Annotated in this window: 51 protein-coding genes and 1 pseudogene (1 of these 52 cut by a window edge); 28 read left to right on the top strand and 24 right to left on the bottom strand. The window is 66.4% G+C overall.

Features of this window, described 5'->3' with window-relative positions; translation table 11 throughout:
• From WFK36_RS22665 to WFK36_RS22630, 8 genes are all read left to right on the top strand, one after another.
• Nucleotides 1-283 carry the 3' portion of a MerR family transcriptional regulator gene (locus tag WFK36_RS22665; protein WP_336794504.1) on the top strand. The gene continues 155 nt to the left of window position 1, outside the view, so 283 of the gene's 438 nt are visible here — the last part of the coding sequence; the start codon falls outside the window, past its left edge; it ends in the stop codon at nt 281-283.
• 43 nt (nt 284-326) lie between these two features.
• The gene (locus WFK36_RS22660; protein ID WP_336794502.1) at nt 327-1,358 is read left to right on the top strand and encodes an aldo/keto reductase; all 1,032 of its coding nucleotides are present in this window, start codon (nt 327-329) and stop codon (nt 1,356-1,358) included.
• A 5-nt stretch (nt 1,359-1,363) separates the two neighbouring features.
• Nucleotides 1,364-1,753, top strand: coding sequence for a PPOX class F420-dependent oxidoreductase (locus WFK36_RS22655; protein WP_336794501.1), 390 nt, complete (start codon nt 1,364-1,366; stop codon nt 1,751-1,753).
• A gap of 64 nt (nt 1,754-1,817) precedes the next feature.
• A complete protein-coding gene (locus tag WFK36_RS22650; RefSeq protein WP_336794498.1) occupies nt 1,818-3,080 on the top strand; it encodes a bifunctional glycosyltransferase family 2/GtrA family protein in 1,263 nt (420 codons plus the stop codon).
• Entirely contained in the window at nt 3,077-5,188 is a 2,112-nt protein-coding gene (locus WFK36_RS22645) for an ArnT family glycosyltransferase (RefSeq protein ID WP_336794496.1), read from the top strand. The genes WFK36_RS22650 and WFK36_RS22645 overlap by 4 nt, the downstream gene beginning before the upstream one ends.
• A gap of 64 nt (nt 5,189-5,252) precedes the next feature.
• Nucleotides 5,253-6,464 (top strand): low temperature requirement protein A, encoded by a 1,212-nt coding sequence (locus WFK36_RS22640; RefSeq protein WP_336794495.1) that lies wholly within the window; start codon nt 5,253-5,255, stop codon nt 6,462-6,464.
• A 22-nt stretch (nt 6,465-6,486) separates the two neighbouring features.
• Nucleotides 6,487-7,737: a phosphoribosylamine--glycine ligase gene (gene purD, locus WFK36_RS22635; protein ID WP_336794493.1), complete on the top strand. Its 1,251-nt coding sequence runs from the start codon at nt 6,487-6,489 to the stop codon at nt 7,735-7,737.
• An 89-nt stretch (nt 7,738-7,826) separates the two neighbouring features.
• Nucleotides 7,827-8,483, top strand: a complete 657-nt coding sequence (locus WFK36_RS22630; protein WP_336794492.1) for an LppP/LprE family lipoprotein — start codon at nt 7,827-7,829, stop codon at nt 8,481-8,483.
• A gap of 5 nt (nt 8,484-8,488) precedes the next feature.
• On the opposite strand, the gene WFK36_RS22625 is transcribed toward WFK36_RS22630, so the two are convergent.
• Complete coding sequence (locus WFK36_RS22625; RefSeq protein ID WP_008378500.1) at nt 8,489-9,397, bottom strand: alpha/beta hydrolase-fold protein; 909 nt, start codon at nt 9,395-9,397, stop codon at nt 8,489-8,491.
• Between the two features lie 137 nt (nt 9,398-9,534).
• The gene (locus WFK36_RS22620) at nt 9,535-11,889 is read right to left on the bottom strand and encodes a LuxR C-terminal-related transcriptional regulator (RefSeq protein ID WP_336794491.1); all 2,355 of its coding nucleotides are present in this window, start codon (nt 11,887-11,889) and stop codon (nt 9,535-9,537) included.
• 39 nt (nt 11,890-11,928) lie between these two features.
• Here WFK36_RS22620 and WFK36_RS22615 point away from each other — a divergent pair, with 39 nt between their 5' ends.
• The 4 genes from WFK36_RS22615 to WFK36_RS22600 are packed head-to-tail and all read left to right on the top strand — an operon-like array spanning nt 11,929 to nt 16,677.
• Nucleotides 11,929-12,144: a hypothetical protein gene (locus tag WFK36_RS22615; RefSeq protein WP_008378507.1), complete on the top strand. Its 216-nt coding sequence runs from the start codon at nt 11,929-11,931 to the stop codon at nt 12,142-12,144.
• A 42-nt stretch (nt 12,145-12,186) separates the two neighbouring features.
• Nucleotides 12,187-13,614: an adenylosuccinate lyase gene (purB, locus tag WFK36_RS22610; protein WP_336794490.1), complete on the top strand. Its 1,428-nt coding sequence runs from the start codon at nt 12,187-12,189 to the stop codon at nt 13,612-13,614.
• A gap of 44 nt (nt 13,615-13,658) precedes the next feature.
• Nucleotides 13,659-14,555: a phosphoribosylaminoimidazolesuccinocarboxamide synthase gene (locus tag WFK36_RS22605; RefSeq protein ID WP_336794487.1), complete on the top strand. Its 897-nt coding sequence runs from the start codon at nt 13,659-13,661 to the stop codon at nt 14,553-14,555.
• Nucleotides 14,548-16,677 (top strand): S9 family peptidase, encoded by a 2,130-nt coding sequence (locus WFK36_RS22600; protein WP_336794485.1) that lies wholly within the window; start codon nt 14,548-14,550, stop codon nt 16,675-16,677. The genes WFK36_RS22605 and WFK36_RS22600 overlap by 8 nt, the downstream gene beginning before the upstream one ends.
• A 61-nt stretch (nt 16,678-16,738) precedes the next feature.
• Here the strand turns inward: WFK36_RS22600 and WFK36_RS22595 are convergent, their stop codons facing one another.
• The 4 genes from WFK36_RS22595 to WFK36_RS22580 all read right to left on the bottom strand — a co-directional run bounded on the left by WFK36_RS22595 (nt 16,739) and on the right by WFK36_RS22580 (nt 22,802).
• Entirely contained in the window at nt 16,739-19,252 is a 2,514-nt protein-coding gene (locus WFK36_RS22595; protein WP_336794484.1) for a polynucleotide kinase-phosphatase, read from the bottom strand.
• On the bottom strand, nt 19,245-20,621 hold the full coding sequence (locus tag WFK36_RS22590) for a 3' terminal RNA ribose 2'-O-methyltransferase Hen1 (protein ID WP_336794483.1): 1,377 nt from the start codon (nt 20,619-20,621) through the stop codon (nt 19,245-19,247). The genes WFK36_RS22595 and WFK36_RS22590 overlap by 8 nt, the downstream gene beginning before the upstream one ends.
• A 151-nt stretch (nt 20,622-20,772) precedes the next feature.
• Nucleotides 20,773-22,332: a DHA2 family efflux MFS transporter permease subunit gene (locus tag WFK36_RS22585; RefSeq protein ID WP_336794481.1), complete on the bottom strand. Its 1,560-nt coding sequence runs from the start codon at nt 22,330-22,332 to the stop codon at nt 20,773-20,775.
• Nucleotides 22,329-22,802 (bottom strand): MarR family winged helix-turn-helix transcriptional regulator, encoded by a 474-nt coding sequence (locus tag WFK36_RS22580; protein ID WP_336794480.1) that lies wholly within the window; start codon nt 22,800-22,802, stop codon nt 22,329-22,331. Before WFK36_RS22580 ends, WFK36_RS22585 begins: the two co-directional genes overlap by 4 nt.
• 80 nt (nt 22,803-22,882) lie before the next feature.
• Here WFK36_RS22580 and WFK36_RS22575 point away from each other — a divergent pair, with 80 nt between their 5' ends.
• The 4 genes from WFK36_RS22575 to WFK36_RS22560 all read left to right on the top strand — a co-directional run bounded on the left by WFK36_RS22575 (nt 22,883) and on the right by WFK36_RS22560 (nt 25,678).
• On the top strand, nt 22,883-23,368 hold the full coding sequence (locus tag WFK36_RS22575) for a glutathione peroxidase (protein ID WP_336794478.1): 486 nt from the start codon (nt 22,883-22,885) through the stop codon (nt 23,366-23,368).
• Nucleotides 23,369-23,451: 83 nt separating this feature from the next.
• Nucleotides 23,452-23,691, top strand: a complete 240-nt coding sequence (gene purS, locus WFK36_RS22570) for a phosphoribosylformylglycinamidine synthase subunit PurS (RefSeq protein WP_008378528.1) — start codon at nt 23,452-23,454, stop codon at nt 23,689-23,691.
• Nucleotides 23,692-23,693: 2 nt separating this feature from the next.
• Nucleotides 23,694-24,374 carry a phosphoribosylformylglycinamidine synthase subunit PurQ gene (gene purQ / locus WFK36_RS22565; RefSeq protein ID WP_008378530.1) on the top strand — a complete coding sequence of 227 codons (681 nt, stop codon included), beginning with the start codon at nt 23,694-23,696 and terminating at the stop codon, nt 24,372-24,374.
• Nucleotides 24,374-25,678: a M18 family aminopeptidase gene (locus tag WFK36_RS22560; RefSeq protein ID WP_336794476.1), complete on the top strand. Its 1,305-nt coding sequence runs from the start codon at nt 24,374-24,376 to the stop codon at nt 25,676-25,678. Before purQ ends, WFK36_RS22560 begins: the two co-directional genes overlap by 1 nt.
• Nucleotides 25,679-25,730: 52 nt before the next feature.
• Here the strand turns inward: WFK36_RS22560 and WFK36_RS22555 are convergent, their stop codons facing one another.
• Together WFK36_RS22555 and WFK36_RS22550 are read right to left on the bottom strand one after the other, a co-directional pair.
• Nucleotides 25,731-25,928 carry a CsbD family protein gene (locus WFK36_RS22555; RefSeq protein WP_008378533.1) on the bottom strand — a complete coding sequence of 66 codons (198 nt, stop codon included), beginning with the start codon at nt 25,926-25,928 and terminating at the stop codon, nt 25,731-25,733.
• Nucleotides 25,929-25,931: 3 nt separating this feature from the next.
• Nucleotides 25,932-26,264 (bottom strand): hypothetical protein, encoded by a 333-nt coding sequence (locus WFK36_RS22550; RefSeq protein ID WP_008378535.1) that lies wholly within the window; start codon nt 26,262-26,264, stop codon nt 25,932-25,934.
• A gap of 201 nt (nt 26,265-26,465) precedes the next feature.
• Between WFK36_RS22550 and WFK36_RS22545 the strand changes: the two genes are divergently transcribed.
• Nucleotides 26,466-27,122, top strand: a complete 657-nt coding sequence (locus WFK36_RS22545; RefSeq protein ID WP_040519823.1) for a helix-turn-helix transcriptional regulator — start codon at nt 26,466-26,468, stop codon at nt 27,120-27,122.
• A gap of 1 nt (nt 27,123) precedes the next feature.
• Here the strand turns inward: WFK36_RS22545 and WFK36_RS22540 are convergent, their stop codons facing one another.
• Nucleotides 27,124-27,525 (bottom strand): winged helix-turn-helix transcriptional regulator, encoded by a 402-nt coding sequence (locus WFK36_RS22540; RefSeq protein ID WP_336794473.1) that lies wholly within the window; start codon nt 27,523-27,525, stop codon nt 27,124-27,126.
• 127 nt (nt 27,526-27,652) lie between these two features.
• On the opposite strand from WFK36_RS22540, the gene WFK36_RS22535 reads away from it, so the two are divergent.
• Nucleotides 27,653-28,510, top strand: a complete 858-nt coding sequence (locus WFK36_RS22535; protein WP_336794471.1) for an NAD(P)H-binding protein — start codon at nt 27,653-27,655, stop codon at nt 28,508-28,510.
• Nucleotides 28,511-28,515: 5 nt separating this feature from the next.
• Here WFK36_RS22535 and WFK36_RS22530 read toward each other — a convergent pair whose 3' ends face one another.
• From WFK36_RS22530 to WFK36_RS22520, 3 genes are read right to left on the bottom strand one after another with little or no spacing between them, the layout of a single operon-like run.
• A complete protein-coding gene (locus WFK36_RS22530) occupies nt 28,516-29,811 on the bottom strand; it encodes an outer membrane protein assembly factor BamB family protein (protein WP_336794469.1) in 1,296 nt (431 codons plus the stop codon).
• 12 nt (nt 29,812-29,823) lie between these two features.
• Complete coding sequence (locus tag WFK36_RS22525) at nt 29,824-30,480, bottom strand: DUF305 domain-containing protein (RefSeq protein ID WP_336794468.1); 657 nt, start codon at nt 30,478-30,480, stop codon at nt 29,824-29,826.
• On the bottom strand, nt 30,477-32,036 hold the full coding sequence (locus tag WFK36_RS22520) for an LVIVD repeat-containing protein (RefSeq protein WP_419717524.1): 1,560 nt from the start codon (nt 32,034-32,036) through the stop codon (nt 30,477-30,479). Before WFK36_RS22520 ends, WFK36_RS22525 begins: the two co-directional genes overlap by 4 nt.
• Before the next feature lie 321 nt (nt 32,037-32,357).
• Here WFK36_RS22520 and WFK36_RS22515 point away from each other — a divergent pair, with 321 nt between their 5' ends.
• The 3 genes from WFK36_RS22515 (at nt 32,358) to WFK36_RS22505 (ending at nt 37,164) form a co-directional block, all read left to right on the top strand.
• Entirely contained in the window at nt 32,358-34,904 is a 2,547-nt protein-coding gene (locus WFK36_RS22515) for an ATP-dependent Clp protease ATP-binding subunit (RefSeq protein ID WP_336794467.1), read from the top strand.
• 177 nt (nt 34,905-35,081) lie between these two features.
• Nucleotides 35,082-36,062 (top strand): hypothetical protein, encoded by a 981-nt coding sequence (locus tag WFK36_RS22510; protein WP_336794465.1) that lies wholly within the window; start codon nt 35,082-35,084, stop codon nt 36,060-36,062.
• Between the two features lie 190 nt (nt 36,063-36,252).
• Nucleotides 36,253-37,164: an SGNH/GDSL hydrolase family protein gene (locus tag WFK36_RS22505; RefSeq protein WP_336794462.1), complete on the top strand. Its 912-nt coding sequence runs from the start codon at nt 36,253-36,255 to the stop codon at nt 37,162-37,164.
• A gap of 52 nt (nt 37,165-37,216) precedes the next feature.
• Here WFK36_RS22505 and WFK36_RS22500 read toward each other — a convergent pair whose 3' ends face one another.
• On the bottom strand, nt 37,217-38,725 hold the full coding sequence (locus tag WFK36_RS22500; RefSeq protein WP_336794460.1) for an HNH endonuclease signature motif containing protein: 1,509 nt from the start codon (nt 38,723-38,725) through the stop codon (nt 37,217-37,219).
• Between the two features lie 169 nt (nt 38,726-38,894).
• Complete coding sequence (locus WFK36_RS22495; protein ID WP_336794459.1) at nt 38,895-40,427, bottom strand: acyltransferase; 1,533 nt, start codon at nt 40,425-40,427, stop codon at nt 38,895-38,897.
• Between the two features lie 180 nt (nt 40,428-40,607).
• Between WFK36_RS22495 and WFK36_RS22490 the strand changes: the two genes are divergently transcribed.
• The 5 genes from WFK36_RS22490 to WFK36_RS22470 all read left to right on the top strand — a co-directional run bounded on the left by WFK36_RS22490 (nt 40,608) and on the right by WFK36_RS22470 (nt 45,480).
• Nucleotides 40,608-41,660, top strand: a complete 1,053-nt coding sequence (locus tag WFK36_RS22490; protein WP_341267899.1) for an alpha/beta hydrolase — start codon at nt 40,608-40,610, stop codon at nt 41,658-41,660.
• A 44-nt stretch (nt 41,661-41,704) separates the two neighbouring features.
• Nucleotides 41,705-42,697 carry a hypothetical protein gene (locus WFK36_RS22485; protein WP_336794455.1) on the top strand — a complete coding sequence of 331 codons (993 nt, stop codon included), beginning with the start codon at nt 41,705-41,707 and terminating at the stop codon, nt 42,695-42,697.
• A gap of 78 nt (nt 42,698-42,775) precedes the next feature.
• Nucleotides 42,776-43,723 carry an alpha/beta hydrolase gene (locus tag WFK36_RS22480; protein WP_336794454.1) on the top strand — a complete coding sequence of 316 codons (948 nt, stop codon included), beginning with the start codon at nt 42,776-42,778 and terminating at the stop codon, nt 43,721-43,723.
• Between the two features lie 109 nt (nt 43,724-43,832).
• Complete coding sequence (locus tag WFK36_RS22475) at nt 43,833-44,645, top strand: mycofactocin-coupled SDR family oxidoreductase (protein WP_336794453.1); 813 nt, start codon at nt 43,833-43,835, stop codon at nt 44,643-44,645.
• Nucleotide 44,646: 1 nt separating this feature from the next.
• Nucleotides 44,647-45,480, top strand: coding sequence for a mycofactocin-coupled SDR family oxidoreductase (locus WFK36_RS22470; protein ID WP_336794451.1), 834 nt, complete (start codon nt 44,647-44,649; stop codon nt 45,478-45,480).
• A 107-nt stretch (nt 45,481-45,587) separates the two neighbouring features.
• Here the strand turns inward: WFK36_RS22470 and WFK36_RS22465 are convergent, their stop codons facing one another.
• The 6 genes from WFK36_RS22465 to WFK36_RS22440 are packed head-to-tail and all read right to left on the bottom strand — an operon-like array spanning nt 45,588 to nt 50,879.
• The gene (locus WFK36_RS22465; protein WP_336794450.1) at nt 45,588-46,445 is read right to left on the bottom strand and encodes an alpha/beta fold hydrolase; all 858 of its coding nucleotides are present in this window, start codon (nt 46,443-46,445) and stop codon (nt 45,588-45,590) included.
• A 30-nt stretch (nt 46,446-46,475) separates the two neighbouring features.
• Nucleotides 46,476-46,733 carry a hypothetical protein gene (locus tag WFK36_RS22460; protein ID WP_336794449.1) on the bottom strand — a complete coding sequence of 86 codons (258 nt, stop codon included), beginning with the start codon at nt 46,731-46,733 and terminating at the stop codon, nt 46,476-46,478.
• 18 nt (nt 46,734-46,751) lie between these two features.
• Complete coding sequence (locus WFK36_RS22455) at nt 46,752-47,120, bottom strand: SgcJ/EcaC family oxidoreductase (RefSeq protein ID WP_008378558.1); 369 nt, start codon at nt 47,118-47,120, stop codon at nt 46,752-46,754.
• Nucleotides 47,121-47,146: 26 nt separating this feature from the next.
• Nucleotides 47,147-47,656: a VOC family protein gene (locus WFK36_RS22450; protein ID WP_336794447.1), complete on the bottom strand. Its 510-nt coding sequence runs from the start codon at nt 47,654-47,656 to the stop codon at nt 47,147-47,149.
• A complete protein-coding gene (locus WFK36_RS22445) occupies nt 47,653-49,329 on the bottom strand; it encodes an FAD-dependent oxidoreductase (RefSeq protein ID WP_336794445.1) in 1,677 nt (558 codons plus the stop codon). Before WFK36_RS22445 ends, WFK36_RS22450 begins: the two co-directional genes overlap by 4 nt.
• Nucleotides 49,326-50,879, bottom strand: a complete 1,554-nt coding sequence (locus WFK36_RS22440; protein ID WP_336794444.1) for an FAD-binding protein — start codon at nt 50,877-50,879, stop codon at nt 49,326-49,328. The genes WFK36_RS22445 and WFK36_RS22440 overlap by 4 nt, the downstream gene beginning before the upstream one ends.
• 200 nt (nt 50,880-51,079) lie before the next feature.
• Between WFK36_RS22440 and WFK36_RS22435 the strand changes: the two genes are divergently transcribed.
• Both WFK36_RS22435 and WFK36_RS22430 read left to right on the top strand, forming a co-directional pair.
• Nucleotides 51,080-52,690 (top strand): flavin-containing monooxygenase, encoded by a 1,611-nt coding sequence (locus tag WFK36_RS22435; protein WP_336794442.1) that lies wholly within the window; start codon nt 51,080-51,082, stop codon nt 52,688-52,690.
• Nucleotides 52,691-52,841: 151 nt separating this feature from the next.
• On the top strand, nt 52,842-53,552 hold the full coding sequence (locus tag WFK36_RS22430; protein ID WP_008378562.1) for a PadR family transcriptional regulator: 711 nt from the start codon (nt 52,842-52,844) through the stop codon (nt 53,550-53,552).
• A 37-nt stretch (nt 53,553-53,589) separates the two neighbouring features.
• Here the strand turns inward: WFK36_RS22430 and WFK36_RS22425 are convergent, their stop codons facing one another.
• The 4 genes and pseudogenes from WFK36_RS22425 to WFK36_RS22410 all read right to left on the bottom strand — a co-directional run.
• Nucleotides 53,590-54,390 (bottom strand): IclR family transcriptional regulator, encoded by an 801-nt coding sequence (locus WFK36_RS22425; protein WP_336794440.1) that lies wholly within the window; start codon nt 54,388-54,390, stop codon nt 53,590-53,592.
• A 307-nt stretch (nt 54,391-54,697) separates the two neighbouring features.
• A complete protein-coding gene (gene bphC, locus WFK36_RS22420; protein ID WP_336794439.1) occupies nt 54,698-55,603 on the bottom strand; it encodes a biphenyl-2,3-diol 1,2-dioxygenase in 906 nt (301 codons plus the stop codon).
• Between the two features lie 28 nt (nt 55,604-55,631).
• Nucleotides 55,632-56,810, bottom strand: coding sequence for an acyl-CoA dehydrogenase family protein (locus WFK36_RS22415; protein WP_419717523.1), 1,179 nt, complete (start codon nt 56,808-56,810; stop codon nt 55,632-55,634).
• A 40-nt stretch (nt 56,811-56,850) separates the two neighbouring features.
• A pseudogene (locus WFK36_RS22410) lies at nt 56,851-57,133 on the bottom strand (3-ketosteroid-9-alpha-hydroxylase); the annotation flags it as partial.

Below are 57,133 nucleotides of genomic sequence, written 5' to 3'. Positions count from 1 at the left end.
CCTGCTGGTGCGGCTGCGTCGAACGGGGATGTCGGTGGCGCACATGCGGGATTTCGTCACGATGGTCGATCAAGGCGCCCGGACGCACGGCAGACGGATGCGACTCCTCGAGGATCACCGCGAGGAGATCGAGTCACGCATCCGAGAGCTGATCGACGACCTCGAATCCGTCGACGACAAGATCGCGCACTACCGGCGCCTCATCGATGCAGGTCTGGACTGCAGTGAGCAGCCAATCAACGATCCTGCCGTTATCGAACAACAACGCCTGCTCGGCGACTGACAGCGCGGACGACCTCATAACGACAACCTCACCAGGAGGATCTATGCACACCACAGTTCTCGGCGACTCCCTTCAGACCTCGGCCCTCGGATTCGGCGGCATGGCGCTCACACACGTGTACGGCGGCACCGACGACGACGCGGCGCTCGGCGTTCTGAACAGTGCGGTCGATGCAGGCGTCACGTTCATCGACACCGCTGACGTGTACGGACAGCCGCAGCCCGGGGTTGACGGCCCATCGGGCGCAAACGAACGTCTCGTCGCGCGGCTTCTGGCAGACCGACGCGACGACGTGACTCTCGCGACCAAGTTCGGGATCACCGGCAAGGTGCCGCTGGCAGGTCAGGAGAGCGCCAAGCCGACACGCGGTGACGCCGCATATGTGCGGGAAGCTCTCGAGAAGTCACTGACTCGTCTCGACACCGACGTCATCGACCTCTGGTACCTGCACCGCCGCGATCCCGACGTGCCGATCGAGGAGACCGTCGCTGCGATGGCGGAGGCCGTCGCCGCAGGCAAGGTCCGCCACCTCGGACTGTCGGAGGTCACCGCCGCAGAACTGCGCGCAGCACAAGCGGTCCACCCGATCGCCGCCGTGCAGAGCGAGTGGAGCCTGTGGTCGCGTGACGTCGAAGCGAACGTGATCCCGGCGTGCGTGGAGTCGGGCGTCGGATTCGTTCCGTACTCGCCGCTGGGGCGTGGTTTCCTCACCGGGACGCTCACCCGCGATCAGGTGGCGTCCGACATGCGCGGATCCACCGCACGTTTCGGCGACGACAACTGGGACGCGAACCAGCGAGCCCTCGCCGTCGTCGCAGACGTGGCCCGGCGGCTCGACGCGACGAACGCACAGGTGGCGCTTGCCTGGCTGTACGAATCGGGACGCCGGGCCAGTCTGCCGACGGTCCCTATCCCGGGGACCCGGTCGCCGTCGCGGATCGCCGAGAACGCGGCCGCCGTCGACCTGGTCCTCGACGATGACGCGATGACCGCACTCGACGACGTGTCATCGCTCATCCACGGGACACGCAACATCGTGGCCGATCCCGCGTGGATCTCATCGGGTCGGGAGTGACCGACATGACCGTGATCCCGGACAGTCACCGCGACCTGCTCGAACGGCCGCTGTACGCCCATCTCGCAACGATCCGGCCGGACGGCCGCCCGCAGGTGAACCCGATGTGGTTCTCCTGGGACGGCGAGCACCTGCTCTTCACGAACACGACGACCCGCCAGAAATACAAGAACGTGACGGCCCACCCCGAAGTCGCGATCTCAGTGAACGATCCCGACCAGCCGTACCGCTACCTCGAAGTCCGCGGTGTGGTCGAACGGATCGACGACGACTCCGACGGAATCGTGTTCGCCGCTCTCGCCGAACGTTACGGCCTACCGACGGACGGACCGCCCGGCGACGTCGCCGACAGAGTCGTCTATCGGGTCACGCCGGTGTCCACCAGCAGTCAGTGACGCCCACAGGAACCTGACAGGTCGATCGCAGTGGGGCGGGAGGTGGGGGAGCGAGTCTTGCTCCATGACGACAACACTCGACCCCGACCCGGCGGCGCGCTCCGGCGCGGCCGCCGGGGCGCCCCCGCCACCAGTCCTGGACATCGTGATCCCGGTGTTCAATGAAGAAGACGACCTTGACGCAGCCGTTCTCGCCCTTCGCGATCACCTGCATCAGGCAGTCCCGTACCCCGCCCGAATCACAATCGCCGACAACGCGAGCACCGACACGACACTGCAGGTGGCCAAGGCGCTCGCCGCGCAGTTCGACGACGTTCGGGCGGTGCATCTGTCGAGGAAGGGACGCGGCGGAGCACTCAATCGAGTATGGCGAGACAGTGACGCGGAGATCGTCGCCTACTGCGACGTCGACCTCTCGACCGACCTCAACGCGTTGATGCCGCTGATCGCGCCGCTGATCTCCGGTCACTCCGACATCGCGATCGGGACCCGGCTGTCGCGGTCGTCGCGCGTGGTCCGCGGGCCGAAACGCGAAATGATCTCCCGTTCGTACAACCTGCTGTTGCGCACCACGATGCACGCGCGGTTCTCGGATGCGCAATGCGGATTCAAAGCGATGCGCACCGATGTCGCACGGCGTCTGCTGCCCTACGTCGAGGACACCGGATGGTTCTTCGACACCGAACTCCTCGTACTCGCCGAACGGGTCGGACTCCGGATCGCCGAAGTCCCCGTGGACTGGACCGACGACCCGAACAGCTCGGTCGACATCGTGTCCACCGCGGTCGCCGACCTGCGCGGATGCGCGAGGGTGGGATGGGCACTCGCGCGGGGCCGCCTCCCGATCGCGGAACTGCGGGCGACGCTCGGACGAGATCGCAGGCCTGGCCCCGCCGTCGACGGAGTGCCGGTCGGGATGGTCGGTCAGCTCGTCCGGTTCTGCGCGGTCGGCGTCACATCGACCGTCGCGTACGCACTCCTGTACTTGATGCTGCACTCTGTCGCCGGAGCACAGGCCGCGAACTTCCTTGCGCTTGGCATCACCGCGATCGCCAACACTGCGGTCAACAGACGGTTCACATTCGGCGTCCGCGGCACCGAACGTGCGATGCGTGACCACCTGACGGGCCTCGCGGTGTTCATGTTCGGCTGGCTCGTCACCGCAGGTTCGCTCGCGACCCTGCACAGCTTCGCTCCTGACGTGGGTCGAGTCGCCGAGCTCGCCGTCCTGGTGGCAGCCAACCTGGTGGCGACCGCCACCCGGTTCGTCGGACTGCGCCGGCTCTTCTCCTCACGCAGCACCCGCTCGGAAGGAGCAACCGCATGACCGCCATCGACATCGTGGACAGCGCGGACCGAAACGGGGTGGACGTCAGCGGGGAACCGCCCGCGACCCTCGACCGTTCGGCCCATCAGTCCGTCGACGGTCCGCAGCCGTCCCGGCGCACGACGATCTGGTCGCTGGGGGCGTTGCTCGTCGCGACCACCGTCCTCTACCTCTGGAATCTGTCCGCCAACGGATGGGGCAATTCGTTCTACACCGCGGCCATCCAGGCGGGTTCACAATCGTGGAAGGCCTGGTTCTTCGGGTCGTCCGACATGGCGAACTCGATCACCGTCGACAAACCGCCCGCCTCCCTGTGGATCCCTGCGTTGTTCGTGCGGGTGTTCGGCCTCAACTCGTGGTCGGTGCTGGTCCCCGAGGTGCTGATGGGCGTCGCCTCCGTGGCTCTGCTGTACGTCATCACGCGCAGCCGATTCGGTCACTGGGCGGGCATCGGGGCTGGAACGGTCCTGGCGCTGACTCCGGTCGCCGCACTGATGTTCCGATTCGACAACCCCGAAGCGCTGCTCATCCTGCTGATGATCGCGGCGATGGGCGCACTGCTCAAGGCTGTCGACACGGGCAGGCTGCGGTGGATGATCGCGGCGGGCGCGGCAGTCGGCTTCGGCTTCCTCACCAAGCAACTCGAGGTGATGCTGATCGTTCCGCCGATGGTGATCGTGTACTTCGTCGCCGGTTCCGGTGGGTGGGTGCGACGTGTCGGCCACCTGTTCGCCGCTCTGGGGGCGTTGATCGTCAGCGCGGGTTGGTGGATCCTCACCGTCGAACTGTGGCCCGCGTCCAGCCGTCCGTACATCGGCGGGTCGCAGAACAACTCGATTCTCGAGTTGACCCTCGGCTACAACGGTTTCGGCAGACTGAACGGAAATGAGGAGGGCAGCGTCGGCGGCGGTGGTCGGCGCAGCCAGTTCGCGGAGATGGCCGGTCAGCAGGGCCCCGGCGGAGGTCCGGGCGCCGGTGGCGGCATGTGGGGCCAGACCGGCATCACGCGGATGTTCGACGCCGAACAGGGCGGCCAGATCGCCTGGCTCATTCCGGCGGCGATCGTTCTCGGGGCGGCGGCGCTCGTCCTCATCGGTCGTGCGCCGCGCACCGACCGTCGGCGCGCGTACCTGCTGCTGTTCGGCGGCTGGCTCGCCGTCATGACGTTGACGTTCAGCTTCATGGCGGGCATCTTCCACAGCTACTACACGGCGGCGATGGCACCCGCGATCGCGGCGGTGATCGCCGGATCGGCGGCGATCGTCTGGCCCGCGCGTCACCGACTGTGGGTGAGGCTGGTCCTCGCCGGTGCGGTGTGGACAACGGCGGGATGGGGCTTCGCGTTGCTGGCTCGTACACCCGACTTCGTACCGTGGCTGCGTTGGCTGGTCCTGATCGTCGGAGTGGCTTCAGGCGTCGCACTGCTCGTGGCACCCGGCGCTGGCTGGCGGAATCGGACGGCCGCAGTCGCCGCGGCAGGCGCGATCATCGCTGCGCTCGCCGGTCCCACCGCGTACACGATCGACACCGTCAACACGGGCAAGCAGGGATCCATCATCACAGCCGGACCGCAGACGGAAGGCGGAATGTTCGGGCCCGGTGGTCGGCACCGCGGCGGCCCGGGCGGCCCCGGCGGAATGATGCCGCCGGGAATGAGCACAGGCAGCCGACAAGCTGGATTTCCAGGCATGAACGGCGGCTTCCCCGGAATGAACGGCGCTGAAGGCATGGCAGGTGGACCGGGAGGACTGCTGAACGGTTCCACTCCGAGTGATGAGATGATCGCACTGCTTCGGGACAACGCGTCCGAGTACACCTGGGTCGCCGCGGCCATCGGTTCCAATGAGGCGTCCGGCTACCAGATCGCGTCAGGGTACTCGGTGATGCCGATCGGCGGATTCAATGGAACCGACCCGTCGCCCACGTTGGAGCAGTTCAAGCAGTACGTCGCCGACGGCCGAATCCACTACTTCGTCAACAGCGGGCGAGGCATGATGGGCGGCGATTCGTCGGGCGCATCGGCGCAGATCAAGGAGTGGGTCACCGCCACCTACACGTCGACCACCGTCGACGGGGTGACCCTGTACGACCTGACCTCGCCGCGCTGACCGCACTCGCAGACACGCCCGCCGTCGTCCAGACGGCGGGCGCGTTCGTGTCTAGAGTTGGCCCGTGCCAGTGAGAACCGAGTTGCAGTGGATGACCGGCCGCGATGCGGACGAAGGGGAGCGCGCGGGAAGCGGGCTCGAAGTCTTCTACGACCTGATCTTCGTCGTCCTGTTCGCGGTCGCCGGTGTGCAGTTGGCGGAGTACCTCGCCGAGGGCCACATCTTCACCGCGATCGTCGGCTATTCGCTCGTCACCTTCGCCGCCATCTGGGCGTGGATCAACTTCGCGTGGTTCGCGTCGGCCTTCGACACCGACGACCCGTGGTTCCGGCTGTCGGTCTTCGTCCAGATGATCGGTGTGTCGATCATGGCGACCGGCGTCCCGGCCGTGTTCTCGTCGATCGACGCGGACGAGCACATCGACATGAAGGTCATCGTCTTCGGCTACATGGTGATGCGTATCGGACTGGTGCCGCAGTGGATTCGTGCCGCACTGCAGGCCAGGAACTACCGGCGTACCTGCCTCACCTATGCGGTCGCGTGCATCGTCGCACAGTTGGGGTGGACCGTCGTCGCACTCGCACCGATGAACCTCAGAGTGACCCTCATCGCGATCGCAGTCTGCGCCTTCATCGAGTTCCTCGGCCCGTTCGTTGCCGAGGTGCTCGTCAAACGGACGCCGTGGAACCCGTTCCACATCACCGAGCGCTATGCGACGCTCGTCGTGATCACGCTCGGCGAGGGTGTGGTCGGGACCGTCGCCGTCCTGCAAGCCCAGATCTCGCGGACCGGCTGGAGCACCCAGGCAGCGGTGCTGGGTGTCACCGCGCTCACCGTCACTTTCGCGATGTGGTGGCTCTACACGATCATGCCCAACGGTGAGGCTCTCGCCGAGAAGCGTGAACGATGCTTCCTGTGGGGGTACGGAAGCATCCCGATGTTCATGGGATGTGCCGCTGTCGGAGCAGGGATGCACGTGATCGCACTGTGGATCGAGGGTGAGGCCCACATCTCCGAGCTGGCTGTTCTGCTCACGTCGGCGATCCCGATGCTGATCTTCGCAGTCGTCGCCATCGGTCTGCACTTCTACCTGACCGGTCCGTCGCGTCTCGCCCTGTGGATGCTGATCGGAGCCATGCTGCCGATCGGGGCTGCCGTTCTCCTCCTCGCCGCAGGTGGTCCGCTGCTCGCAGGCGTGGTCGTCGGAGCCCTCGCCCCCGTGCTCCCGGTGCTTGTGATCGAGTTCAACAGCAAGGTCGCCCCGGCAGGCGCGTGACGTCCTCGCTACGCTGATACGCGTGCGCGCACTGGTGATCGGCTCGGGCGGCCGCGAACACGCCCTCCTCCTCGGACTCGACCGCGACCCGTCGGTGACGGAACTTCACGCTGCTCCCGGCAACGCCGGAACCGCTTCCGTCGCGACCAACCATGCGGTCGACGCGAACTCTGGCGACGCCGTCGTCGCCCTGGCGCGCGAGATCGGAGCGGACCTCGTGGTGATCGGCCCCGAAGTGCCGCTGGTCCACGGTGTCGCCGACGCGCTGCGCGCCGCGGGATTCCCGACGTTCGGACCGAGCGCCGAAGCCGCTCAGATCGAAGGATCGAAGGCGTACGCCAAGGACGTCATGGCCGCAGCCGGCGTCGCGACCGCACGCGCGGAGAGCGTCACCGCGGTCGACGACGTCGACGCAGCCCTCGACCGCTTCGGTCCCACCTGGGTGGTCAAGGACGACGGTCTCGCCGCAGGCAAGGGTGTCGTCGTGACAGCCGACCGCGGCGCAGCGCGTGCGCACGCCGTCGACGTGATCGAGAACGGTCACCCAGTGCTGCTCGAGAGCTTCCTCGACGGTCCCGAGGTATCGCTGTTCTGCCTGGTCGACGGCGACACCGTTGTTCCGCTCCTGCCCGCGCAGGACCACAAGCGGGTCGGAGACAACGACGAAGGCCCCAACACCGGGGGCATGGGTGCATACACCCCGCTTCCGTGGCTGCCCGACGGCATGGTCGACACCATCGTCGACGACGTGGTCCGCCCTGTCGCCGCGGAGATGGTCAAGCGCGGTAACCCCTTCTCCGGCCTTCTCTACGCGGGACTGGCCATCGGCGCGGAGGGCCCGTCGGTCGTCGAGTTCAACTGCCGCTTCGGTGATCCGGAGACCCAAGCCGTCCTCGATCTCCTCGAGACTCCGCTCGGCGAGGTGCTCGGCGCCGTCGCCAACGGAACCCTGACGGACCTTCCTCCGCTGGAGTGGCACGACGGAAGTGCCGTCGTGGTGGTGCTCGCCGCGGACAACTACCCAGGCACTCCGCGGACCGGAGACCCGATCTCCGGCTCCCACACCGAGGGCGTCCTGCACGCGGGGACCAAGCTGGTCGACGGCACGATCGTCTCGTCGGGCGGCCGTGTGCTGTCCGTCGTCGGTCGCGGTGCGGATCTCGCCGAAGCACGCGCGCAGGCGTACGAACGCCTCGCCCGCGTCGAGTTGGACGGCGCGCACTTCCGCACCGACATCGGCAAGGCTGCCGAAGAGGGCCGCATCTCGCTGTAGTGTCGTCTGTTTGAACGACGCCGGTGATACGGCTGCGCGGCATCGCCCGATGATCGAGACAAGACCGTCCGATCACCAGGGGAGGCGTCATGAACCGACGAGCGCTGTACGTATCGATCACCGCCGCGGCGATGGCATGCAGTCTGGCCGCGTGCAACACTGCACAGCCGGACACCGCAACGCCGTCGTCTGAGGTGAACGAGCCCACCGCCACCATCTCGACGACTGCCACGGGGGTCGACGCTGCGCCGCAGATCGCCTCCGGCGAACCGACGCCGCCGAATCCCACCGCGGTCACCACGACGACACAACCAGCCGCACCGTACGGCAGCGGGCACGGGCTCTGCTTCGACCTGAACTCACGCCTGGCCAAAGACTCGATGGAATCGCTCGGGGTCGACTCGAACGGTGGGCAGTGGCAGGTCGACGGCGCAAGCAACCATCCCCTCTCCGGCGGATGCGGCCTCGACTGGCTCAAGGTGGACGGTTCCGGATTCGGCGACGCGACCTACACCTCGCGCGTGCTGCTCTTCCAGGGCGGTGCGTTCGTCGGCACCGTGGAACCGCACGAATACTCGTACACGTCCATCGCAGGCGACACGCTCGAGTCGGTGACGGTGAGGTACCGCTGGCTGCGGTCGGACGATCCGTTCTGCTGCCCGCAAGGCGGGCCGACGACGGTCACCGCATCCGTGTCGAACGGCTCGATCATGCGTGACGGCCAGTTCCCGCCGCCGGTGAAGTAGCCCGTTCAGTCCGTTCGGTGGGCGAGTTCGCGACCGAGGAACTCGAGTTGATCGTCCATCACCGACCGCCAGAAGCGGTTCGTGTGCCCGCCGGGTGTGGTCGCGAACGCTGCAGGCGGATGCAGGTCGGCCGCCCACTGTCGCGTGTAGGTGTAGAACTGGTCGGACGATCCGATGCTGATCATCAGCGGGATCTTCTTGAACACGTGCTGCTGCCCGAACAACGAGTTCGCCTGGTAGTCGGCGAACGAATCGAAGGCCCTCGGAGGGAACATCAGCGGGTCGGCCCACATCGCCGGTGAGCTGACCGCGATCGACGCGACACGCTGTGGACCGAGGATCGACGCGATGCGCAGCGCACCGTAGCCGCCCATCGACCATCCGTAGAGGCCGATGCGATCGATGCGAAGGTTGAGTTCGGGGTTCTCGTCGAGCATCGGCATGAACTCGTCGATGATCATCGCTGCGCCGTCCGACCCGTCGGTGCGCAGATGGAAGTAGTTGCGTCCGACATCGGCTGCGGCGAGCGCAAACGGCGGATTCCCCGCGTCGACGTACTTCTGGAGTGCGCCCTGCATGTTCATCGACGGACGGAACAGCGACTTCTCGTTGGTGTTGAGGGCGTGCGCGACGATCACAACGGGGAGTTCGCCGGTGACGCCTCGAGGGCGCGCAACCGCCCACCGGGTGTTCCGGCCTGCCATCTTCGCCGATGCGAACTCGCCGGTCACCACGGGCGGGTCGGTCGGGATGTCGGCGGGCGAGGTCTCGACTGGCAGTTCGTCGTCGGGTCCGACGTGGACTGCTTCGTCGGCCTCGATCGGATCGTGTGACGTGCACGCGGCGACGCCGAGAGCGGCCGCGCCGACGGCCGCCGTCAGCAGGCCGCGTCGTGTCAGTTCAGTGGAGCGCACTTCAGCGTGGGCACGTGCAGCGCTGCTCAGGCGCGACCTGACTCATGACCTCGTCGACGTGCGAACCGCATCCGTCCCAGGTGATCTTGCCGCAACGGTTACAGGTGACCGGAAAACACATGTGGCCAGTCTACTCGTCAGAGTTCGTTCGGAAGATCGCGCCGAGAGTTGATGCCGAGCTTCCGGTACGCGTTGGCCGTGTGATTCTCGACTGTGCGACGCGACAGGTTCAGACGGTCGGCGATCTCTCTGCTTGTCAACCTGCGTGCCACAAGACGTCCGATTTCGAGTTCGCGTGCTGTCAACGAATCGACGGCTCTAGGCCGGACATGTCTGACCAGCCCGCCGACCACCGTTTCCGCGAATACGCCGTGAGAACTCGCGATCGCACGGGCGTCAGCGACTAGTCGAAGATACTCAGCAGTGGACGTGGCCGCGGCGGTCGCCGCTTCGGCGAGGACTGCGAGATGGTCGCCGATCACGGCTGCGCGTGGCAGTCCGGCTGCTTCGTCGAGTGCGGTGCGGGCGTCCGTGAAGCGGCCCGCGGACGCCAAGGCCAGTGCCAACCATTGGAGCGCGACCCGTTGGTCACTGAGGTGACCGCTGCGTTGCAGCAGGTCGGCCGCTCGCCGCGCCGAAGGAATCGCCTGGGCCGCGTCCGAGGAGTACCACGCGATCTCCGAGCGATACGTGTGCAAAAGTGCTCGCATCCGAAGATCCGACGGCGACGTCTGCTCGGCTGATGAGTCGAGGTGTGCGTGGGCCGACGCCCAGTCCCGACGCAGGATTGCTCCGCGCGCCCGCATCGCAGCGAACAGCGCGGGCACGATCTCTCCGGACGCACAGTCCACACGGTCGAGCGCCGCGTCAAGATCAGGGGATTCGGTCAGCGATGCGGCGAGAAACCACGCCGCCCAAGCGGACTGCCTGGTGAAATGGCCGGATCCGTTCTCCGCGAGTTGGAGCGGTTCGGCAGTGTTCGGCGTCCCGGTGTACGTGCCGAGGAGGCAACGGGCAACGACCACCAACTCGTGCTCCGGAGCCGAGGCGAGTTCGCGGACGGCGCGGTCGGCGTCGCCGTCCTTCATGAACGCCAAAGTCGCCAGAAACGCCTCTGCTGGGAGGTCTCGAATCACGCCGGACTCGGAGAGGGAAGCGACGATCCGGCGCACCTTTGGTGCGATCGCCGCAGAGCGTGCGGACCCCATGAGAAGGGGCGGAAGCCAACCGATGGCTGTGGAAGGACCCGGATCTGAGGAGAACGCGAGTGCCGCATGCACTTCGGCTCCGTCGGGATCCCCCTGAGCGAGGAGTTCTGCCGCTGCGGCGCTGTGATCGGCCGCCGTCGTGGCGGCTCCGGCGGCGAGTGCCCAACGTGCACGTCTGGCTGACGTGTCGGCCACGGCCACGAGGTCGACGAGAACACGTCGACGAGCGATCTCGTCCGACAGGACGGACGCAGCGACCGCTTCCGAGGTCGGACGCACACCGACGACATCGACGTCGACGAGATCCGCGACCACGAGATGGTCAACGGTCGATGTCGCACCGAGACGGTCGATCTCGCTCCAGGTGAGCGCTCCCGTCGCACAGATCGCAACCAGGACGTCACGCGACGCCTCATCGGGCAGTCGCCGTTCGACGACGTCGATGAGCCGATCGGTTGTCGCGACGATGAGCCCGGGGTTGCCTTCTCCCGCTGCAGAACGGAGACCGACCGCTTCGGCGAGGGCGTCAGCGTCCGAGTCTGCGAGCGCACCGAGTGCCACGCGAGTCCACGAACCGTCGATCAGTGCATCGTGGACGCTGCCCGGGATCTTCACACCGTCGGGGACAGTCATGACAAAACGAGTGGGCGACACGTCGGCGACGGCGCGCAGACGGTCGAGTGCAGCGGACGGGAAGAGGTGGACGTCGTCGACCAGGACGACGCGAAAGGGGGCGACCGGAGCCGACACGAGGGCATCGACGATCTCCGCGACATCGTGATTGGCCGATCGCAACGAGTGGCCGAAAATGCCTGCGGCTGCTGCTTCAGCGATGAGGCGACTGCGTCCGATCCCTGCCGGACCGGTGACGAGAACACCGTCGTGAGTGCGGAGAAGGCGCCGAATCAGATGCAGATCCGGGTCACGACCGATGAATGGAGCAGGTACATGGCCGGGGCCAGGCAGCCCCACGAGCCGGTACCGGTCGTCGTCACGGTGGAGGCATGCGGGCGGGAGGACGGCGCGTAGTCGAGACAACGTCGTCTCCAACGCCCGGCGCGGGTGTGCAGGCATCTCATGCGGCCACGTCGCACCTAGCAGTGCGTCGGTGGTCAGTCCGTCAGGGGCACGGAGGAGGGCTGTCAGTGCTCTGCGGACTGTGGGGCGCAGATGGATGCGGTTGTGTTCAGAGTCGATCAGATCGAGCCGAGGTCTCGTGACGTACCCTGCCGCCACCTGTTGGCCTTGGACTTTCCGCTCGTTGGCCATGTCTGAGTATTTCATACTCAGGTGATCTCCTCGCCGAGGCGAGAGGCTCTCGCCATGATCGCAATTCGTCTTCTCATGCTGCTTGCGTCCGCCGCCACGCTGACCTGTTTGACCGCCACCGGACTGGCACTCGCGTCGTCGCCCAACGTCTCCACGCTCGCAGCCTCCCTCGTTGCTGTGGTGTCGGGAATTGTCGCGGTCCTCGCGGTGGTCGGTGTCCGAGTGCGCAACCGGCGAGATGGGACTGCGTTCACCCTGTTCACCATTTGACGAGTTTTCGTCGTCGGCCACGGCCGCCGTAGACTGTCCGACGTGGGTAAACCGGCTATCAGCAACGTCCTCGCCAACCGCTACGCGTCCGCCGATCTCGCCGGCATCTGGTCGCCGCAGCACAAGATCGTCCTGGAGCGTCAGCTCTGGATCGCCGTGATGAAGGCGCAGCGCGACCTGGGGATCGACGTCCCGGCCGATGCGATCGCCGATTACGAGCGAGTGGTCGACCAGATCGACCTCGACTCGATCGCCGACCGCGAGCGGGTCACTCGACACGACGTCAAGGCGCGTATCGAGGAGTTCAACGCCCTCGCAGGCCACGAGCACATTCACAAGGGCATGACGAGCCGCGACCTCACGGAGAACGTCGAGCAGCTTCAGGTGCTGCTGTCGCTGCAGCACGTCCGCGCAGGCGGCGTCGCGGTCCTCGCACGCATCACCGAGCGCGCCGCCCAGTACGCGAGCGTCGTCATGGCGGGCCGCAGCCACAACGTCGCGGCGCAGTCGACCACGCTCGGCAAGCGATTCGCGTCGGCCGCCGACGAGCTGATGATCGCGCTGACCCGCATCGACGAGTTGATCAACCGATACCCGCTGCGCGGCATCAAGGGCCCGATGGGCACCAGCCAGGACATGCTCGACCTGCTCGACGGCGACGCCGCCAAGCTCGACGAGCTCGAAGGCAAGGTCGCCGCACACCTCGGCTTCGCCAATGCACTGACCTCCGTCGGTCAGGTGTACCCGCGGTCGCTCGACTTCGACGTCGTGTCGGGCCTGGTCCAGGTCGCCGCCGGACCGTCGTCGCTCGCCACCACGATCCGCCTCATGGCGGGTCACGAGCTCGTCACCGAGGGCTTCCAGCCCGGTCAGGTCGGCAGCTCGGCGATGCCGCACAAGATGAACACGCGCAGCTGCGAGCGAGTCAACGGACTCGCCGTGATCCTCCGCGGCTACGCGTCGATGACCGGTGAACTCGCGGGCGCGCAGTGGAACGAGGGAGACGTGTTCTGCTCGGTCGTGCGCCGCGTGGCGCTGCCCGATGCGTTCTTCGCCATCGACGGCCTCATGGAGACGTTCCTGACGGTGCTCGCCGAGTTCGGCGCCTACCCGGCCGTGATCGCCAACGAACTGGACCGATACCTGCCGTTCCTCGCCACGACCAAGGTGCTGATGGCGTCGGTTCGCGCGGGTGTCGGGCGCGAGACGGCCCACGAGGCGATCAAGGAGCACGCGGTGGCCGTCGCCCTCGCGATGCGCGAGGAGGGCCGCGAGCCCGATCTCCTGGATCGCCTCGCCGCCGACGACCGCATCCCGCTCGATCGCGCACAGCTCGACGAACTGATCGCGGACAAGTCCGCATTCACCGGTGCCGCCGACGCCCAGGTCGCGGGTGTCGTCGCCGCCGCGCAGGCGTGGTTCGACGCCTACCCGGACGCTGTCGCCTACGCGCCGGCCCCGATCCTGTAGTTCCCCGACCCATCCGCCCTGACTCGAAGGTCTCAGCAACTCACATGCGTCCCGCACTCTCCGACTACCGTCACGTCGCGTCCGGCAAGGTCCGCGACATCTACGAGATCGACGAGCAGACGCTGCTGTTGGTCACCTCCGACCGGATCTCGGCCTACGACTACATCTTGTCGACGCCGATCCCGGACAAGGGGCGGATCCTGACGGCCGCCAGCTTCTTCTGGTTCGACGCACTGGCCGTCCCGAACCATCTGTCGGGCGGGCCGACCGACGAGCGGATCCCCGCGGAGTTGGTCGGACGGTCCATGGTCGTGAAGAAGCTGCCGATGGTGCCGGTCGAGTGCGTAGCCCGCGGATACCTCACTGGATCCGGCCTCGTCGACTACACCGCGACCGGCTCCGTGTGCGGGGTGGAACTGCCCGCCGGTCTGGGTGAGGCCGACAAGCTCCCCGAGCCGATTTTCACCCCGGCCACCAAAGCGGACCTCGGTGACCACGACGAGAACGTGTCGATCGACCAGGTCGCGGAGACCGTCGGGCGCGAACTCGCCGAACTGCTTCGCGACACCACCCTCGACATCTACCGCCGAGGCTCCGAACTGGCCGCTGAACGCGGAATCATCTTGGCCGACACCAAGTTCGAGTTCGGGCGGGCTGAGAACGGATCGCTGGTGCTCGCCGACGAAGTGCTCACCCCCGACTCGTCGCGCTACTGGGATGCCGACGGCTACGCGCCGGGACGCGTCCAGCCGAGCTTCGACAAGCAGATCGTGCGGAACTGGCTCACCGGTCCCGACTCCGGCTGGGACAAGGCATCGGGCGACGAGCCTCCGGCCCTGCCATCCGACATCGTCGAGCGCACCCGTGCCCGCTACATCGAGGCCTACGAACGCATCTCGTCGCTCTCCTTCGCCGACTGGCCGGACCGCGTGGATGTCTGAGCTCACTCCTCCCGTCGCCAAGCGAGTTCACAGCGAACGTGTTCATCACGGCGACGTGTTCGTCGACGAATACGCCTGGCTGGGCGACAAGTCCGACGCGGAGGTGATCTCGTACCTCGACGGGCAGAACGCGTTTGTCGACGCCCAGACCGCCGACCTGGCGGAGCTTCGGGAGTCGATCTTCGGCGAGATCAAGGCCCGCACCAAGGAAACAGACATGGGTCTGGCCACTCGGAGCGAGGGCTACTGGTACTTCGCTCGGACCACCGAGGGCCACGCGTACCCGCGATTCTGTCGATGCCCTATCTCCGGCGACGACGATTGGACGCCGCCCGAGGTGTCGGCCGATAAGCCGCTCCCCGGTGAGCAGGTGTACTTCGACATGGACGCAGAGGCCCAGGGTCACGAGTTCTTCAGTGCGGGCGCGGTCGCGGTGAGCCACGACGGTCGGCGTCTCGCGTACAGCGTCGACCTCGAGGGCGACGAGCGGTACACCCTGCGAGTCCGCGATCTGGACACCGGTGAGGACCTGCCCGGTGCCGTCGCAGGCACCGCGGGAAGTGCGACGTGGTCAAAAGACGGCCGCTTCCTCTTCTACCTGACGGTCGACGAGTCGTGGCGCCCCGACAAGGTGTGGCGCCACGAAGTCGGGGCAGGCACGGATGACGTCCTCGTATTCCACGAGACCGACGAGCATTTCTGGGTCGGTGTCGGCGCCACCGCCAGCGACGCCTACCTGATGATCGGTGCGGACTCGAAGGTCACGTCGGAGGTGTACGTCCTCTCCGCGGACGACCCGACAGGTGAGTTCGTCAGCGTCGCCGGGCGCACGCCGGGTGTGGAGTACAGCGTCGATCACGCCGTCATCGACGGCGACGACTACTTCGTGATCGTCCACAACGGTGATGACGGCGACGGCGGCAGGTCGATCGAATATGCCGTCGACATCGCTCCCGTCGACGACATCGCGGCTCGTCGGACCCTGGTCCCGCACGATCAGTCCCGCCGCATCGAAGACGTGGAGTGCTTCCGCGACTACCTCGTGCTGTCGTACCGGTCCGGTGCCGTCCCTCGCCTGGCCGTCGCCGATCTGCGTGCCGTGGACGGCATCCCGACCGTTGACGACTTCCACGAGATCGTCTTCGACCAGGAGCTGTCCGCGCCCGCCCTCGGATCGAATCCGGAGTGGACCACCCCGCGCCTGCGTCTTGTGTACTCGAGCTTCGTCGACCCCGTCGAGGCCCTCGACCTGAACGTCGCGACCGGTGAACGGACACTTCTGCGCAGGCAGACCGTGCTCGGCGACTACGACCCGTCCGAGTACGTCGCTACGCGTGACTGGGCGATCGCCGACGACGGGACCCGGGTCCCGGTGTCGTTGGTCCGACGCCGCGACCTCGCCGACGGACCCGCGCCGGTGCTGCTCGTCGGGTACGGCGCCTACGAGATGTCGATGGATCCGGGCTTCTCCATTCCGCGGCTGTCGCTGCTGGACCGCGGTGTCGTCCTCGCGTATGCGCACGTCCGGGGCGGTGGTGAGCTGGGCCGGAAGTGGTACGAGAACGGGAAGCTGCAACACAAGCAGAACACCTTCACCGACTACATCGCCGTCGCGCGGCACCTGATCGACTCGGGACGTACCTCGCCGGAGCGTCTCGTCGCCGACGGCGGATCGGCGGGCGGACTGCTCATGGGCGCGGTGATGAACATGGCGCCGGAGTTGTTCGCCGGTGTGCTCGCCGCTGTGCCGTTCGTCGACGCCCTGACGTCGATGCTCGACCCGGAGCTTCCGTTGACGGTCACCGAGTGGGACGAGTGGGGCGATCCGTTCCACGACCCCGACGTGTACGCCTACATGAAGCAGTACTCGCCGTACGAGAACGTGGCGCCCCGCGCCTATCCCGCGGTCCTGGCGCTCGCGTCGTTCAACGACACCCGCGTGCTCTACACCGAGGCCGCGAAATGGGTCGCCGCGCTTCAGGCCGCGACCACCTCCGACCGCCCGATTCTGCTCAAGACCGAGATGTCCGCAGGCCACGGCGGTGTGACCGGGCGGTACAAGCAGTGGGCGGAGATCGCCTTCGAGCACTCCTGGATCCTGCGGGCCTCCGGCGCAGTCTGACCTCTCAAACAACGTCGGCACTCTCCGCCGCGCATAGCGCGGCAGAGAGTGCCGACGTTCGTCACAGCCGTGGATCGACCGGCTCAGACTCCAAGGCGAGGACACCGAACACGTTCTGATGGACCTCCCACAGGGGACGTCCGTCGACGAACGCGCTCAACGCGTCCAACCCGAGTCCGTGCTCGCGGGTCGCCAGTGAGCGCTTCCGGCCCAGCCCACGCGATCGCAGCACGTCGAGCGAATCGGTGTAGTCCGGGCCGTAGATGATGCGCAGATACTCCCGACCACGGACCTTCAGTCCCGGCTGCATCCTCGGCGACACGAGATCGGCGGGTTTGACCACCATGCCCTCGCCTCCGGCGCTCGTCAGCTCCGTCCACCACCGCACGGCCTCCTCACGGTCGGATTCCGACGTGAGGTCGACGGCCCGGTGGCGCGTCGGCACGATCAACGGATGATCGAGGCGTCCCAGCTCGGCCATGTGCCACTCGTGTGACTGAGTCTCGGCGAGCAGGCGGCCGTCGGCGGCGAGGATCTGGAAGGGAGCGACGCGGATCGTCTGCTCACCGGACTCGCAGTAGGCGGCGTAGGCGTCACGAAAAGCTCGCGCGTTGTCGAGACGTGTCGAGACCCGTTCGGTCGGTTCCGCGACGTCGAGCCCTCGAGCGGCCGCTCGACCGAGCAGATCACCGACAGCGGGCAGCGCGTTGATCGCCGCAGCTCCCACCGACGCGTACTGCGACGTGATCAACCCGAGAGCCTTCGCCGACCACGGAAGCACCTCGCAGTCGAGGACCAACCAGTCGGACTCCAGCGAACTGAACAGCGGCGCGACAGCATCACGCAGCTCGTCGACCAGCGCCGAGGTGTCATCGAAGAACGAACGACCCGTCCGCGTGTACACGGCGCCGGAGCTGCCGTCGGTGACCCCGAAACGTCGGGCCGCCACCGCGGGATCTCGAGCTATCACTGCGATGCCGCGCGAACCCATGTGCTTCTCCTCGCAGACCACGCGCTGCACACCCCACCCGAGGTAGTCGTCGAACGCCTGCTGTGGATGCTCGAGGAAGCCGTCGATCGTCGACGTGGCGGCGGGTGACATCGTCGGCGGTAGATACACCAGCCACCTGGGGTCCACAGCGAAGCGGCTCATCACCTCCAACGCCGCAGCGGCGTTCTCCTGCGGGATCTTGATCTTGCCCACGCGCGGGCTCTCGACCCAACGGGTACCCGCGACGTCGTCGATACGAAGCACCGCGGGATCCCGACGAGGCTCCACCGGTGCCGGCGGCCGCGACGGCGGATACCACTCGCGGTCGGCAGAGACGGACACCAGATCCCGCTCCGGGTAGCGCAGCGCGGTCAGTGAACCGCCGAACACTGCGCCGGTGTCGATGCAGATCGTGTTGTTGACCCACTCCGGAGCTGGGGTGGGCGTGTGCCCGTAGACGACGGTGGCCGAGCCGCGGTACTCGTCGGCCCACGGGTAGCGAACCGGAAGGCCGAACTCGTCCGTCTCGCCAGACGTGTCGCCGTACAGTGCAAAAGCGCGTACCCGTCGGGACGACCGCCCGTGGTAGGCCTCCTTCAGTCCCGCGTGAGCGACGACAAGACGGCCGCCGTCGAGAACGAAGTGGCTGATCAGTCCGTCGAGGAATTCGGCGCACGTCGTGCGGAAGCCGTCGGTCTCGGCGTCCAGCTGTGTAAGAGACTCGGCGAGGCCGTGCGAGACCGTCACCTTTCGTCCGCGAAGCGCACGAGCGAGCTTGTCGTCGTGATTGCCCGCGACGCACAGTGCGGCCCCCGCGTCGACCATCGCCATGACGAGTCGAAGCACACCCGGAGTGTCGGGGCCACGGTCGACGAGATCGCCCACGAAGACCGCCGTACGGCCTTCCGGGTGGTGAGCGCCGACAGCGATGCCGTCGGTGTGCTCGACAACCCAGCCGAGAGTCGTGAGCAGCGACACGAGCTCAGAAGCACACCCGTGGACGTCTCCGATCACGTCGAACGGACCTGTCAGGTCCGATCGGTCGTTCCACGGGCGGTCACGCCGGATGCTCACGTTGTCGATCTCCTCGACCCCGCGCAACTGGTGGACTCTACGGAATCCCTCCTTCCGCATCTTGGACAGCGATCGCTTGAGGTCGGCCCTCTGGCGTCGGATCACATGTGCGCCGAAATCACGGTCGGACCGTGCATCGTTGCGGGCCACCGCGACAGACTCCGGAACGTCGAGGACCACCGCGTCCACCAGGACGTCGTGGTCGCGTGCGAGGCGGATCAACGACGCCCGTGACTTGGGCTGGGTGTTGGTCGCGTCGACGACGGTGAGCAGACCGCGGCGGAGCCGGATGCCGACGAGGTGATGCAGCAGATCGAATGCGTCGGCCGTCGCGGCCAGATCGTTCTCGTCGTCGGAGACCAGGCCTCGGCAGACGTCGCTCGACACGACCTCGGTGGGGAGGAAGTGCCGGGCGGCGAACGTGCTCTTGCCGGATCCTGACGTGCCGACGAGCAGCACAAGACCCGCGATCGGCACACCGATCACGGTCGGGTCGGAAACGTCAGTCACGAGTGAACACCGCCATCTGAGTAGGGGATCCAAGAGCGGGGTCGGTGTCGCCGATCCCGCGGTAGTCGACCCGGTAGCCGTTGTCGGCCGCGACGCGGTCGGCCCACGCCGAGAACTCCGCGCGCGACCACTCGAACCGGTGATCCGGATGGCGGGCGCCGACAAGATCTTCGTAGCGGGCGTTGTACTCGACATTGGGGGTGGTCACGAGGACCGCACCGGGCCGGGCGACGCCGAAGACGACATGTTCGAGAGCGCCGAGTCGGGGGATGTCGAGATGCTCGATCACCTCCATGAGGACGGCGACGTCGTACCCGGCGAACCTCTCGTCGACGTAGGTCAGCGCGGCCTGGAAGAGGTTCAGGCGCGCGGACTGGCGTTCGGTCATGTTCTCCACGTGCAGGTGCTCGGCCGCTCGGGCGAGCTCGCGTGTGGACACATCACAGCCGGCGACACGCGAGACGTTCGTTCGCAGAATCTTCGACAGGAGCCGCCCGGACCCGCAACCGAGGTCGATCACGGAGTCGGGCCGGAGGCGATCGATCTCCGCGAGCACCGCTTCGTGCCGCCGCATGTTGAGCGGAACCGAGCGCGGAGCCACGGGAAGATCGTCCGCGGGCTCGTCTGGGGCGCCGTCGAGCTCGGCGAGGCGCGCGCGTGCGATGCCGGTGAGTCCGCCGGTGCGGGCCAGATACCGGGAGACGATCGTGTCGCGCGCAGGGTGGGATGCGAGCCAATCGCCTCCGGCGCTCAGGAGTTTGTCGACCTCGGTCGAGTCCTGCCAGTAGTGCTTCGACGAGTCGAACGCGGGCAGCAGCACGTACAGCTGATTCACCGCATCGGCGAGCCGGACATCGCCCTTCAACTGCAGGCGGATGTACTTCGAGTCTCCCCAATCCGGAAACGCGGGATCGAGAGCGATCGGGTCGGCGTCGACCTCCCACCCGAGGGGAGAGAAGATCTTCCGCGCGAAGTCTGGTCCTCCACGGCAGGGGAGTACAGGGACCGCGATCTCGAGCGGGATCACGGAGTCGGCGAGTGCTTGCCGCGAATCGCAGCGACCCGTCCGGGCGGTGCGGAAGACACGGCCGAGCGCGACCGCGAGGAGCGACGTCGCGGCGTACGGTCGGTCGTTCACGTACTGCGCAAGAGCGAAATCAGGTGATCGCCGACCGCGTGAACGGGCCAGCGCGATGGGATCGACGTCCAGCATCAAGGCCACCGTGCAGCGATCTTCATCGGCATCCGGGTAGAAGACAGTCGCCGAACCGAACGATTCCGAGAACCGCTGAACCCGATCCGGATGCTTGTGCAGGAGGAACCCGAGGTCGGTGGCAGGCTGGTGTGTCGTCGAGATGGTCAGGATCACCGGAGAACATTCCCCTGAATAGTGCGGATACGGACACTCATGTCTATCCCGGCTGCAACTCTCGGGCAACAACATTCCGCCGAAACGACTTCGGCACTCCCTGCCGCGCACAGCGCGGCGGAGAGTGCCGAAGTTTGAAAGTCCGGTGCGATCAGTGCATCGCGACGGGGACCTTCTGCTCGGTGTCCGAGCCCTCTGCCACCAGCTTGCGGCGGGGGAGGAAGAACGCCGGGATCAGCGTCAGAGCGACGAGCACCGTGGCCACGATGAACGTGTCGCCATAGGTAGAGGCGATGTCCGAGATGACGCTGCCGCCTGCGTCGGCGACTGCTGCCGGATCCTTGACGTCGACGCCGTTCGCGACCATCGCCTCGCCGACCTTCGCCTGGTCGCCGCCGGCCTGCATGACCGCCTGCGACAGCGGCATCAGCATGGTGGTGAAGATGACGGTGATGACGCCGGTGCCGATCGACGAAGCGGTCTGCTGGACGGCGTTCATCAGCGTCGAGCCGTCGGCGATCTCGGCACCGCGCAGAGTTGCCAGCGCGGACGACATGATCGGCATCATCGTCATGCCCATGCCGAGACCCTGGACGAACAGGGCCGCGCACAGGAACCAGTACGACGTGTCGGTGCCGAGCGTGATGAACGCGGCGACGCCGATGCCGATCAGGACGAGGCCGCCGAGAACAAACTTGCCGGGACCGATCTTGTCGGTCATCTTGCCCGCGATCGGCATGGTCAGCATCGCGCCGAGACCCTGGGGAGCGAGCAGCAGTCCGGCCATCAGGGTCGACTCGCCGCGCACGATGATGAAGTACTGCGGGTACAGCAGCGATGCGCCGAAGAAGGCGACCGCGAACAGTGACATCGTGATGACGGAGATCCGCAGTGTCGGGTTCCGGAAGAGCCGGAGATCGAGCAGCGGGTTGGTCGTGCGGAACGCGTGCCGGATGAACAGTGCGATCAGGATCGCGCCGATGATCATCGGGATGTAGACGCGCGGTGCGTTGAACGTGCGCTCCTCGGCGCTCGACGAGACGCCGAACAGGAACAGTGCCAGACCCGGCGACAGCATGAGCAGGCCCGGGACGTCGATCTTCTTACCCGGCTCCTGGTCGTTGGCCGGAAGCGCGAACCATGCGTAGACGAGGGCGATGATGCCGATCGGGATGTTGATCAGGAACACCCAGTGCCACGACGCGATCTCGATGAGCCAGCCGCCGAGGATCGGGCCCATGATCGGGCCGAGCAGCATCGGGATGCCGAGCACGGCCATGACCGAGCCGACACGCTCCGGACCTGCGGCGCGAGTCATGATCATCATGCCGATGGGCATGAGCAGACCGCCGCCGAAGCCCTGGATCACGCGGAACGCGACGAGCGAGCCGATGTTCCAGGCGAGCGCACAGAGAATCGATCCGATGAGGAACAGGACGAGCGACGCCATGTAGACGCGCTTGGTGCCGAAGCGGGACGCGGCCCAGCTGGCAGTGGGGATGACGGCGGCGAGTGCCAGCGTGTAGCCGGTCATCGACCACGCGGCGCCTGCCGACGTGGTGCCGAACTCGGTGATGAACGTGGGCTGCGCGACCGAGACGACGGTCACGTCGAGAATCGACATGATCGCGCCGAGCACGATGACGCCGGCGACGACGAAGACGTCGCGGCCGAGCTTGTCCGGCGCGGACGCCGAAGCAGGTGAGGTCATGAGGTCACTTTCTCTGGTGAGAGATGGATCAGAGCGTCGGACAGGGCGTCGTGCAGACGGGCCCGGACTTCGGTTGGCAGGCGCGTGACCATGTCTTTCAGGTCGTCGTCCTTGAGTGCGAACTGCTTGTCGAGAAGTTCGGTGCCCTTGTCGGTCAGCGAGAGGCGCTTGACCCTGCGGTCAGTGGCGTCCTCGCGGCGATCGACGAGTTCGATGCCGACCAGTCGGTCGACGCCTCGCCCGGCCGCGGCGAGCGACAGGCCCACCTCGTCGGCGAGGCAGTTCACTGAGATCGCTTCGCACTTCTGGCGGAGTACGAGCAGCATCCTGACCTGCGAGAGCGTGAGCTCCGTGGTCGCGATGGTGTCCGCGGTGCACCGTCCGTGCATCTCGGCGAGGTGCTCCAGAAACCTCCGGAGCACCGCGGAGGTGCTGCGGACGGATTCGTCGACTCGTTCGATTGAAGGCACTGAATTAAGTTACGTCCACGCAACTATTGCTGCAACACAATTAGTGGTGAGGTTGCTCACCGACCACTACGCTGAGCGACATGAGTCACTCTGTGAAAACCGTGCCCGTTGCCGCCCTCGACGGGTCAGCCCTCGACCTCTCCTCCTTCAAAGGGCCGCTCCTCGTGGTCAACGTCGCCTCCAAGTGCGGCCTCACCCCGCAGTACGCAGGCCTGGAGAAGCTGCAGGAGACGTACGGTCCACGCGGCCTGACCGTCGTCGGCATGCCGTGCAACCAGTTCATGGGCCAGGAACCCGGTACTGCCGACGAGATCGCGACATTCTGCTCCACCACGTACGGAGTCAGTTTTCCGCTGCTCGAGAAGGCCGACGTGAACGGCGACGATCGTCATCCTCTCTACGACGTGCTCACCCAGACGGCCGACGCAGACGGCGAGGCGGGCGACATCCAGTGGAACTTCGAGAAGTTCCTCGTCGGATCCGACGGTGGCGTGATCGCGCGTTTCCGACCCCGCACCGAACCCGACGCACCCGAGGTGATCGCCGCGATCGAAGCCGCGCTGTAGCGGCTCAACCGGTGGCACGACGCCGCCGTCACGGCAGGTAGGATACGTCCGAAGGACTTCACCACAGAAGGAGCGATGCCGCGATGGCGCGTGTAGTTGTCGATGTGATGCCCAAGGCCGAGATTCTGGATCCGCAGGGACAGGCCATCGTCGGTGCTCTGGGCCGTCTCGGATTCTCTGGAATCGCCGACGTCCGGCAGGGCAAGCGGTTCGAACTCGAAGTCGACGGCACCGTCGACGACGCTGCGCTCGAGCGCATCGCGGAAGAGCTCCTGACCAACACGGTCATCGAGAACTTCAACGTGTCGCGCGTGGCGGAGTGAGCATGACCGCCCGCATCGGAGTCATCACGTTCCCCGGAACCCTCGACGACGTCGACGCCGCGCGCGCCGTGACCGCAGCAGGCGGAGAAGCCGTGTCCCTGTGGCACGGCGACGCCGACCTGAAGGGCGTCGACGCGATCGTCGTGCCCGGCGGCTTCTCGTACGGCGATTACCTGCGTGCAGGCGCCATCGCGAAGTTCGCGCCGGTCATGGGCGAGGTCGTCAAGGCCGCCGAGGGAGGCATGCCCGTACTCGGCATCTGCAACGGCTTCCAGATCATCTGCGAGGCGGGGCTGCTGCCGGGCGCGCTGATCCGCAACGAGGGGCTGCACTTCATTTGTCGCGACGAGTGGCTGCGCGTCGAGTCGAACACGACCGCCTGGACCAGTCGCTACGAGGTCGGCGCCGAGATCCTGATCCCGCTCAAGTCGGGTGAAGGCCGCTACGTCGCGTCCGACGAGACGCTCGAAGAGCTCAAGGGCGAAGGTCGCATCGCGTTCACGTACGCGGGCGACAACCCGAACGGCTCCCAACTCGACATCGCAGGCATCTCGAGTGCCAACGGCCGCGTCGTCGGTCTGATGCCGCACCCGGAGCACGCGACGGAGGCTTTGACCGGTCCGTCCGACGACGGTCTCGGCCTGTTCTACTCGGCGCTGGACTCGGTGCTGTCGGCAGTCTGATGGCGGTGAACACGTCTGCGACGGCGGCGGGGCTCGGTGACTTCATCGACGCCTCGCCGTCGCCGTTTCATGTCTGTGCCACAGTCGCCGCGGAACTCGATGCCGCGGGCTACGTGCGCGTGTTCGAGGATCGCCCCTGGTCGACGACGGTCCGCGGCTATGTGATCCGCGGCGGCTCGATCATCGCGTGGGACGCGTCGGTGCTGGAAGGACTCAGTTCGTATGCGCCGCAACCGTTCCGCATCGTCGGCGGCCACACGGACAGTCCGAACCTGCGGGTCAAGCAGAACCCGGACCGAACGGCCGCCGGCCTGTCGACGGTGGCGCTCGAACCGTACGGCGGCGCCTGGCTCAACTCGTGGCTGGACCGGGACCTCGGCCTCTCGGGCCGACTCGCGTACAACGACGGCGGCCGCGTGGCGCACACGTTGGTCCGCATCGACGAACCCGTGCTGCGCGTGCCGCAGCTCGCGATCCACCTGTCCGACGACCGTAAAGGCGTTCATCTCGACCCGCAGCGTCATGTGGACGGGATCCGCGGCGTCGGAGAGAATCAACCGCTGCTCGAATACGTCGCCGACCGGGCAGGTGTCGACCCCGACGCGGTCCTCGGCTGGGAGTTGATGACCCACGACGTCACGCCGTCACGCATCATCGGATCTGCGGGTGACCTCCTCAGCGCGCCGCGTCTCGACAATCAGGGGACCTGCTACGCCGGTCTCCGGGCGTTGTTGGATGTCCCTCGACTGCGCTCGGGAGGCGAGGGCGGACAGCCGCGCGGGATCGCGATGCTCGCTCTCTTCGACCACGAAGAAGTCGGGTCGGGGTCCGAACGTGGAGCGTCGTCCGACTTCCTGGTCACCGTCTGCGAACGGATCGTCGGCGCGCTCGGCGGCGACCGCGACGAGTTCCTGCGGATCATGGCGTCGAGCATCTGCGCGTCGGGCGACATGGCCCACGCCACCCATCCCAACTACTCCGAGCGGCACGAGCCGAGTCACCACATCGCGGTGAACGGCGGCCCGGTGCTGAAGGTGAATCAGAACCTGCGGTACGCGTCGGATGCGATCGGCGAGGCCGAGTTCGCGCTGGCGTGCCGCGACGCCGGCGTCCCGTTGCAGCGGTACATCCATCGAGCCGACCTGCCGTGCGGTTCGACGATCGGTCCGCTGACCGCGACCCGGACCGGTCTGCTGACCGTCGACGTGGGGGCGCCGCAGCTCGCCATGCACAGTTGTCGTGAACTCATGGGCGCCGACGACGTAGCCATGTACTCCGCCGCACTGGCAGCGTTCCTGCGCTGAAACAGACGATGGGCCCCGATCTGTGATCGAGGCCCATCGTGGCAGATGAAAGTCAGGAACCGGTGATCTTTCCGATCACCTCATTGGCCTTGTCCTTGACCTCTTCGATGCCCTTCTTGACGGCCGACGAGGCCTGATCGGCCTTTCCCTCGTTCTTCAGATCGTCGTCTCCGGTCGCGGCGCCTGCGGCCTCTTTCGCGCGGCCCTTCAGTTCCTCGGCCTTGTTCTCGAACTTGTCGTTGATGCCCATTGATCATTCCTCTTTCGTGATGGATCGATTGTCATCAGTGCGAGTGGAGTCGACTTCCGTTCCACTGCGAACGATCGCCGCGCACAGACCGGCTGCGAGCAGCAGGGCGCACCCTCCGGCGAGGGCCCCGAGGATGCTGAACAGCCATCCCCCTTCGGCGGCGTCGACGCCGATCGTGCGGATGACAGAACCGCCGGACACTCCACCTGTCGCCCCCACCAGCAGGTACGCTCGCCGGTCTCGGTGAGTCGACTCCTGGAGTAGTCGGCCGGCAAGCCATCCGACGGCGCCTCCCACGGCGCCCCAACCGATCGCAAGACCCAAGGCCGCCGTCATCGCAGTCCTTCTCGTGATGGTGCACGACCCGGTCGGGACTCCGCCCGACCTCCTGTGACGCGTCGACTGTTCGCACTCCTCGAGTGAGCGCACAGTGCGCCGAGATCCTCCTTCTCGGCGCTGGACCGAACATTACGGAGAATGAATGGCGCCTGTCTTCACCCCCAGGGGTGAAAGATTCAATTGAGTATTGTGTGGCACGTGAATGCGATTCGAATTGCGATCGTCGACGATTACGAAGTCGTCGTGCGTGGTCTCGCCGCGATGCTGCGCGCCTATGGCGACGATGTCGAGATCGTCGAGCTGAACGCGAACACGACAGTCGACGACAGGGTCGACATAGCGCTGTACGACTCATTCGCCAATCCGCAGGGTGACAAGGATCAGGTTCGTGAACTGGCCGCGAACCCGGCGGTCGGACGCGTTGTGGTCTATTCATGGAACGTCGAGAGTCGTCTGGTGCGCTCCGCGCTCGCGAACGGTGCGGGTGGATACATCGCGAAAGGGTTGCCGGCCGCGAAGCTTGTCGCCGCGCTCCGCGCGGTCCACGACGGGACGGAGACGATCCACCTCGGAGGCTCCCGCACGAAGGTCGCGGCAGGCGACTGGCCGGGTCGCGAGGAGGGGCTGACCCAGCGAGAATCGGAAGTTCTCGCGTTGATCACTCAGGGGTTGAGCAATGTGGAGATCGCGGAACGGGCCGGCTTGTCGATCAATTCCGTGAAGACGTACATCCGCAGCGGATATCGGCGCATCGGCGTCTCGACGCGCGCCCAGGCCGTCATCTGGGGCGCGGGTCACGGCTTTCTGCCCGACCGGATCCGGGTCGACGACCCGGGGACCGAACTCGCGGACTGACTCAGCCGTTGCGTCGCGCGTCGTGTGCTTCCTGCGACTCGTGAACCTCGGCGATGTGCCCTTCGACGAGGTCGATCAGGTCCGCCAGCCGCTCGGCCGCTGCGGCTCCGAGCTCCGTCAGCGAGTACTCGACGCGTGGCGGGATCGCCTGCAGCACTTCCCGATTGACGAATCCGTCGCGTTCGAGCGACTGCAGGGTCTGTGACAGCATGCGCTCACTGATCCCGTCGACACGGCGACGCAGGGCGCTGAACCGGAGGTCGCCGTCGCGCAGCGCGACAAGGGCGAGCAGACCCCATCGGCTCGTGGCGTTCTGTAGAACGGCGCGCGACGAACAGTTGCGTGAGAACACGTCGGCCTCCAGCGTCGGGTCGACGTCAGAGGCAGTCGGGTTCTCGGTCATGCCTCACATTCTAGCCCCACGAGAGTGCTGGTGCTGACTACTAGTGTTGCACTGTACGAAATGTAAGTGCATGATCGTGGGGTAGCGATCAGTCGATCGCCGGACGAGAACTCTCGAAGGGGCAACCATGACGACGTACGCAGTGACCGGAGCAACTGGTGGACTCGGTGGGGCGGCAGTGGCCGCGCTCATCCGACGAGGCGTGGCGGCCTCCGACATCGTCGCGATCGTGCGGGACACCACGAAAGCGGGAACGCTCGCCGAGTCGGGTGTCGTGGTCCGCACCGGAGACTACGAGAAGCCGGAGACCCTCGCGGGTGCACTCGCAGGCGTCGACAAGCTGTTGTTCGTGTCCGGATCAGAGGTAGGGCGTCGTACCGCACAGCACACCAACGTGATCGAGGCCGCGAAGAACGCCGGTGTCGGTCTGGTCGCCTACACGAGCCTGCTGGGCGCGCCGACCTCGCCGCTGATGCTGGCGGCCGAGCACCGGGAGACCGAGAAACTGCTCGCCGACAGCGGCCTCGACGTGATCCTGCTCCGCAACGGCTGGTACTCCGAGAATTACGCTGCCTCGGCGCAGGCCGCGATCGACGGCGGCGTCTTCTACGGATCGGCCGGGACCGCGACGGTCGCGCCTGCGGCGCGCGCCGACTACGCCGACGCCGCTGCGGCGGCACTCATCGGCTCGGCGGCCGGGTCGGTCTATGAACTCGCAGGGGCTGAGCACCTGACCTACGCGGACATCGCCGCGACCTTCGCCGCGGTGTCGGGCACGGATGTCGTGTACCAGGACCTTCCGGTCGCCGACTACGCCGCCGCCCTCATTCAGGCGGGCCTGCCGGAGGGTGCGGCGCACGTGTTCTCCGACTCCGACGGCGGAGCCGCACAGGGTGCGCTCGACTCGGAGTCCACGGACCTCGCGGACCTTCGCGGTGCTGCCGGAACCACGTTCGCCGAGGTTATCGGGGCAGCGCTGCGCTGATTCTCCTATGGCGCGAGGACGGTCAGGGTGGAGCCCTGTTGGAGGGCGATCCGACCGTCGATGTCGTATGCGGCGCCGCCGATGGGGTAGGTCCACGCCACTGAGCCGGTCGACGGGCGATACGCGGTGAGCTGGTTGCCGTCGGTGAAGACGGCGATGTCGTCGGACGCCCCGACGCAGGCGAGTTTGTCGATGTCCGCGGACGGGTCGCCGAATGCCGGAGGTGGAAGCTCACCGATCACGGTTCCCTCCGCGAGCGACAGGAACACGCGCGAGCGGTCCTTGCGGGCGACGGTGACGTGTGGACCGCACGGGCGGGTGTGGACCTTCGACAGTTCCTTGTCGTTCACCTGCCACAGGGCGTCGCCGGTCGCCGGGTCGACGACCTGGTAGCGGCCGTGGGTCTCCATGGACTGATCGCCTGCGGCGCCGAGCACCGGCAGCGTGGACGGTCCGGACACGAGCGACTGGCTTCGCGCGGTGTGCACGGAATCGGCGTCGACGACACCGTTCACCACGGGGTGGAAGTCGACGGACGCTCGTCCGAGCGGGTCGTGGGAGACGAGCACTCCCGTCGGGTAGGTCTGCACCGTGCACGTCCGGCAGGCGAGGACGTCGTCGCCGGTCAGGGGATCGAGGACCTGTGCGCTGCCGTCGGTGTTCTGGACGACCAGCACGCCGTCGGTGTACGACGGGGTCGCCGCCGACGCGAACGTCCGACTCCACCGGACCTCGCCGTCGATCGTGCGACGTGACACCTGGTAGCGAGTGCTGTTGACGTGCACGAAATCGGTTGCGAGGCCGACAAGTGCCGACGTGTCGGACTCGTCGGTCTGGCGTTCGAGGGACCCGGAGTCGGAGACGAGGTAGAAGCCGTTGTCCGGACCGTCGGTGCGGGTGCGGACGGCGCAGCCCACCTGTCCGGCAGTGTTGAACGCGCACGCACCGAAGCCCGCGTTGACCGGCGCGTCCCATCGAAGCGACCCTGTGTTCGCGTCGACCAGCACGTACTGGCGCCGGATGCCCGCGGTGTACGACACGAGCCAGTCCCCGCGGTGGACGTCGGCGATGGCGACGTCTCCGTCGCCGGTGAGGCCGGGCAGCGACGTGTCGTCGAGAGTCCACTGTTCGGTCGGGGCCGACGTGTACTCCTCGAGCACACCGTGCGCGGCGTCGTCCGACGACACGGAGTCGCCGGGCATCAGCACGACGCCTGCCGTCACGACCAGGGCCACGGCGCCGACCGCGGCCACCGTTCCCATCCCGAACGGCAGACGTGCGAGGGTGCTCCGGATCGACATGCGATCAGTACATCACGCGGGCGGAAGGGGCTCGGCGTCCCGCGCCTTCAGCATCACGGTCATCTGGCCGATCTCGTCGCCCTGTTCGGTGATCATGGCGAGTGCCAGGCGTCGGGTGGCACCCGACGCCTCGTCCGAGTTCTGCGCTGCGGTCGCCATCTCAATGCCTCCCTCGTGGTGTCGGATCATCAGCTGGAGAAACCAGACCTCGGCGTCCACGCCGTGAGCGGAGGCGAGGCGGGCGAGATCGTCGGTGCTCGCGAAACCCGGCATCGGAGGGGTGTTGTCGTCCGCCTGTGGCGCCGGGCCGTGGTCGTCGTGCTCGGACGGATGCATCCATGACATCGGCGCGCTGGGCGTCAGCGGCTCACCGAACCAGTCGAGCCAGCCGCGCATGGTCGCCGCCTCGGCGGTCTGCGTCGCCACGATCCGATCGGCGAGTCCGCGGACCTCTGGTGCGACGTCGCGGGCCAGTGTCTGCGCCATCAGTATCGCCTGATCGTGGTGGACGCTCATGTCCTGCGCGAACCCGACATCGACGGGCCGTGGTTCGTGAGAGCGTGCCTCGGCGCGGTGGTTCTCCCAGGCGACGCCCGCGAACAGGCCCGCGATGACGAGCAGCACGGCGACGCCGACTGCGCATACGGCAGTCATCGCACGTCGGGTCATCCGATGGTCGACTCCTGGTCGGCGGGCGGCGTGTAGATCCGTGGACTCAGCTCCAACGCGTAGAAGCCGCCGTCGGCGCACGTCGTCCACACCTGCTGGCCGTGGAACTCCGGAGGCGAGAAGCACCAGTCGGTCGACATGTCGCCGCCGACGACCATGCCCGAGCGTGGGCCCAGCGCATCGTTGAGCTTCACTTTGCCGTTGACGATGGACATTCCGAGGCTGAGGAACTCGATGGCGGGCACCCCGATGATCGAACCGAGGACGTGCGGCGAATTCGGCAGGTCGGCGATCGTCGCATTCTTCTGGGCGGGCGGGTTGTAGTAGCCGATCTCAGAGATCTTCTTCAGATCTCTGATGTCGAAGACTCTGATGCCCGACGACTCCCACGAGCAGGCGAGGGTCGTCGGCTCGTTCGGGCGGTCGACCGCGCAGTAGTGCGGGTTCGACGAGAACAGACTGCCGCCCATCGAGGAGCGGAGATTGGTGTCGAGGTTCTCCGGAAGGTTCACCTCGAGTTTGATCTGCGCGACGTACTTCGGGCTGTTCACCTTCGTCACATCGAACACCTTGACGCCGCCGGAGCCGCCCTCATCGGCGGTGATGATGTGCGGACGGTCGCCGATCATCACCGGAATCGAGTGCTGATTGAGCTGGCCGTCCGGCCACAGGTACGCGGCGAGGTGCCTGACCTGCGGGAACCGAGTGCGCCGCTGAACTGAGCTGATGTCGAGGACGGTGATCCCGGCCATGTTCGACAGGTACATGCGGTTGCCGTCGGGGGAGATGCCGAACCCGTGTCCGAGGAAGCTGTGCAATCCCTGCCAGATGACCCTCGGTGATCGCGGATTGGAGATGTCGATGGCGCTGAGGTGACCGGGGAAGACGCCGGACGCCCAGTACGTCCTGCCGTCCGGCGAGAATCCGCCCTCGTGCGAGGTGAACGGAAGCGGCGTAGCGGTTCCGGGACCGGAGTTGAGGAGCTTCGGATGCTCGCAGTCGGAGATGTCGTACACAGCGAAGAATCCGCCGCCCCACAGGAGCGGGACCGCCGTCGCCGCGAGGAGCTTGCGCTTCCGGTTGACCTTCAACGTCTCCCACGTGCCGCCGCGCATGGCGGGTGACGTGAGCGATCCGACGACCTTCGGGTTCGCCGGGTCGGCGACGTTCACCACCTGCACGCCGGGCTGCCGGACGAGGTTGTTGCCGGGGAACAGACTGCCGGTGTAGCTGCAATGGTCGTAGGTGGCCGACACTATGCCGCCGCCGGCACCGCGGACCCCGCCGACCTTCGTGATGTTGCAGCGGTAGCCGAGACGTGACCGGCCCGAGTTCCGGTCCTCTGCGCTCACCAGGCCCTGCATCCCCTTCTCGGGAAGGGACCCCGGACCGCAGTCCGCGCGGTCGACGGCGACATCGGAGATGTCCGGGAACAAGTGATTGGCGGCGTCGGCCGGTGGCGCGGAGATCATCGAGCCGATGAGAGCCAGAATCACTGCGAGTGTGATCGTCGCGAACCGTGTCCGCGCCCGCTTCCGAGCATGATCGATCCGCATTCCGCCCACCCCGTCTGAGAAGTCGTGATCGTCTCGGACGCTAACACTCTCGACCTGCACTCTGTGGCCCGTTCGGGCCAATTCGAGAGATCCGATGCCCGCCTTGAGCGTCGTTCGCTCACGGCGTACACAGTCGGGAACATCGTGCCTGCGTGCGACGTTGTCAACCTCAGACCCCCATCGCGGGCCTTGGCATCCGCCAGGGGCATCCGTAATGCAGGCACAGTTCGGCCAGAGCACTAGAGTGAAGGCAGGGCTGGTCGTATCTACAGCCACGGCTGACGTGGCAGCGACCGGGGCGCAAGCAATCGAGGGAGAACAATGTTCGAACGGTTCACCGACCGCGCACGCCGGGTTGTCGTCCTGGCGCAGGAAGAAGCGCGGATGCTCAACCACAACTACATCGGCACGGAGCACATCCTGCTGGGCCTCATCCACGAGGGTGAAGGCGTGGCGGCGAAGGCTCTCGAGTCGCTCGGCATCTCGCTCGAGGCCGTCCGTAGTCAGGTCGAGGAGATCATCGGCCAGGGCCAGCAGGCCCCGTCCGGGCACATCCCGTTCACGCCGCGTGCGAAGAAGGTTCTCGAGCTCAGCCTCCGCGAGGCGCTGCAGCTCGGTCACAACTACATCGGCACCGAGCACATCCTGCTCGGCCTGATCCGCGAGGGCGAGGGCGTCGCCGCCCAGGTCCTCGTGAAGCTGGGCGCCGACCTCAATCGGGTCCGCCAGCAGGTCATTCAGCTGCTGTCCGGCTACCAGGGCAAGGAGCCGGAGACGGCAGGCACCGGCGGTCGCTCCAACGACTCCGGCACCCCGTCGACGTCACTCGTGCTCGACCAGTTCGGTCGCAACCTGACCACAGCGGCGTCCGAGGGCAAGCTCGACCCGGTGATCGGCCGTGAGAAGGAAGTCGAGCGGATCATGCAGGTCCTCTCGCGCCGCACCAAGAACAACCCGGTCCTCATCGGCGAGCCCGGCGTCGGCAAGACCGCCGTCGTCGAAGGCCTCGCGCAGGCCATCGTCTCGGGCAATGTCCCCGAGACGCTGAAGGACAAGCAGCTGTACACCCTCGACCTGGGTTCCCTGGTCGCGGGCAGCCGCTACCGCGGTGACTTCGAGGAACGCCTCAAGAAGGTCCTCAAGGAGATCAACACCCGCGGCGACATCATCCTGTTCATCGACGAGCTGCACCAGCTCGTCGGAGCGGGTGCCGCCGAGGGCGCGATCGACGCCGCCAGCATCCTGAAGCCGAAGTTGGCCCGCGGTGAGCTGCAGACCATCGGCGCCACCACTCTCGACGAGTACCGCAAGTACATCGAGAAGGACGCCGCACTGGAACGCCGCTTCCAGCCGGTTCAGGTCGGCGAGCCGTCGGTGGAGCACACCATCGAGATCCTCAAGGGTCTGCGCGACCGCTACGAACAGCACCACAAGGTGTCCATCACCGACGGCGCCCTCGCGGCCGCCGCGTCGCTGGCCGACCGCTACATCAACGACCGCTTCCTGCCGGACAAGGCGATCGACCTCATCGACGAGGCCGGCGCCCGCATGCGCATCCGCCGGATGACTGCGCCGCCAGATCTCCGCGAGTTCGACGATCGCATCGCCGACGCCCGCAAGGAGAAGGAGTCGGCGATCGACGCGCAGGACTTCGAGAAGGCGGCCAGCCTCCGGGACAAGGAGAAGAAGCTGGTCTCCGAGCGCGCCGAGCGGGAGAAGCAGTGGCGTGCAGGCGACCTCGACATCGTCTCCGAGGTCGACGACGAGCAGATCGCCGAGGTCCTCGGCAACTGGACCGGCATCCCTGTCTTCAAGCTCACCGAGGAGGAGACCAAGCGTCTGCTCCGCATGGAGGACGAGCTGCACAAGCGGATCATCGGCCAGGAGGACGCCGTCAAGGCGGTCTCGAAGGCGATCCGTCGTACCCGCGCAGGTCTGAAGGACCCGAAGCGTCCGTCGGGCTCGTTCATCTTCGCCGGCCCGTCCGGCGTCGGTAAGACCGAGCTGTCGAAGGCCCTCGCGAACTTCCTGTTCGGCGAGGACGACGCCCTCATCCAGATCGACATGGGCGAGTTCCACGACCGCTTCACCGCGTCGCGTCTCTTCGGTGCGCCTCCCGGCTACGTCGGCTACGACGAGGGCGGCCAGCTCACCGAGAAGGTTCGTCGCAAGCCGTTCTCCGTCGTCCTGTTCGACGAGATCGAGAAGGCACACCCGGAGATCTACAACACGCTGCTTCAGGTGTTGGAGGACGGCCGTCTCACCGACGGTCAGGGCCGTACGGTCGACTTCAAGAACACCGTTCTGATCTTCACGTCCAACCTGGGCACGTCCGATATCTCCAAGGCTGTCGGCATGGGCTTTAGCAAGGACGACGGTCGCGGATCGAACTACGACCGGATGAAGCAGAAGGTCAATGACGAGCTGAAGAAGCACTTCCGCCCCGAGTTCCTGAACCGCATCGACGACGTCATCGTGTTCCACCAGCTCAAACAGGACGAGATTCTGCAGATGGTCGACTTGATGATCGGTCGTGTCGAGCAGCAGCTCAAGAACAAGGACATGGACATCGAGCTGACCGAGCGGGCCAAGAACCTGCTTGCCAAGCGCGGTTTCGATCCAGTGCTCGGTGCCCGTCCGCTGCGTCGCACCATTCAGCGCGAGATCGAGGACCAGCTGTCGGAGAAGATCCTCTTCGAGGAGATCAAGGCCGGTCAGATCGTCCTGGTCGACGTCGAAGGCTGGGACGGCGAGGGCGACGGCGAAGACGCGCACTTCACCTTCACCGGTTCGGAGCGTCCGCGGAACATCCCCGATGACGCCGTGGAACTGACCAAGACCGCAGGTTCGGGCGACGACGTGGCCTGATCTGCAATAGATCCAGCAGTACGGCGGCCGGTGGGACACTCCCACCGGCCGTCGTCGTCTGTCGCGGTCGTGTGAACGAATGACCTCGTTCGAGCGGGAGTGGCGGGCGTCTCCTAGAGTGAAGGGTCAGCGCACCCCTGCCGGGTGCATGATCCATCACTACGTCGGGGAGATTTCATGACCTACGGTCCGCCCAACCCGCAATATCCTTCGGGTCCGAATCCGCAGCAGCCTGGACCTCCGCCCTTCGGAGCTGCACCAGCGAAGGCTTCGGCGGCCCAGGCGATCCTTGCGCCGACCGCGGCACCGAATCAGAAGAGTCTGATCGTCGGAGCTGTCGCAGCCGTGATCGGACTATTGCTTGTGGTGTTCAGCTTCCTCACGTGGGCGTCGATTTCTGTCGACCAGTCGACTTCGCTTGGCGGCGACTCGATGAGCGTGAAGATCGAGATGTCGATCAGTGGTCTTGGCAATGCGGATGTCTCGACTGACGTCAACCTTCCGGGATCTCTGCCGGACTCGGTGAAGGATGAGATTCTCAAGTCCGCGCCCACCGCTGACGAGCTGAACAGCGACGAGGACGGCCCGGGCAAACCCGGTGTGTGGATGATCGTGTTCGGTGTCGTTCTGATCGTCGGCGGAGTATTGATCGTCGTTCGCAAGTTCCCGGGCATCGGTGCAGTGGTCGCAACTGTCGCAGGTGTCGCTGCGACCATCACCGCTATCGTGTTCGTCGCTGATCCGATCGGCGCATTCGGTGGCACGATGAAGGACACTCCGGCAGGTGCCGGTGTGGACAGCGGAGCGTCGTACGGCCTGTGGCTGACGTTGCTGGCTTCGCTTGCGGCCCTCGCGGTCGGCGGTCTGGCAGTCCTGATGACGATCGCACCCGAAAAGCTCGGTGGATCGCGAGCCGGTGGTCTGCCGACCGGAAACGCCGTGCCTGGTGCTCCTGGCTTCGCGCAGCCTGGACCCGCGCAGCCCGGTTCGGTTCCGCCTGCTGCACCGAACTACGGCCAGCAGCCTGCGCAGCCGAACTACGGGCAGCAGCCGGGCCAGCCGCAGGGTGGCTTCCCGCCGGTGCCGCCGCAGGGCGCTCCGGGGCAGCAGTACCCGGGACAGCAGCCGCCGCAGGGCTACGGCCCGCCACAGCACTGACGTCATCTCCCAGAGGAGGGTCCGACCGTATCGGTCGGGCCCTTCTCGTTTGTCGCCGCGACACGCCGCCACGGGCGGCGGCGACAGAAGCCATCGTGTGGTGCAGCCGCGTTGATGCGCGGCAAACATCACACACTCGGTCGTGTCGACGTTCGGCAACTTCACAGGTTCTCATGGGAAACTAGCCGTCATGCCCTCGTCTCGATTCCAACTGTCGCGCGTCATGATCGTCATCGTTGCGATGGCGCTTGTGGCGGGTCTCGGCGTGGCGATCGCGACTTCGCGGGACGCTCACAGCGGCGCGTCGACAACACCGACGATGGCCGCTGCACACCCGAAGGCAGAGTTGCCGAAGTATGTGGCGATGGGGAGTTCGTTCGCTTCGGGACCGTCGTCCAACAAGCGTGGCGTGAACAACTGCGGACGCAGCGACGACAACTACCCGAGTCGTGTCGCCGAGACCATGCACTACCGGTTGATGGACGTGACCTGCGCCGGATCGACGACGTCCGAGATCCTGGCACCGTCCAAGCGCTATCACAAGCCGGCCCAGATCAACGCTGTCACCGCAGACACCTCGCTTGTCACGATCACGAGCGGCGGCAACGATGTCGGCTACATCGGCCGGCTTGGCGTGCAGAGCTGCGTGAACCTGGCGATGTCGGGTCTTACGCCCGTGCATTGCAATGCGTCACGAATCCCGGCACCGGCACCGACACCCGCCGACTTCGTGAAGGTGGAACAGAACCTGATCGCGATCGCGCGAGAAGTTCACAAGCGTGCACCCACGGCGCGGATCGTGTTCGTCGACTACCTGCCTGTCGTGTCGGCTGCTGACATCGTCTGTCCCGGACTCCCGCTGGCCCCGTGGGAGGTTCTCGAGGCCAGCGTCGTGGCAGATACGCTCGCCGGCGCGACCGCTCGTGCTGCGCGTGCGACTGGTTCGACCCTCGTACAGGCGTCGCAATCGGGTAAGGCGCACACCGTGTGCTCGCCTGAACCATGGCTGCAGGGCTTCCCTGGCCGCCCTCCGTACCATCCGACGACCGCCGGCAAGGCCGGAGTCGCGAAGCTTGTCGAGGACGTTCTCCGTCCGCGCTAGTGTCGCGTGTTCTCAACGCTTTTGAGCATGGCAGTGTCCCCGCCTGACCAGCTCAGGCGGGGTTGCGCACCACGTCGACCCCTGGTGGGGCCGGTGGTCCCGGTGGTGGTGCCGGGATCCGGCACGACAACCATTTCTCGACCGCCGACCCGGACTGAGTGGCACGGATGGCCGGGAGCAGCTTCTCCGGCTGCAACGAGTGGTTGACTTTCCACGGCTGGTTCGAGCCGGTGGGTCGCCATCCGACTCGGCCTTTGAACGGGCCGGAGGTGAGGATGGTGGTCTCCCATCCGCCGGGTGTGGTGGAGACGCTGCGGTTGTGTCCTCCGCAGGCCCCGCCGAGGTGGTTGATGTCGGTGGGTCCGCCGTCTTGCCAGTCGGGCATGTGGTGGGCTTGGGTGCGTGACCACGGGGTAGTGCAGCCGGGCGCGGTGCATCCGCGGTCCCGACCGAACAACGCCAGCCGCTGAGCCAACGAGGCCAGTCGCTTGCCGCGACCCAGGTGCAGAACCTGTGAGGACTGGCCTTCGAACACTTCGAGCCATGGTGTCGCGTCGGCGGCGATGTCGACCAGATCAGTGACCGGCAAGCGTGTGCCGGTTGCGGTGACCGCAACACCTGCCCGGTTCTCGAGGTCCTCCAGCGAAGCGGTGACCACAAGGTGTGAGGGGAGGGCGGCGGAGTCGCCGAGGGCGCCGTTGGCGAGCAGGTGGTCGAGCATTGCTTCGAGCGCGTCGTGGTTGCGCTGGGACTGCGAGCGCGTGTCCCGCTCGCGGGCGGCGGAAAGAGCCTCGGCGTCCGCTCCGAGCGCCGCGCCGCGGGGTGATTCGGGGTCGTCGGGGTTGTTCATTCCGGGTTCGGCCCAGAGGGTGAGGGTTGCTTCGAGCTTTGCTCGAAGCGACGGCGACAGTTGTGCCCGGATCTTGGACATCAGCCGCTTGTCTTGCGGTTGGATCGCGAATCCGCGGGTGCGGGCGCGGTCGGCGTCGTCGGTCAGCGACCCGTCGGGGTCGAGGTGGGCGAGGATCCGGCGGCCGACTTCGCGGGTGGCTTCCGGGGTGAGTTCCCGGGACAGTTCGGCGAGCTCGGCTTCGGCACGGGCCTTGTCCTCGGCCGGGATGGCGGCGGGTATCTCGTCGATGACGGCGGAGATCTCGGTGATGTGGTCGACCGACAGATCACCATCGGCGACTGCTGCCGCGGTGGCCGGCAGGGTCGGGTCGAGTTGGTCGCCGGAGTAGTTGTACATCGGGCTGATCGCCAGCGCGGCGGTCAGGCGGCGTTTACTGGCGCCCGCACTGAGACGCAGCGCGGAAGTCAGGTACTTGCCCGGCGTCTGCGCTCCCGCTTTGCGGTACGCGCCGCGGGTGGAGACTTCGGCGAAGATACGAGCGTCCACGCCGTCGGACCGGCGATGCGACTGTTCCAAGACCTTCGCGGTGAGCAGGACGTCATCGTCGGTCATCGGGGTCAGGGACACCGATGACAGCTTCGCGGCCACCGCGTCCTGCAGGCGAGCGAGTTCGAGAGGCGAATCAGGGAGATCAAAGGTGCTGGTCATGGTGTCCGCCTCCCTTCCGCGAGTCGTGGACTGTGTCCGGTTTTGCTGTTATCTCCAGTATAGGCTAGTGTGCGACAAATCATAGAAGTCTCGCAAAATAGTTCGATCAGATGTCAAAATCAACGCCCGGCGAGAAATCTCGCCGGGCGTTGTCGTGAGGGTCGAGCTGTCAGACTTTCTTGTCGGTGACCCTTGCGGGGGTCTCGTCGTCGACGGGGATGTCGGTGACGGGATCCTCGATCTCATCCACCAGTGACGGTTCAGGCTCGGCGAGTGCGGCTGCGCGGTCGGCGGCACGCTCCTCACGAGTCTCCGACAGCTGTCGGGCGGCGACAACGGCGGCCGACCAGAGGAGCAGCACGCCGATCGCGGCGATGAGCGAACCAATCGACGTGTTGGCCCACTCGCGGAGTGCCCCTCCGACGACGATCGCGCCAATGGCGACGGCTGCTGACTTCGCCGGTGTCTGCTTGCGCCAGTCTTCGCGTTCGCGGCCGGTGGTCACCAGGCTCACTGGGCTACGGCGCAGGACCTCGGCGAGGAACACGGTCAAGATCAGCGTGATGACGTACGTGATCAGGATGTTCATGCCCATGGACAGGCTGTCCCACCGGCGAGTGGTCGACATGACCTCCGACAGGACGATGACGTGGCCTAGATAGATCGCGAATGAGCGGTCGGAACCCTTTCGGAGGATCGTGTCGGCCAGCGATCCCGGGCGGCGTCGTGCCTGCCACGCCATGCCGCCGATGAAGAGGATGCAGATGACTGACAGGAAGAGGAACACGTTGTGGAACATGAAGACGTTCGTTGCGCGGAACATCTCTTCGGTGCCTGCGGCCGGGTCGGGCATGTCGACGGCGCCGTTCGCCTTGCCCTTGAAGTAGACGAGTGTTGCGATGATCGTCGCAGTGGCTGCGCCGACGATGTAGAAGCGGTACTTCTTCATGAAGCCGGTGAATGCTTCGAAGTGGTAGGCGGCGAGGCAGCCGGCGAAGATGAAGAACTGGTACGGCAGGATTGTGATCGGCAGGTATCGCCACAGTGTGCCGAGCGGCGTGTCCTCGAAGAGTGACGAGACGTCGAGGCCGAGGAAAGACTTCGGGTAGTCGCGGACCATCTGGAACATGAACCACGCCTGGACTGCTGCACTGAGCGCCAGCAGGTAGCGGTGGTAACCCCACGTCCGTTTGATGACCCACAGAACGAGTGGGAACACGACGTAGATCTGCATGCTCACCGACAGGAAGTACAGGTGATAGGCGGCGTGGCCGGTGATCAGGTCGTACGCGAAGCTCTTGACGGCGAGTCGGATCGTGTGGCTGTCATCGAAGATCGCGAAGACGTTCTCGAGGCCGCCCTTCTGATAGTGCTTGTTCAGCCAGTAGAAGAGCGACCAGACGAGAAACGGCAGGCCGATGAGCTTGAACCGTCGTCGCCAGAACGTCGGAGCGTGGAGATCCCGGTTCCGATACTGATACGTCAGGACGAAACCGGTCAGTGCGAAGAAGCAGTACCTGGTGTACCGAAGGATCAGGCCGGCACCCTGGGCGATGATCGCCGTGTACGGTGCCATCCCCAGAATCACGTGGTCGAGGATCACTCCCGCGAACGTCACCAGTCGCACGAAGTCGATCTGATAGAGGTGGCGGTCCTTCTTCGCAGGCTTCTTCTCGGGAGTGCCTGTTTCGGTGTCTGACATGTCGCGTTGAAGTCCGTCTCGTCTGGCGGGGCGCCTGGCGTGGGCGCGATTCTGGCTTGTTGGAACGTTACTAGTTGCCTTCGCCAACTCCCGCATCGAAACCGGCCCAGCGCTGTTCTGCCGTTTCCGGTGGGGCTGTCGTCGCGCTAGAATCTGTGACAGTTGTTTCGCATGAGACTAATGGGGTGGATGATGCGACGATCTGTTGTCCGAGGGGCAGTTGCACTGACAGTGCTGGCAATGGCCTGCACTGGAACCGGTGTGGCGTCGGCAGACCCGGCGGTCACGCCGTCGTCGACTGCGCCTGCGACCGCTCAGTTGCCGTCGCGGATCGTGACGAAGGCGGTCGTCGCTGGGCAGGAGACGCTCCTCGAGGTGTACTCGGCGGCGATGGGTCGAGTCATCCCGCTCACCGTTCTTCGTCCGAAAGACACGTCGCGTCCCGCGCCGGTCCTCTACCTCTTGAACGGTGCAGGCGGTGGCGAGGATTCAGCGACGTGGAAGGCGAAGACCGACTACCAGAAGTTCTTCGCCGACAAGCATGTGAACGTCGTGACCCCGAACAGCGGCGCCTTCTCCTACTACACGGATTGGCAGAAGGACGACCCGGTGCTCGGGCGGAACAAGTGGCAGACCTTCCTCACCCAGGAGCTCCCCCCGCTCGTCGACGAGGCGTTCAACACCACGGGCGCGGATGCGATCGCGGGCATCTCGATGGCAGGCACGTCGGTCTTCAACCTCGCGATCGCGGCACCGAAGCTGTACCGTTCCGTCGCCGCGTTCAGCGGTTGCGCGCGAACGAGTGATCCGCTCGGCCAGGCGTACATCCGGACCGTTGTCGGCGACCGCGGGCGCGGCGACATCACCAACATGTGGGGACCGCTCGACGGCCCCGGTTGGAAGGACAACGATCCGTTCCTCCACGCCGACAAACTGAAGGGCGTCAAGGTGTACATGACCACCGGAACCGGCCTTCCCGGTCGGTACGACGTCCCGAACGCTCGCCTCATCGACGGGAACCCCGCGACGCTGCTCGATCAGGTGCTGATGGGTGGAGTCATCGAAGCGGTCGTCGACAGCTGCACCCAGCAGATGCAGCAGGCGCTCGTCGCGAACGGCGTCGACACGACCCTCACCGTCCGGCCGACCGGAACTCACTCGTGGGAGTACTGGGAGCGTGAGCTCCACAGCACCTGGCCTGAGATCGCCAAGGACCTCGCGGCCCAGAGCTGACAGTCTGACGCGGTTTGTCGTACCGGACCGATACAGTTCGGTGCATGGGGAGGCGAATGCGTGGGCAGGCAGCGACAGTTCTCATGGTCGTCCTGATGGTGATCTTGGCGGCGTGCGGTGATTCCACCAAGAACTCGCCCGACGGCGTCGCGACGGTCACCGTGACTGCAGGTGCGAGCAGTCAGACGACTTCATGCACTGACGCCATTCCAGAGGTCACCGGGCCGTTCACGACAAGCCAGTCCGGAACGTACTTCCATCCGGAGAAGTCGACCCAGAATGGCGGCGACAGCTGCTTCGGCTTCCGTGTCTACGACGGGTCTCTCGGCGATGCCTCCGGGCCTGCAGGCACAGGCTCGTCGACGGGGCAGATTCTGGTGGTGTTCGTGAACGGTTCGCCAGTCGTCGACCCGCGTCCATACGTCATGAAGACGATCCGTGTGACGCAGTGGTCTGGCGACCAACTCGACGTCCAATTGGACCTTCGAGAGCGTGGGATCGATCCGGAGTCGTGGGCGGACGTGCCCTATCGAAAGTCTGGGACCAGCGTGCAAGCGTCCATCCCGGATCAGGGTTCGCGCACCTACATCACGTCGTTCGGTTCGACCGGCGCCGTGCCGACGACGTCGACGTCGAGCGGGTCGACGGTCCCTCTCGAGCGGTTCCGGAGCGGAAATCAGTCGGCTTTCCGGTCGCCGACCGGTGCGATCGTCTGTGTGTCGCACGAGACGTCGTTTCGGTGTGAGACGCCCAATGCGCCGCATCGGGTCTCGAAGGATCTGGTTTGTGGGATCTATCCCGCCCAGTATGAGACCGCCAACTCCAACGTGTTCATGTGGCGGCCCACCGGGGCCTGCACGACCACGCTGCAAGGTCAATGGGCGACGCCGCACGGTGTCCTCCAGTACAGCGAGAAGGTAACCGTCCCCGTGTCGGGCGGAACACTGACGTGCTCGTCGAGCACTGCCGGATTCCGGTGCGTCACACCTGATGGGAAAGGGTTCACGGTGTCGCGGGAGGGCTTCGCGCGGATCTGATCCCGCTGGGCGGGAGCGGGCGTCGAGGTCGGCCTTTCCGCCGCGCTAGCGTGCGGTGACCGCCGACTAGGAGACGACATGGGCACACGCCGAACCGACCTGCATCCCGACGTTGAGGAGATGCTCGCACGACTCGACGAAGGGTTTCCGACGGTGTCGCACATGACGGGCGCCGAGGCCCGTGCCGCGATCGAAGCGCGTCGTGGGCCCCGCGGCACCGAACCCGATCTCGCATCGCTGACCGACCTGTCGATCGACGGACCGGGCGGACCGCTCGCGCTCCGCGTCTACGTCCCGCATCGGCAGGAGCGGACTGGAGCGCTGCCCGTCATCGTGTTCGCACACGGCGGCGGCTTCGTGTTCTGCAACCTCGACACTCACGACGAGTTCTGCCGGGCAATGGCGCACAACACCGAGACGATTGTCGTATCCGTCGACTATCGGCTCGCACCGGAGAACCCCGCCCCCGCCGCGATGGAGGACATGTATGCCGCCGTCGAGTGGGCGGCAGCGTCGATCGGCGAGTTCGGAGGCGATCCGACCTGCATCGCCGTCGCCGGGGACAGTGCCGGAGGAAACCTGTCGGCGACAGTCAGCATCGCGGCCCGGGACCGCGGCGGACCGCGGATCGCGGGTCAGGTCCTCATCTACCCGGTGCTCGGCGAGGGCTCGGGAACCGCGTCGTACACGGAGTACGCCAAGGGGTACTACAACGATGTGGCGTCGCTCGAGTGGTACTGGAACAACTACGCTCCCACCGGGCGCGACTCGGCGCTGGTGGACCCGACCAGGGCGTCCTCACACGAGGGGCTGCCGCCCGCGGTGATCGCTCCGGCCGAACTCGACGCATTGTGCGACTCCGCCGAGGCGTACGCGGACACACTCCGTGCGGCCGGAGTCCCCGTCACCTTCCACCGCTTCGACGGACTGTTTCACGGGGTCCTGACATTCGCCCAGTTCTCGCTCACTCCCGCCGCTCGCGCACAGATGTGGGCGCTTGTCCGAGGTTTGCCGGGCTTCGCCTGACGCGAAGGTGTGTCGCCCAACTCGCTTCGCGCGTTGGGCGACACACCTTTAGGTCCGCTGATCGGGACGGACACCCATTCGGGTGCCCGTCCCGATTTACATTCGGCGAATGACCTCATCAACAAAGCGAATGGACGGGAAGGTCGTGCTCGTGACGGGCGCGGCGAGCGGCATGGGCAGAGCCCACGCGGTCCGGCTGGCGCAGGAGGGCGCGGAGATCATCGCGCTCGACCTGCCCGCGGCTGACGAGGGCCTTGCCGAGACGGCCGGTCTCATCGCAGGCGCCGGAGGCCGCTGCACAGTTGGGCATGCGGACGTGACCTCGCAGGACAGCGTCCGGGAGGCCGTCGAGAACGCCATCGGCGCCGACGGTCATCTGCACACCGTGGTGGCGAATGCCGGGATCTACCCGTCGGCAGGCCTGTCATGGGAACTCGACGACGCGGACTGGCAGCGTCCTATCGACGTCAACCTCACCGGCGTGTGGAACACCGTCAAGGCGACGTTGCCGCACCTGAAGTCGGGAGCGTCGATCGTCATCATCAGCTCGGTCAACGGGCACAAGGGCGGCGCGCGGGTGGCGCACTACTCCGCGGGCAAACACGCCGTCGTCGGCCTCATGCGAACGCTCGCCAACGAACTCGGCGCCTCCGGAATCCGCGTCAACACGGTGAACCCCGGCTCCGTCGCGACGCCGATGATCCTCAACGACGAGGTGTTCGCCAAGCTGCGCCCCGACCTCGACAATCCCACCCTCGACGACGCGGCACGTGAACTCGGCGGCCGAAACCTGCTGCCGGTGCCGTGGGTGGACGCCGAAGACGTGAGTAACGCAGTCCTCTTCCTCGCATGCGACGAGTCCCGCTACGTGACGGGAACTCAGATCGTCGTCGACGCGGGCCTGACCCAGAAAGTTATCTGACATGAGTGGACGTCTAGAAGGAAAGGTCGCGCTGATCACCGGCGCGGCACGCGGCATCGGACGCGCTCAGGCGGTGCGGTTCGCACAGGAGGGCGCCGACGTGATCGGCATCGACCTGTGCGGTCCCGTCGACACCGTCTCCATCCCGCACGCGACGCGCGAAGACCTCGCGGAGACCGCGGCGGCAGTCCGTGCAGAGGGGCGACGGTTCGTCGAGGACGTCGTCGACGTCCGCGACGGCGCGGCCCTCCGCGCCGCCGTCGACGCAGGCGTCGCCGAACTCGGCGGGCTCGACACCGTGTGCGCCACCGCGGGAATCACCTCGCGCGGAATGACGTCGGAGATGACCGAGGATCAATGGCGCACCATGATCGACGTCAACCTGACCGGTGTCTGGCAGACGACGAAGGCGGCTGTGCCGCACCTGATCACGCGCGGAAGCGGCTCGATCACGTTGATCAGTTCCATCGCGGGGCTGCGCGGACTGTACGGGGTCGGGCACTACGTGGCTGCCAAACACGGTGTGGTCGGTCTGATGCGCTCACTCGCGCAGGAGACGGCCGAGTACGGGATCCGAGTCAACACCGTCCACCCGACCAATGTGAACACACCGATGATCCGGAACGACGTCGTCGCTCGCGGGTTCCGCCCCGACCTTGATCGGAGCCCCACCGAGGAGGAGTTCGCGGCGTCGGCCAGGACCATGAACATGCTAGACATCCCGTGGATCGAACCGGTCGACGTCGCCAACGCGTGTCTGTTCCTGGCGTCGGACGAGGCACGTTACATCACCGCGGTGACGCTCCCCGTCGACGCCGGCAGCACTCAGCGGTAGCGTCACGGCCTTCGACCCGCGGCGCTCACGCGAGCAGAAGAGAACTCCGCTCGAGGAACCTGTGTTCCTCGAGCGGAGTTCTCTTCTGAGTCGAAAGGCCCCGAGAATCAGGACTCGAGCAGGAAGCCCATCACGGTGCGTTCGAAGGCTGCCTTGGCCTCGATCATCGCCCAGTGGCCACAGTTCGGGAACACGTGGAGTTCGGCGTCGGGGATGGTGCGCATCGGCACGAGGGCCATGTCGAGCGGGCTCACTCGGTCGTCTCGACCCCAGGTCAGCAGGGTCTTCGCCGACACCTTGTGCATCATCGCCCACTGCGGCGGAGTGTCGGAGGCGTTCATCGCCTGAATCATCGCGGCGAATGCGGCCTTGCCGTACATGCGGCGCGCGCTCTCCAACGTGCCGGGTTCGGTGGCGAGCGCCCAGCGTTCCTCGATGAGCTGATCCGTGACGACTGAAGGGTCGTAGACCATCGAGTGCAGCCACTGGATCAGACCCTCGCGGGTGGGGTTCTCGGTGAACTCCTGGAGGAGTTTGATGCCTTCGCCCGGACCCGGGCTGAAGATGTTCCGCCCGATGCCGCCGATGGTGACGAGACGACGGATGCGGCCGGGGTTCGCGATGTCGTAGCCGACGCCGACGCCTCCGCCCATCGAGTTGCCGACGACGTCGAACGTGTCCAACCCGAGCGCGTCGACGAATGCGCCGAGTGCGCCTCCGGCGGTGACCATGGGATGACCGCCCCAGTCGTCGCTCACGCCGAAGCCGGGGAACTCGAGGACGAGGCACCGGAAGTGTTCGCCGAACAGGGCGAGATTGCCGCGATAGTTGCGCCAGCCGGTCACACCGGGGCCCGAACCGTGCAGCAGTACGAGGGGAGGACCGTCGCCGTACTCGTGATAGCGCAGGACACCCTGGGGCGTCTGCAGTTCTCGAAGAGTGGCGTCGTAGTCGACGTCCGTCATGTTTCTACTCCTGAAGTGGATGTTCTGGTGTCAGCGGATGAGGCCGGGAACGGGCTCGCGACGGAGGTCGGCGGTGCCGAGCTTGCCGTCGTGGACGGCCTTCTCGATGGCGTCGCGCAAGGCCAGGCAGGTGGGGATGTTCTGCGTCTTCTCGCCGCGCGCGACTCGCTCGGCGAACTCGGGGCATGCGTTCTCTGAATCGTCGAGCCATTGCACGCTCGTGTGCGTCGGGCTGAACTTCTCAACCAAGACGCGGTTGGTGCAGGTCCCGCAACTTATCTCGTGCATCTTTCACACCTTCTCTTCTCAGGCGACGGTCATGTCGGACGGCGCCCAGAAGGCGCGCATCGAGGTGATGAGGCCGTCGGCGTCGAATGTCATGACGTCGATGGGCTCGACGATGTACTTCGCATCGCCTGCGGTGGTGACCACGCGGAAATGGAACGCCGCCTGCAGCCCGCAGACGCGCGCGGTCAGCAACTCGGTGGTGAGCTCGGCGCCTGCGAGGCCGCCGTAGAACTCGGCGATCGCGTCGCGGCCACGCCGGACGTCGGAGCCGACCGGGTCTTCGAGAGTCGCGTCGGGTGCGTAGAGCGCGGCGACAGCTGCGGCGTCGCCGGTGGCGACGGTGTCCAGGTAGGTGCGGATGGTGGCGTTGATGTCGGGTTCGGACATGGGTCTCTCCTGTAGTCGGGCTGGGGTCAGCCGAGTTCACGGACGGGATCGGTCCCGTCCCAGTGGCGGGCGGCGGCGACGCCCGCGGCGATCAATTCACGCATCATGCCGCCCTCGATGTACTCCACGATCAGACCCGGCTGGTCAGCGGATTCCAGGTAGGCGACGCGTGTCATCTCGTTGCCCGCGCGGAACAGGACGGACAGTCCGTTGCGTTCCGCGGCGGCGATGGATCCGTCGAGATCGTCGGAGATCCAGGCGACGTGGTGGGGCCCGAGGCGGGGCGAGCCGTCGACGTCGGCGTACGGAGACGGTGTCGACGACGTGATCTGCATCAGTTCGACCTGCAGTTCGCCGCTGTATCCCATCGCGACGTCCATCGTCACGGTGGTCGCCTCACCGCGATACTCGCCGTCGAGTGTGACGTTGCGGAACACCGTCCACGGTCCGATTCCGGTGGTCCGGATCCAGTGGTCGACGGCGGCGTCGAGATCGTCGACGACGTACCCGTTCTGAACGATGGCTCCGCTGGTCATTCGGACGCCGCAGTCTGTTCGGTGCGCTGGTCGGCGGTCTTGTCGGCGGCGTGATTGGCGGCGATCCACCCGAACGTCATCGCCGGTCCGATCGTGGCGCCGGGTCCGGCGTACTCGTTGCCCATCACCGCGGCAGAGGTGTTGCCGACGGCGTACAGCCCGTCGATGATCGACCCGTCGGTGCGCCGGACCTGTGCGTTCTCGTTGTAGACGAGGCCGCCCTTGGTGCCGAGATCGCCGACCCGCATCCGCATCGCGTAGTACGGTGCACGATCGACCGAGTCGAGCACGGGATGAGGGAGCGACGGGTCGCCGTAGTACCGGTCGTACGCGCTGTCGCCTCGGCTGAAGTCGTCGTCGTGACCGCGGTCCGCGAGTTCGTTGACGCGAGCGACCTCGGCGCCGAGACCTTCCGGGTCGACGCCGATCGACTGCGCGAGCTCGGTGACGGTGTCGGCGGTGTGGATGAGGCCGTCGGCGAGCCACGACTTGGGGAACTTCTGGCCGGGCATGATGCCGCCGACCGGGTAGCGGTTCTTCGCCCGCGAGTCGAAGATGAACCACGCGTCGACGTGTCCGCCTTCGAGCTGCGCGTGAGTGAACGTGACGTAGGGGGACGCCTCGTTGGTGAACCGCCGGCCCGTCGTGTCGACGATGAGCGAGCGGGGGATCGACCTCTCGGCTACCAAGACCTGCATCACCCCGTTCGGAAGCTGCATCGACGGCATCCACCAGGCGTCGTCCATCAGGTCGACGGCGGCGCCGACCGCCTGACCCGCGCGGATGCCGTCTCCGGTGTTGTCCTTGGACGCCGCGCTGTAGTTCGGTCCGGCCCCGTCGGGCAGGTACGCGTCGCGCATCTCCTGGTTGTGCTCGAACCCGCCGGTCGCGAGGATCACGCCACGGCGTGCGGTGAGGGTGAGACGGTCACCGTCACGCGTCACCTCGACGCCCGTGACGGCTCCGGTCTCGTCGGTGACGAGCGATTCCATCGGGGTGCTCAACCACAGGGGGATGTGGGCGTCCTTGACCGCCAGACGCAGCCGGGCCGCGAGCGCGCGGCCGAGCGTCTCCATGCGCGCTTTGCGGGCGACGGCGATGACGGCGGCGACACCGGTCTTCAGTGCCTGCCGCCGGGCCTTCCACGTGCGGGTCACCATGTTGAGCTGCACGAAGTCCTTCTGCGTGATGTACAGCCCCGGGGGAGTGGCGAGAGCCGCCGAGCGCAGCAGGTCCGCGTCTTCGCCGAGTGCCCGGATGTCGAAGGGCATCGGCTCCACCGAGCGGCCTTCGGGCCTGCCGCCGGGATTCTCCGGGTGGTAGTCGCTGTATCCGGTGCACCACTGGAACTTCAGGTGAGGACTGCGGTCGAGGAAGGCCATCATCTTCGGCCCCTCGTCGATGAACGCATCGAGATTCGCTGACGGGACGTGATCTCCGACGATGGAGTCGAGGTAGCCGCGCACGCTCGCTCGGCTGTCGACGATGCCGATGCGCTCCAGCTGCGGGCTGTTCGGGATCCACACGCCGCCGCCCGACAGCGCAGTGCTGCCTCCGTAGACGTCGGCCTTTTCGATGATGAGCGTCGACAGGCCGCGATCGGCCGCGGCCAACGCGGCTGTCAGTCCGCCTGCACCACTGCCGACGACGATGACGTCGTATTCGGTCTTCATGCCGAAGCCTCCTGCTTCGCGTCGGCCATCGCACGAACGGCCAGGTGGCTGAACAGCATCGACGTGCCGATGGGGTTGCCGCCACCGGGGTAGACGGTGCCGCTGGGTGCGGCCATCGTGTTGCCCGCCGCGTACAGGCCCGTGATCGCGGATCCGTCGGCGCGGAGCACGTTGCCGGTGACGTCGGTGGTGAGTCCGCCCTTCGTCCCGAGGTCGGAGACGCCGAACGCCGCAGCGTGGAACGGTCCCTGATCGACGGTCACCAGCGGCGGCTCGCCGCCGGAGAACGCGCGGTCGTAGGCCTCGTCGCCGCGCCCGAAGTCGGGGTCGACGCCGGTCGGGACGTGGCCGTTGTACTTCTCGACGGTGGCGACGAGTGCATCAGCCGGGACGCCGATCTTCGCGGCCAGCTCCTCAAGGGTGTCCGCCGTGTGCCAGAGGCCTGCGTCGACGTACTCCTGTGTGGGGGAGAACGACACGTTCGGCGCCTTGCACGGTGGCACTTCGCCTTCCTTGTCGTCGTAGATCATCCAGAACGGGAGCGTCACCTCTCCTGCGGCCATCTGATCGAGGACGTCGCGGCCGAGGCGGTCGTACGGTGCGGACTCGTTCACAAAACGTTCGCCGTTCTGGTTGACGAAGATGCCGCCGGTGAACCACAGAGCGAACGCCGACCGGCCGTCCGGGTGCGTCAGACCGGGGGACCACCATGCCTGATCCATCAGGTCGGTGGCTGCACCCGCGGCGATGCCCGCCCGGTGGGCCTGTCCGGTGTTGGTGGCCGGACCCATCGTGTCGCGGGCCACGCCGGGCACACCGTATTCGGCGCGCATGGTGTCGTTGCCTTCGAAGCCGCCGGTCGCGAGCAGGACGCCGCGGCGGGCACGGATCGCCTCGCGCTTGCCGTCGCGCTCGACGATCACGCCGGTCACCTCGCCGTCGTCGGTGACGAGGTCGACGAGAGCCGTATTGAGCTGCAACGTCGCGTTGTCGCGGGGTTCGAGAGCCATCAGGAAGCGGGCGACAAGAGCGCGCCCGCCGATGTAATAGTCGGGAGTCGGCGCACCGAGCCGGTCGACGTCGAGTGGGCCTCGCACCACGTCCTTGTAGGCCGGCGCATCGGACACGGGAAACGGCGTCGGCATCGTGTGGCGCTGTCCGTCGAGGCGGGCCTTCGGCGCCTTGCCGAAGTAGTCGGGCCACGGCAGCATCTCGAACTTCAGGTTCTCGTCCTGCTCGAGGTACTCGATGAGCGGTGCGCCGCCTCGGACGTAGGTCTCCTGAAGGTCGGCCGGAGTGCGGTCGCCGACCACCGAGCGGTAGTAGGTGAGAGCGTCCTCGATCGTGTCGTCGGTGCCCGCCCGCATCAGCACCGGGTTGCACGGGAACCAGACGCCGCCGCCTCCCGAGTAGGCGGTGGTTCCGCCGAACTTGTCGGACGCCTCCACCAGGAGGACCGACAGGCCCTCACGTGCGGCCGTGTAGGCGCCGCACATGCCGCCGCCTCCCGATCCGGCGACGACGACGTCGTACTCCTGCGTCCAGTCCACGCTCAACGGTCCACTCCTGACTCATGACGAAAATGTCGTTCGACGCCGACGGTAAGCCGCGCGGCAACACTGGCGACGGCGGCTTCCCGGTGACCGGGACGTACCGGTGAGCGGGAATCACGCTGTCTACCCGGCTGCGATGGTCTTAGCGTCGTTGCTGTTGGTCGGGGAGGTCCCGGCACAGTGACGAGAGGCGCAGCGTGAGTGAGACTGTGGAGTCCGTAGACGTCGACGTGGTGGTTGTCGGTGCAGGTTTCGGTGGGCTGTACGCTCTGCACCGCCTGCGTTCGGACGGCAAGAGCGTCCGGCTGTTCGAGGCGGGCGGCGGCATCGGCGGTGTCTGGTACTGGAACCGTTACCCCGGCGCCCGATGCGACGTCGAGAGCGTCGACTACTCGTACTCGTTTGACGAGGACCTCCAGCAGGAGTGGGACTGGAGCGAGAAGTACGCGACCCAGCCTGAGATCCTCCGGTACGTGGATCACGTCGCGACACGTTTCGACCTGTACCGCGACATCAGCCTCAACACCAGGGTGGAGCAGATCGCCCTCGACGAGGACACGCTGACGTGGACGGTGAGGACCGACGCCGGTGAGACGGTGACCGCTCGGTGGGTCGTCCTGGCGCTCGGGCCGCTGTCGAACTCGAACATCCCGGCGATCGACGGGATCAACGAGTTCGCCGGCCCCGTGCTGCACACGGGACAGTGGCCGCACGAGCAGGTCGACTTCACCGGGCAGCGTGTCGGAGTCATCGGAACCGGATCGTCCGGGATCCAGTCGATTCCCGAGATCGCGAAGCAGGCCGATCACCTCACGGTGTTCCAGCGCACCGCCAACTACAGCATTCCCGCCGGGAACCGGCCTCTGTCCGACGCCGATCGCGCAGCGCAGAAGGCCGACTACGCGGAGCGTCGACGACTGTCGATGGCGAGCGGCGGAGGCTCACCGCACATGGCGTACCCGAAGAACACGCTCGACGCGACCGAACAGGAACGTCAGGCGGCGTACGAGGAACGCTGGGAACTGGGCGGAGTCCTGTTCAGCAAGACGTTCCCCGACCAGCTGACGTCACTCGACGCCAACGTCCCCGCCCGTGAGTTCTGGGAGTCGAAGGTACGCGCGGTGATCGACGATCCCCAGGTCGCGGCCGATCTGATCCCGTCTGATCACCCGATCGGCACCAAGCGGATCTGCACCGACAGCGGATACTTCGAGACGTACAACCGTGACAACGTCGAACTGGTGAACTTGCGGAAGGCCCCCATCGAGCGGATCGACGCGACTGGCGTGGTCACCGCGGACGGGCGCCATCACGACATCGACGTACTGGTGCTCGCGACCGGCTTCGACGCGATGACCGGCTCTGTCGCCAAGATCGACATCGTCGGTCGTGGCGGCCGGACGCTGAACGACGAGTGGGCGGCCGGTCCGCGCACATACCTGGGGCTCGGCATCGCGGGTTTCCCGAATCTGTTCAACCTGACCGGTCCCGGCAGCCCGTCGGTGTTGGCGAACATGGTGCTGCACTCGGAACTGCACGTCGACTGGATCTCCGATGCGATCGCACATGTCGACGACTCGGGCTCGGTCGGTTTCGAAGCTCGCGCCGAGGCAGTCGACGAGTGGGTCGACGAGTGCAGGCGTCGGGCGGAGGGGTCCCTCATGGTTCAGGCCAACTCCTGGTACCTCGGGGCCAACATTCCCGGTCGTCCGCGAGTGTTCATGCCGTTCGTCGGCGGGTTCGGAGCGTACGGCGACATCATCGCGAAAGTCGCAGCCAACGACTACGAGGGTTTCCAACTCCTCTGACCTATTTGAGACTGCTCGTCCCCGATTTCGGCACCCGCCGCCGCTTGATGCGGTCGACGGGTGCCGAAGTCGTCTGCAACCTGGGGCGACGTGCCTCCCGGTGACTGGTTGCAGGCACGAGCGCGCGTCACTGCGTTGTTACGATCAGGAAGTGCAGGATGATTCCGACGGCGAGAGCCGGCCTCTCCCCGACATCCCTCCGACCGGCTGGGCGGTCCTCGGTCTGCTCAGTTCCAACGAGAGCGGATCAGGCTACGACGTGAAGAAGTGGGCCGACTGGTCGATCGGCCACTTCTACTGGAGTCCGTCGTTCAGCCAGGTGTACAGCGAGATGAAACGCCTCGAGAAGTTGGGCTTGGCGAAGTCGTGGACGGAGAAGAGTGCAGGCGAGCGGTCGCGCCGACTGTACGCGGTCACTGAGGAAGGTCATCGCGCGCTCGAAGAATGGGTGATGACCGGGCCGGTCGACCTCCCGATTCTCAAACACCCGGTATTGATGCGCATCTGGCTCGGGCACTTGAGCTCCCCGGACCGTCTGAAGGCGATTCTGACCGACTACATGGACCAGCTTCGTGACCTGATCAAGACGGCCGAGAACGACGGCGAGTTGGCGACGATCGAACCGTCATGGGCGTATCCGAGGCTCGCACTTCGCTGGGCGCACCGGCACTATCAAGCGGAACTGGAGCTGGCGCAGGACCTCTACGACGAGATCGACGCGACGTACGCGGCGTTGACGCCTGCACTCGATGAGAACGGGCGCCTCATTCCGCCTGCCCCGGAACGCTGGCGTGAGGTGGACGCGATGGCGCGAGCGGCCGCTGAGGCCGCCGCAGCGACGAACGACGCCGCCCCCGAATGATCGGGAGCGGCGTCGGTTAGAGCAGAGGGTCTCGCGGTCAGGCGACGGGGCGCTGCGCCGTTGGAAGGAAGCCGCGTCGCTGCTGGAGGGTAGGCGTGATGCGGACCGCATCGTCCGCGGTGTTCCGCCAGATGCCGAGGGCAGCCATCCGCAGGGGTGATGTGAGACGGTTGTCGAAGGTCATCTTCTCGATCGGGCCGCACATCGAGATCGCGGCGACGGCCTGTCCGGGTTCGCCGATCGGCACCGCGACGCAGCCGAATCGCGCGACCGCCTCTTCGCGTTCGAATGCGACGCCGTGCGCGCGAACCTTCGCGAGCTCGGCAGTCAATGCCGACGACGATGCGATCGAGAAGCGCGTGCGGCGCTCCAGCGGTGCGCTCTGGTCGATGTCGTCGGTGTGTGCGAGCAGTGCCTTGCCGATAGCCGTGCAGTGTGCCGGCTGGCGGCCGCCGACGCGGGTGGGGAGCGCCTTTCCGAGGCCTTCGCCGATCTTCTCGAGGTACACCACGTCGCTGCCCTGTAGGACTGCGAGGTGAATGACGAAGCCCGTCATCCGGTGGAGCTCATGGAGGAACGGCATGGCGGCCGAGTGCAGGCGGTCCTGGTGCACGGCGAGGGAACCGAGCTCCACCAGGCGCATGCCGAGCTCGTAGTCGCGACCGTCGCGGCGGAGCCAGCGGAGTGCGACGAGGCGTTCGAGCATGCGGTGGGCGGAAGACCGGGGCAGTCCGGTGCGGCGGACGATCTCGGCGAGGTTCTGACGGGCGTGTCCTTCGAAGGCGTCGAGGACGAGGGAGACGCGGTCGAGGACGGCGTTGGGAGTGTTGTCGGTCATGACTCTCCAGGAGGGTGGGGGCTGAGTGTCATTGCCTAGCCGACTGAGCTCAAGGCTGTGACCTCGGTATTTCGATTAGGCATATTGAGAATAGCGCTCACTGAGGCCTGTGTCACGTTTTTCTTCGAATATGACGCTGACTTCATTGAAAGCGCAGGTCAGTGGCGTCTCCCGGATACGAGAAAGGGAGCCGTGCTCCCCCGTGGGGTGGGCAACACGGCTCCCTCTCGCGTGATGACTCACTACGTCTCGACTCCGCTCGACGAGCGGGGAGGCAACCCGCTCGACGGGCGGGCTGGTGGCACCGTCACATCGCTGCGAGCGGCTCGCTTCCGGACCAGTCGTGGCCCCAGTAGCTGTCGGCGGTGATCTCTTCCGACGTGTAGTGGGCCTCGTCGACCTTCATGCCCTCGCAGCCGAACTCGATGTCCCAGCCGCCGGGCGCGCGGACGTAGAACGACACCATTTTGTCGTTCGTGTGGCGGCCCAGCGTCGACGACAGGGAGAACCCGTCCTTTCCGACGCGGTCGAGAGCCTGGCCGACGGCGTCGAGCGTGTCGACCTCGACCATCACGTGAATGAGGCCGGGGGCGCCGCCGTGCGGCGCCGGGCACAGCGCGAGGCTGTGGTGACGCTCGTTGACGCCCATGAACCGGATGCGGACCGGGCCGAACTCCGGCGGCGCGGGGATGCGCATCGCGCCGCGGGGCAGGAAGCCGAGCACGTCCTGGTAGAACTCGAATGCGCCGTTCAGGTCCATCACCGGGAGCACGACGTGGCCGAGGCCCTGGCCGCCGGTCACGAACGTGGAGCCGAACGGGGTCACGATCGGGCTGTGATCGAGGATCGGGCCGTGGAACACCTCGAGGGTGGCGCCCGCGGGATCGGTGAACGAGATCCCGGCTTCGATGCGGCGAGCGTCTGCCTCCTCGCCGGACAGGTCGGTGACGCTCACGCCTGCAGCGGTGACCGCGTCCCGGACGCGTGCGAGCGCCTTGCCGTCTCGGACCTCCCATCCGATGGTGACGATCTCGTCGGTCTCGCCCTCGACGATGACGATGCGCGCTGCGCGCTCGTCCATCCGCAGGTACAGAGCGTTCTCGTCGGGGCCGGAGCCCTTCGCGAAGCCGAGGACGTCGAACGCGAAGGTGCGCCAGCGATCCATGTCGTGGGTCTGGACCTTGATGTAGCCAAGGCTCTTGATGTCGGTCATGGTGGGTCTTTCTTTGTTGGGAGGGGCGTCAGATCATCGAGCGGAGGTTGTCGGGAACCTCCAGGCCCATCGAGGCCAGGGCGGACGCGTGGTACGGGGTGCTCGGCACGTGGATGGCGTGGTTGAGGCCGGCATGCACGTCGCGCCAGAAACGCTGCAGCGGCTTGTCCATGCGGAGTGCGTTGCCGCCGGACCGCGCGTAGATCTGGTCGACGGCCATCACCGCGCGCCAGGCGGCCCGGATCTGAGTGCGTCGACCCGCTGCACGGTCGGCGAAGGTGATCTCCTTGCCTTCCTCGACCATGTCGAAGATCCGGTCGACGTTCGCCAACAGCTCCTGGCGGGCGGCGTTGATGTCGGCCGCCGCCTCGCCGATGGCGAAGAGGTTGTACGGATCGTCCTTCACCGCGACGCCCTGGGCGCCGACTCGGTCGCGCTGGTAGTCGAGATGGCATGCGAGGGCGCCTTCGGCGATGCCGATCACCGCGGAGGTGATGCCGAGCGGGAACATCGACGACCACGGCATCTTGAAGAGCGTCGAGGTCATGCCGGCCTCTGCCTGTGCGGTTCCGTCGATCACGTGGTCGCCGTTCATCACCCGGTAAGACGGGACAAAAGCGTCCTTGACGATGATGTCCTTGGATCCGGTGCCCTTGAGGCCGACGACGTTCCAGGAGTCCTCGACGATCGTGTAGTCGCTGCGCGGCAGGATCATGTGCAGCATGGTCGGCGGCAACGCCATGTCGCCCTCGGGAGTGCCGAGCATCGCGCCGAGGAAGATCCAGTCGCAGTGGTCGGTGCCGGAGCTGAACTGCCAGCGGCCGTTGAAGATGTAGCCACCGTCGACGGGGCGGGCGATGCCGGTCGGTGCGTACGGCGACGCGATCCAGGTGTTGTCGTCCTCGCCCCACACCTCCTCCTGCACCTTGGGGTCGGCGAACGCCATCTGCCACGGGTGGACGCCGACGATGCCGCACACCCATCCGGTGGCGCCGTCGAGGCTCGCGGCCTTCATGACGGTCTCGGCGAATTCGCGCGGATGTGCTTCGAGGCCGCCGTACTGTGCGGGCGCGAGCAGCTTCATCACGCCGGAGGCTTTCAGCTTCTTCGCGGTCTCGTCGGGCAGCCGGCCGAGATCTTCGGCCTCGGGGCCCTGATCGCGGATCTGGTCGGCGATCGCTTCGATGTTCTCAATGGGTCGGGTCATGATTCCTCGTTAGTGGAGTGTGAAGGAGGGGAGGGCTGGGTCAGGAGACGGTGTTGACGATGCGGCCTGCGGCGATGTTGTCCGCGACCTCCTTCTCCCAGCTCTCGACGGCACGCGTGGTGTCGATCTCGAACTCGAAGCGGTTGGTCATGTCGTCGGTGATGTCCTCGACGTCGACGTAGAACTGCTTGTACCAGCGGCGGAGCTGGTATACGGGGCCGTCTTCCTCCGACAGGAGGGGATTGTCGATCGGGGCCTTGTCGCGCCAGATCTCGACGTCCTGCTCGAATCCGACCTTCACGCCCTGGGCGAACTGCGCGGCC

Source organism: Gordonia malaquae, assembly GCF_037148075.1.
GTDB lineage: Bacteria > Actinomycetota > Actinomycetes > Mycobacteriales > Mycobacteriaceae > Gordonia > Gordonia malaquae.
The sequence above is the reverse complement of the archived record's forward strand: the minus strand, read 5'-3'. Positions and strand labels throughout refer to the sequence as shown.

Bases quoted from the DNA above. Each gene is read 5' to 3' on its own strand.
- WFK36_RS22660 (WP_336794502.1), top strand. From the start codon at position 327: ATGCACACCACAGTTCTCGGCGACTCCCTTCAGACCTCGGCCCTCGGA.
- WFK36_RS22655 (WP_336794501.1), top strand. From the start codon at position 1,364: ATGACCGTGATCCCGGACAGTCACCGCGACCTGCTCGAACGGCCGCTG.
- WFK36_RS22650 (WP_336794498.1), top strand. From the start codon at position 1,818: ATGACGACAACACTCGACCCCGACCCGGCGGCGCGCTCCGGCGCGGCC.
- WFK36_RS22645 (WP_336794496.1), top strand. From the start codon at position 3,077: ATGACCGCCATCGACATCGTGGACAGCGCGGACCGAAACGGGGTGGAC.
- WFK36_RS22630 (WP_336794492.1), top strand. From the start codon at position 7,827: ATGAACCGACGAGCGCTGTACGTATCGATCACCGCCGCGGCGATGGCA.
- WFK36_RS22620 (WP_336794491.1), bottom strand. From the start codon at position 11,889: ATGAAATACTCAGACATGGCCAACGAGCGGAAAGTCCAAGGCCAACAG.
- WFK36_RS22615 (WP_008378507.1), top strand. From the start codon at position 11,929: ATGATCGCAATTCGTCTTCTCATGCTGCTTGCGTCCGCCGCCACGCTG.
- WFK36_RS22605 (WP_336794487.1), top strand. From the start codon at position 13,659: ATGCGTCCCGCACTCTCCGACTACCGTCACGTCGCGTCCGGCAAGGTC.
- WFK36_RS22600 (WP_336794485.1), top strand. From the start codon at position 14,548: ATGTCTGAGCTCACTCCTCCCGTCGCCAAGCGAGTTCACAGCGAACGT.
- WFK36_RS22585 (WP_336794481.1), bottom strand. From the start codon at position 22,332: ATGACCTCACCTGCTTCGGCGTCCGCGCCGGACAAGCTCGGCCGCGAC.
- WFK36_RS22575 (WP_336794478.1), top strand. From the start codon at position 22,883: ATGAGTCACTCTGTGAAAACCGTGCCCGTTGCCGCCCTCGACGGGTCA.
- purS (WP_008378528.1), top strand. From the start codon at position 23,452: ATGGCGCGTGTAGTTGTCGATGTGATGCCCAAGGCCGAGATTCTGGAT.
- purQ (WP_008378530.1), top strand. From the start codon at position 23,694: ATGACCGCCCGCATCGGAGTCATCACGTTCCCCGGAACCCTCGACGAC.
- WFK36_RS22560 (WP_336794476.1), top strand. From the start codon at position 24,374: ATGGCGGTGAACACGTCTGCGACGGCGGCGGGGCTCGGTGACTTCATC.
- WFK36_RS22555 (WP_008378533.1), bottom strand. From the start codon at position 25,928: ATGGGCATCAACGACAAGTTCGAGAACAAGGCCGAGGAACTGAAGGGC.
- WFK36_RS22550 (WP_008378535.1), bottom strand. From the start codon at position 26,264: ATGACGGCGGCCTTGGGTCTTGCGATCGGTTGGGGCGCCGTGGGAGGC.
- WFK36_RS22540 (WP_336794473.1), bottom strand. From the start codon at position 27,525: ATGACCGAGAACCCGACTGCCTCTGACGTCGACCCGACGCTGGAGGCC.
- WFK36_RS22535 (WP_336794471.1), top strand. From the start codon at position 27,653: ATGACGACGTACGCAGTGACCGGAGCAACTGGTGGACTCGGTGGGGCG.
- WFK36_RS22530 (WP_336794469.1), bottom strand. From the start codon at position 29,811: ATGTCGATCCGGAGCACCCTCGCACGTCTGCCGTTCGGGATGGGAACG.
- WFK36_RS22525 (WP_336794468.1), bottom strand. From the start codon at position 30,480: ATGACCCGACGTGCGATGACTGCCGTATGCGCAGTCGGCGTCGCCGTG.
- WFK36_RS22520 (WP_419717524.1), bottom strand. From the start codon at position 32,036: ATGCGGATCGATCATGCTCGGAAGCGGGCGCGGACACGGTTCGCGACG.
- WFK36_RS22515 (WP_336794467.1), top strand. From the start codon at position 32,358: ATGTTCGAACGGTTCACCGACCGCGCACGCCGGGTTGTCGTCCTGGCG.
- WFK36_RS22510 (WP_336794465.1), top strand. From the start codon at position 35,082: ATGACCTACGGTCCGCCCAACCCGCAATATCCTTCGGGTCCGAATCCG.
- WFK36_RS22505 (WP_336794462.1), top strand. From the start codon at position 36,253: ATGCCCTCGTCTCGATTCCAACTGTCGCGCGTCATGATCGTCATCGTT.
- WFK36_RS22500 (WP_336794460.1), bottom strand. From the start codon at position 38,725: ATGACCAGCACCTTTGATCTCCCTGATTCGCCTCTCGAACTCGCTCGC.
- WFK36_RS22495 (WP_336794459.1), bottom strand. From the start codon at position 40,427: ATGTCAGACACCGAAACAGGCACTCCCGAGAAGAAGCCTGCGAAGAAG.
- WFK36_RS22490 (WP_341267899.1), top strand. From the start codon at position 40,608: ATGGGGTGGATGATGCGACGATCTGTTGTCCGAGGGGCAGTTGCACTG.
- WFK36_RS22485 (WP_336794455.1), top strand. From the start codon at position 41,705: ATGGGGAGGCGAATGCGTGGGCAGGCAGCGACAGTTCTCATGGTCGTC.
- WFK36_RS22480 (WP_336794454.1), top strand. From the start codon at position 42,776: ATGGGCACACGCCGAACCGACCTGCATCCCGACGTTGAGGAGATGCTC.
- WFK36_RS22475 (WP_336794453.1), top strand. From the start codon at position 43,833: ATGACCTCATCAACAAAGCGAATGGACGGGAAGGTCGTGCTCGTGACG.
- WFK36_RS22470 (WP_336794451.1), top strand. From the start codon at position 44,647: ATGAGTGGACGTCTAGAAGGAAAGGTCGCGCTGATCACCGGCGCGGCA.
- WFK36_RS22465 (WP_336794450.1), bottom strand. From the start codon at position 46,445: ATGACGGACGTCGACTACGACGCCACTCTTCGAGAACTGCAGACGCCC.
- WFK36_RS22460 (WP_336794449.1), bottom strand. From the start codon at position 46,733: ATGCACGAGATAAGTTGCGGGACCTGCACCAACCGCGTCTTGGTTGAG.
- WFK36_RS22455 (WP_008378558.1), bottom strand. From the start codon at position 47,120: ATGTCCGAACCCGACATCAACGCCACCATCCGCACCTACCTGGACACC.
- WFK36_RS22450 (WP_336794447.1), bottom strand. From the start codon at position 47,656: ATGACCAGCGGAGCCATCGTTCAGAACGGGTACGTCGTCGACGATCTC.
- WFK36_RS22445 (WP_336794445.1), bottom strand. From the start codon at position 49,329: ATGAAGACCGAATACGACGTCATCGTCGTCGGCAGTGGTGCAGGCGGA.
- WFK36_RS22425 (WP_336794440.1), bottom strand. From the start codon at position 54,390: ATGACCGACAACACTCCCAACGCCGTCCTCGACCGCGTCTCCCTCGTC.
- bphC (WP_336794439.1), bottom strand. From the start codon at position 55,603: ATGACCGACATCAAGAGCCTTGGCTACATCAAGGTCCAGACCCACGAC.
- WFK36_RS22415 (WP_419717523.1), bottom strand. From the start codon at position 56,810: ATGACCCGACCCATTGAGAACATCGAAGCGATCGCCGACCAGATCCGC.